At 62.9% G+C, this 57141-nt stretch carries 51 protein-coding genes, 3 tRNA genes and 1 pseudogene (2 of these 55 running past the window's edge); 19 read left to right on the top strand and 36 right to left on the bottom strand.

Annotation, left to right across the window (positions count from 1 at the left end; genetic code table 11):
* The 10 genes from BMW49_RS00855 to BMW49_RS00810 all read left to right on the top strand — a co-directional run.
* Positions 1–343, top strand: the end of a protein-coding gene (locus tag BMW49_RS00855) for an ABC transporter permease (protein ID WP_069516999.1). Its footprint begins 527 nt before the window's first position; 343 of the gene's 870 nt are visible here — the last part of the coding sequence; the start codon falls outside the window, past its left edge; it ends in the stop codon at positions 341–343.
* Complete coding sequence (locus BMW49_RS00850; RefSeq protein ID WP_069517000.1) at positions 330–1127, top strand: ABC transporter permease; 798 nt, start codon at positions 330–332, stop codon at positions 1125–1127. Before BMW49_RS00855 ends, BMW49_RS00850 begins: the two co-directional genes overlap by 14 nt.
* On the top strand, positions 1124–2113 hold the full coding sequence (locus BMW49_RS00845; RefSeq protein WP_069517001.1) for an ABC transporter ATP-binding protein: 990 nt from the start codon (positions 1124–1126) through the stop codon (positions 2111–2113). Before BMW49_RS00850 ends, BMW49_RS00845 begins: the two co-directional genes overlap by 4 nt.
* A complete protein-coding gene (locus BMW49_RS00840; protein ID WP_069517002.1) occupies positions 2113–2766 on the top strand; it encodes an HAD family hydrolase in 654 nt (217 codons plus the stop codon). The genes BMW49_RS00845 and BMW49_RS00840 overlap by 1 nt, the downstream gene beginning before the upstream one ends.
* Before the next feature lie 140 nt (positions 2767–2906).
* Complete coding sequence (locus BMW49_RS00835; protein WP_069517003.1) at positions 2907–3611, top strand: dienelactone hydrolase family protein; 705 nt, start codon at positions 2907–2909, stop codon at positions 3609–3611.
* 113 nt (positions 3612–3724) lie between these two features.
* Positions 3725–4849: a cell division protein ZapE gene (gene zapE, locus BMW49_RS00830; RefSeq protein ID WP_069517004.1), complete on the top strand. Its 1125-nt coding sequence runs from the start codon at positions 3725–3727 to the stop codon at positions 4847–4849.
* Between the two features lie 340 nt (positions 4850–5189).
* The gene (locus tag BMW49_RS00825) at positions 5190–5459 is read left to right on the top strand and encodes a hypothetical protein (protein ID WP_069517005.1); all 270 of its coding nucleotides are present in this window, start codon (positions 5190–5192) and stop codon (positions 5457–5459) included.
* 295 nt (positions 5460–5754) lie between these two features.
* The gene (locus BMW49_RS00820; protein WP_069517006.1) at positions 5755–6084 is read left to right on the top strand and encodes a DUF3509 domain-containing protein; all 330 of its coding nucleotides are present in this window, start codon (positions 5755–5757) and stop codon (positions 6082–6084) included.
* Between the two features lie 215 nt (positions 6085–6299).
* On the top strand, positions 6300–7772 hold the full coding sequence (locus BMW49_RS00815; RefSeq protein WP_069517007.1) for an iron-containing redox enzyme family protein: 1473 nt from the start codon (positions 6300–6302) through the stop codon (positions 7770–7772).
* Between the two features lie 7 nt (positions 7773–7779).
* On the top strand, positions 7780–8748 hold the full coding sequence (locus BMW49_RS00810; RefSeq protein ID WP_069517008.1) for a methyltransferase: 969 nt from the start codon (positions 7780–7782) through the stop codon (positions 8746–8748).
* A 523-nt stretch (positions 8749–9271) separates the two neighbouring features.
* Here BMW49_RS00810 and BMW49_RS00805 read toward each other — a convergent pair.
* Positions 9272–12739 carry an indolepyruvate ferredoxin oxidoreductase family protein gene (locus BMW49_RS00805; RefSeq protein WP_069517009.1) on the bottom strand — a complete coding sequence of 1156 codons (3468 nt, stop codon included), beginning with the start codon at positions 12737–12739 and terminating at the stop codon, positions 9272–9274.
* 199 nt (positions 12740–12938) lie between these two features.
* Here BMW49_RS00805 and BMW49_RS00800 point away from each other — a divergent pair, with 199 nt between their 5' ends.
* On the top strand, positions 12939–13406 hold the full coding sequence (locus BMW49_RS00800; protein WP_069517010.1) for an Lrp/AsnC family transcriptional regulator: 468 nt from the start codon (positions 12939–12941) through the stop codon (positions 13404–13406).
* 30 nt (positions 13407–13436) lie between these two features.
* Here the strand turns inward: BMW49_RS00800 and phnP are convergent, their stop codons facing one another.
* From phnP to phnC, 13 genes and pseudogenes are all read right to left on the bottom strand, one after another.
* Positions 13437–14186: a phosphonate metabolism protein PhnP gene (gene phnP / locus BMW49_RS00795; RefSeq protein ID WP_069517011.1), complete on the bottom strand. Its 750-nt coding sequence runs from the start codon at positions 14184–14186 to the stop codon at positions 13437–13439.
* Positions 14177–14824 carry a phosphonate metabolism protein/1,5-bisphosphokinase (PRPP-forming) PhnN gene (gene phnN, locus BMW49_RS00790; RefSeq protein WP_069517012.1) on the bottom strand — a complete coding sequence of 216 codons (648 nt, stop codon included), beginning with the start codon at positions 14822–14824 and terminating at the stop codon, positions 14177–14179. Before phnN ends, phnP begins: the two co-directional genes overlap by 10 nt.
* Positions 14824–15969 (bottom strand): alpha-D-ribose 1-methylphosphonate 5-triphosphate diphosphatase, encoded by a 1146-nt coding sequence (locus tag BMW49_RS00785; RefSeq protein WP_069517013.1) that lies wholly within the window; start codon positions 15967–15969, stop codon positions 14824–14826. Before BMW49_RS00785 ends, phnN begins: the two co-directional genes overlap by 1 nt.
* Entirely contained in the window at positions 15959–16684 is a 726-nt protein-coding gene (phnL, locus tag BMW49_RS00780) for a phosphonate C-P lyase system protein PhnL (RefSeq protein ID WP_069517014.1), read from the bottom strand. The genes BMW49_RS00785 and phnL overlap by 11 nt, the downstream gene beginning before the upstream one ends.
* Before the next feature lie 131 nt (positions 16685–16815).
* Positions 16816–17625 carry a phosphonate C-P lyase system protein PhnK gene (phnK, locus tag BMW49_RS00775; RefSeq protein WP_069517015.1) on the bottom strand — a complete coding sequence of 270 codons (810 nt, stop codon included), beginning with the start codon at positions 17623–17625 and terminating at the stop codon, positions 16816–16818.
* Positions 17622–18500: an alpha-D-ribose 1-methylphosphonate 5-phosphate C-P-lyase PhnJ gene (locus BMW49_RS00770; RefSeq protein WP_069517016.1), complete on the bottom strand. Its 879-nt coding sequence runs from the start codon at positions 18498–18500 to the stop codon at positions 17622–17624. Before BMW49_RS00770 ends, phnK begins: the two co-directional genes overlap by 4 nt.
* Positions 18497–19588: a carbon-phosphorus lyase complex subunit gene (locus tag BMW49_RS00765; RefSeq protein ID WP_069517017.1), complete on the bottom strand. Its 1092-nt coding sequence runs from the start codon at positions 19586–19588 to the stop codon at positions 18497–18499. The genes BMW49_RS00770 and BMW49_RS00765 overlap by 4 nt, the downstream gene beginning before the upstream one ends.
* The gene (phnH, locus tag BMW49_RS00760; protein WP_069517018.1) at positions 19588–20199 is read right to left on the bottom strand and encodes a phosphonate C-P lyase system protein PhnH; all 612 of its coding nucleotides are present in this window, start codon (positions 20197–20199) and stop codon (positions 19588–19590) included. The genes BMW49_RS00765 and phnH overlap by 1 nt, the downstream gene beginning before the upstream one ends.
* Complete coding sequence (phnG, locus tag BMW49_RS00755) at positions 20199–20675, bottom strand: phosphonate C-P lyase system protein PhnG (RefSeq protein WP_069517019.1); 477 nt, start codon at positions 20673–20675, stop codon at positions 20199–20201. Before phnG ends, phnH begins: the two co-directional genes overlap by 1 nt.
* A 13-nt stretch (positions 20676–20688) precedes the next feature.
* Positions 20689–21195 (bottom strand): annotated as a pseudogene (locus tag BMW49_RS00750) (UTRA domain-containing protein).
* A gap of 35 nt (positions 21196–21230) precedes the next feature.
* On the bottom strand, positions 21231–22025 hold the full coding sequence (phnE, locus tag BMW49_RS00745; protein ID WP_069517020.1) for a phosphonate ABC transporter, permease protein PhnE: 795 nt from the start codon (positions 22023–22025) through the stop codon (positions 21231–21233).
* A 66-nt stretch (positions 22026–22091) separates the two neighbouring features.
* Positions 22092–23096, bottom strand: a complete 1005-nt coding sequence (gene phnD / locus BMW49_RS00740) for a phosphonate ABC transporter substrate-binding protein (RefSeq protein WP_069517021.1) — start codon at positions 23094–23096, stop codon at positions 22092–22094.
* A 55-nt stretch (positions 23097–23151) separates the two neighbouring features.
* The gene (gene phnC, locus BMW49_RS00735; protein WP_069517022.1) at positions 23152–23988 is read right to left on the bottom strand and encodes a phosphonate ABC transporter ATP-binding protein; all 837 of its coding nucleotides are present in this window, start codon (positions 23986–23988) and stop codon (positions 23152–23154) included.
* A gap of 385 nt (positions 23989–24373) precedes the next feature.
* Here phnC and BMW49_RS00730 point away from each other — a divergent pair, with 385 nt between their 5' ends.
* A complete protein-coding gene (locus BMW49_RS00730; protein ID WP_069517023.1) occupies positions 24374–24703 on the top strand; it encodes an Arc family DNA-binding protein in 330 nt (109 codons plus the stop codon).
* 269 nt (positions 24704–24972) lie between these two features.
* On the opposite strand, the gene BMW49_RS00725 is transcribed toward BMW49_RS00730, so the two are convergent.
* The 4 genes from BMW49_RS00725 to mgtE all read right to left on the bottom strand — a co-directional run bounded on the left by BMW49_RS00725 (position 24973) and on the right by mgtE (position 29743).
* Complete coding sequence (locus BMW49_RS00725; RefSeq protein ID WP_069517024.1) at positions 24973–26109, bottom strand: sodium ion-translocating decarboxylase subunit beta; 1137 nt, start codon at positions 26107–26109, stop codon at positions 24973–24975.
* A 10-nt stretch (positions 26110–26119) separates the two neighbouring features.
* Entirely contained in the window at positions 26120–27892 is a 1773-nt protein-coding gene (oadA, locus tag BMW49_RS00720) for a sodium-extruding oxaloacetate decarboxylase subunit alpha (RefSeq protein WP_069517025.1), read from the bottom strand.
* A 26-nt stretch (positions 27893–27918) separates the two neighbouring features.
* Positions 27919–28170 carry an OadG family protein gene (locus BMW49_RS00715; RefSeq protein ID WP_069517026.1) on the bottom strand — a complete coding sequence of 84 codons (252 nt, stop codon included), beginning with the start codon at positions 28168–28170 and terminating at the stop codon, positions 27919–27921.
* Positions 28171–28300: 130 nt separating this feature from the next.
* On the bottom strand, positions 28301–29743 hold the full coding sequence (gene mgtE / locus BMW49_RS00710) for a magnesium transporter (RefSeq protein ID WP_069517027.1): 1443 nt from the start codon (positions 29741–29743) through the stop codon (positions 28301–28303).
* A 323-nt stretch (positions 29744–30066) separates the two neighbouring features.
* On the opposite strand from mgtE, the gene BMW49_RS00705 reads away from it, so the two are divergent.
* Positions 30067–30573, top strand: coding sequence for a DUF4124 domain-containing protein (locus tag BMW49_RS00705; protein ID WP_069517028.1), 507 nt, complete (start codon positions 30067–30069; stop codon positions 30571–30573).
* A 92-nt stretch (positions 30574–30665) separates the two neighbouring features.
* Here the strand turns inward: BMW49_RS00705 and BMW49_RS00700 are convergent.
* The 16 genes from BMW49_RS00700 to BMW49_RS00625 form a co-directional block, all read right to left on the bottom strand.
* Positions 30666–30742: transfer RNA gene (locus BMW49_RS00700), tRNA-Arg, on the bottom strand.
* 73 nt (positions 30743–30815) lie between these two features.
* Positions 30816–30892, bottom strand: a tRNA-Arg gene (locus BMW49_RS00695).
* A 107-nt stretch (positions 30893–30999) separates the two neighbouring features.
* Positions 31000–31090, bottom strand: a tRNA-Ser gene (locus tag BMW49_RS00690).
* A 62-nt stretch (positions 31091–31152) separates the two neighbouring features.
* A complete protein-coding gene (gene csrA / locus BMW49_RS00685) occupies positions 31153–31338 on the bottom strand; it encodes a carbon storage regulator CsrA (protein ID WP_069517029.1) in 186 nt (61 codons plus the stop codon).
* Positions 31339–31517: 179 nt separating this feature from the next.
* Positions 31518–32756 carry an aspartate kinase gene (locus BMW49_RS00680; protein ID WP_069517030.1) on the bottom strand — a complete coding sequence of 413 codons (1239 nt, stop codon included), beginning with the start codon at positions 32754–32756 and terminating at the stop codon, positions 31518–31520.
* A gap of 103 nt (positions 32757–32859) precedes the next feature.
* A complete protein-coding gene (gene alaS, locus BMW49_RS00675; RefSeq protein WP_069517031.1) occupies positions 32860–35484 on the bottom strand; it encodes an alanine--tRNA ligase in 2625 nt (874 codons plus the stop codon).
* A gap of 354 nt (positions 35485–35838) precedes the next feature.
* Entirely contained in the window at positions 35839–36840 is a 1002-nt protein-coding gene (gene ltaE / locus BMW49_RS00670) for a low-specificity L-threonine aldolase (RefSeq protein WP_069517032.1), read from the bottom strand.
* Positions 36841–37021: 181 nt separating this feature from the next.
* Positions 37022–38029 (bottom strand): succinylglutamate desuccinylase, encoded by a 1008-nt coding sequence (gene astE, locus BMW49_RS00665; protein WP_069517033.1) that lies wholly within the window; start codon positions 38027–38029, stop codon positions 37022–37024.
* A gap of 11 nt (positions 38030–38040) precedes the next feature.
* Positions 38041–38325 carry a topoisomerase II gene (locus BMW49_RS00660; RefSeq protein WP_069517034.1) on the bottom strand — a complete coding sequence of 95 codons (285 nt, stop codon included), beginning with the start codon at positions 38323–38325 and terminating at the stop codon, positions 38041–38043.
* Positions 38326–38418: 93 nt separating this feature from the next.
* On the bottom strand, positions 38419–39765 hold the full coding sequence (astB, locus tag BMW49_RS00655) for an N-succinylarginine dihydrolase (RefSeq protein ID WP_069517035.1): 1347 nt from the start codon (positions 39763–39765) through the stop codon (positions 38419–38421).
* On the bottom strand, positions 39765–41228 hold the full coding sequence (astD, locus tag BMW49_RS00650; RefSeq protein WP_069517036.1) for a succinylglutamate-semialdehyde dehydrogenase: 1464 nt from the start codon (positions 41226–41228) through the stop codon (positions 39765–39767). The genes astB and astD overlap by 1 nt, the downstream gene beginning before the upstream one ends.
* 69 nt (positions 41229–41297) lie before the next feature.
* Entirely contained in the window at positions 41298–42314 is a 1017-nt protein-coding gene (gene astA / locus BMW49_RS00645) for an arginine N-succinyltransferase (protein ID WP_069517037.1), read from the bottom strand.
* A gap of 10 nt (positions 42315–42324) precedes the next feature.
* Entirely contained in the window at positions 42325–43341 is a 1017-nt protein-coding gene (gene aruF / locus BMW49_RS00640) for an arginine/ornithine succinyltransferase subunit alpha (protein ID WP_069517038.1), read from the bottom strand.
* Positions 43342–43482: 141 nt separating this feature from the next.
* Positions 43483–44718, bottom strand: coding sequence for an aspartate aminotransferase family protein (locus tag BMW49_RS00635; protein ID WP_069517039.1), 1236 nt, complete (start codon positions 44716–44718; stop codon positions 43483–43485).
* A 221-nt stretch (positions 44719–44939) separates the two neighbouring features.
* A complete protein-coding gene (locus BMW49_RS00630) occupies positions 44940–46136 on the bottom strand; it encodes a patatin-like phospholipase family protein (protein WP_069517040.1) in 1197 nt (398 codons plus the stop codon).
* A 56-nt stretch (positions 46137–46192) separates the two neighbouring features.
* Positions 46193–47116, bottom strand: coding sequence for a lipid A biosynthesis lauroyl acyltransferase (locus tag BMW49_RS00625; RefSeq protein WP_069517041.1), 924 nt, complete (start codon positions 47114–47116; stop codon positions 46193–46195).
* Between the two features lie 158 nt (positions 47117–47274).
* Here BMW49_RS00625 and minC point away from each other — a divergent pair, with 158 nt between their 5' ends.
* The 4 genes from minC to BMW49_RS00605 all read left to right on the top strand — a co-directional run bounded on the left by minC (position 47275) and on the right by BMW49_RS00605 (position 50214).
* On the top strand, positions 47275–48018 hold the full coding sequence (gene minC / locus BMW49_RS00620) for a septum site-determining protein MinC (RefSeq protein ID WP_069517042.1): 744 nt from the start codon (positions 47275–47277) through the stop codon (positions 48016–48018).
* A gap of 343 nt (positions 48019–48361) precedes the next feature.
* Entirely contained in the window at positions 48362–49177 is an 816-nt protein-coding gene (gene minD, locus BMW49_RS00615) for a septum site-determining protein MinD (RefSeq protein WP_069517043.1), read from the top strand.
* Positions 49174–49428, top strand: coding sequence for a cell division topological specificity factor MinE (minE, locus tag BMW49_RS00610; protein WP_069517044.1), 255 nt, complete (start codon positions 49174–49176; stop codon positions 49426–49428). Before minD ends, minE begins: the two co-directional genes overlap by 4 nt.
* Positions 49429–49578: 150 nt before the next feature.
* On the top strand, positions 49579–50214 hold the full coding sequence (locus BMW49_RS00605) for an RluA family pseudouridine synthase (protein WP_069517045.1): 636 nt from the start codon (positions 49579–49581) through the stop codon (positions 50212–50214).
* 128 nt (positions 50215–50342) lie between these two features.
* Here the strand turns inward: BMW49_RS00605 and BMW49_RS00600 are convergent, their stop codons facing one another.
* Both BMW49_RS00600 and BMW49_RS00595 read right to left on the bottom strand, forming a co-directional pair.
* On the bottom strand, positions 50343–51947 hold the full coding sequence (locus BMW49_RS00600; protein ID WP_069517046.1) for an ATP-binding protein: 1605 nt from the start codon (positions 51945–51947) through the stop codon (positions 50343–50345).
* A gap of 64 nt (positions 51948–52011) precedes the next feature.
* Positions 52012–52734, bottom strand: coding sequence for a response regulator (locus tag BMW49_RS00595; protein ID WP_069517149.1), 723 nt, complete (start codon positions 52732–52734; stop codon positions 52012–52014).
* 968 nt (positions 52735–53702) lie between these two features.
* Here BMW49_RS00595 and BMW49_RS00590 point away from each other — a divergent pair.
* Positions 53703–56609 carry a ribonucleoside-diphosphate reductase subunit alpha gene (locus BMW49_RS00590; protein ID WP_069517047.1) on the top strand — a complete coding sequence of 969 codons (2907 nt, stop codon included), beginning with the start codon at positions 53703–53705 and terminating at the stop codon, positions 56607–56609.
* Positions 56610–56980: 371 nt separating this feature from the next.
* Positions 56981–57141 carry the beginning of a ribonucleotide-diphosphate reductase subunit beta gene (locus tag BMW49_RS00585; protein WP_069517048.1) on the top strand. 1090 nt of this gene lie beyond the right edge of the window, so only the first 161 of its 1251 coding nucleotides appear in the window; its start codon is at positions 56981–56983; its stop codon lies beyond the right edge, outside the window.

Here is a 57141-nt window from a genome sequence, read left to right as displayed (position 1 = left end):
CTTCGACGCCCTGCGCGAGGACTGGCGTGAGTCGGCAGCGCTGCTCGGCGCCGGCACCTGGGCGTTCTGGCGCTACATTGGCTTGCCGGTATTGACCCCGGCGCTGCTGGGCACCTTCGTCATCCTGCTGGCCAACGCCCTGGGTGCCTACGCGACCGTGTACTACCTGACCACCGGCAACTTCAACGTGCTGCCGATCCGTATCGCCGGTCTGGTCTCGGGGGATATTTCCCTGGACCCGAACCTGGCCAGCGCCCTGTCGATGATCCTGGTCGGCCTGATGGCGGTGATCACCGTGGCCCATCAACTGCTGCTCAAGAGGAGCTACCATGTCGCGCGCTGAGGCCAAGCCAGCAGCGCTTTACCACCGCACCGTGGTCTGGCTGCTGTTCGCAATCCTGCTCCTGCCGCTGGCCGGCACCCTGCTCTACTCGCTGTCGACCAGTTGGTCGGCGAGCATCCTGCCCGATGGCCTGACCTTCAAGTGGTATGTCGCACTCTGGGGCGATGCGCGTTTTCTCAACGCCTTCGGCCAATCGCTGCTGGTGTGCTTTGGCGCGCTGGCGCTGTCGGTGGTGCTGATTCTGCCGCTGCTGTTCGTGGTGCATTACCACTTCCCGAAACTCGACGGCCTGATGAACGTGCTGATCCTGCTGCCCTTCGCCGTACCGCCAGTGGTGTCCTCGGTGGGCCTGCTGCAGCTCTATGGTTCGGGTCCGTTGGCAATGACTGGCACGCCGTGGATTCTGGTCGGCTGCTACTTCACCATCGCCCTGCCGTTCATGTACCGCGCCATCACCAACAACCTGCAAGCGATCAACCTGCCCGACCTGATGGACGCCGCCCACCTGCTCGGCGCCAGCACCTGGAAAGCCGCCTTTCTGGTGGTGCTACCGAACCTGCGCAAGGGTCTGATGGTCTCGCTGTTTCTCTCGTTCAGCTTTCTGTTCGGTGAATTCGTGTTCGCCAACATGCTGGTCGGCACCCGCTACGAGACCTTGCAGGTGTACCTCAACAACATGAAAAACAGCAGCGGCCACTTCAACAGCGCCCTGGTGATTTCCTACTTCTTTTTCGTGCTGATCTTTACCTGGGCAGCCAATCGCCTGAACAAGGACAAGTCATGAGCTACCTGAGCATCCGCGGCCTGCATAAACAGTACGGCGCCACGCCGATCTTCAGCGACATCAACTGCGAAATCGCCCAGGGCGAGTTCGTCACCCTGCTTGGCCCGTCGGGCTGCGGCAAATCCACCCTGCTGCGCTGCATCGCCGGGCTGACCGAGGTCAACGGTGGGCAGATCCTGCTCGAAGGCGACGACCTGGTGCCGCTGGCGCCGCAAAAACGCGGCATCGGCATGGTGTTCCAGAGCTATGCGTTGTTCCCCAATATGACCGTGCAGCAGAACGTCGCCTTCGGCCTGCGCATGCAGAAAGTCGCCACCGCCGACAGCATGCGCCGCGTGAGCGAGGCGCTGGACATGGTCGAGCTGGGCAGCTTTGCCGACCGCTACCCGCACCAGCTCTCCGGCGGCCAGTGCCAGCGCGTGGCCCTGGCCCGCTCGCTGGTCACCCGCCCGCGTCTGCTGCTGCTCGACGAGCCGCTCTCGGCGCTGGATGCGCGTATCCGTAAGCACCTGCGCGAGCAGATCCGCAGCATCCAGCAGGAACTGGGCCTGACCACTATCTTCGTCACCCATGACCAGGAAGAAGCCCTGGTGATGAGCGACCGTATCGTGCTGATGAACGCCGGGCGTATCGTCCAGAGCGGCGACGCCGAAACCCTCTACACCGCCCCAGTCGACGCCTTCGCGGCCGGCTTTATCGGCAACTACAACCTGCTCGATGCCGACAGCGCCAGCCAACTGCTGTTGCGCACGATCAACAGCCGTGTGGCGATCCGCCCGGAAGCCATCGAGATCGGCGAACAGGGCACAATCGAGGGGCATATTCGCAGCCACAGTCTGCTTGGCAACGTCATCCGCTACCGCGTCGAAGCCCGTGGCGTGGAGCTGCTAGTGGATGTACTGAACCGCTCGGAAGCCGACCTGCACAGCGCCGGGAAGGCGATTGCGCTTACCATAGACGCCTCTGCAATTCGTGAGGTGGCTTGATGGCACTGGCAATTTTCGACCTGGACGACACCCTGATTCATGGCGACTGCGCCAGCCTGTGGAGCGCCGAAATGGCCAAGCTCGGCTGGGTCGACGGCGAGAGTTTTCTGCGTCGCGATCGGGAGCTGATGGCGCTGTATGCCGAAGGCAAACTGGCCATGGAAGACTACATGACCTTCAGCCTGTCGCCCCTGGTCGGGCGCACTGAAGAGGAAGTCGCCTTTGTCGTCGAGCCCTATGTCGAGGACGTCATCGAACCGCTGTTCTACAGCGACGCCACGCGCTGCCTGGCCACCCACCGCGCGGCCGGTGACCGTATCCTGATCATCTCCGCCTCCGCGCACTTTCTGGTCAGTGCCATCGCCGAGCGGCTGAAGGTGGACGACGTCCTGGCCATCGACCTGGAGCTAAAGCACGGTTACTACAGCGGCCACACCCAGGGCGTGCTGACCTACCGCGAAGGCAAGGTTACGCGCCTGCACAGCTGGCTCGAGGCCGAAGGCGAACACCTGGACGGCGCCTACTTCTACTCCGACTCGCGTAACGACCTGCCGCTGCTGCAACAGGTCGACAAGCCCCATGTGGTCAACCCCGACCCGGCGTTGCGTGCCCATGCCGAACAGGCCGGCTGGCCGATCCTGAACTGGCGCTGAGGCACTGGCACAGCGCAACTGCAACGCGATATGGCGGTCGGATAAACCAACGCTGACTTTTTGCCGCGAATGGCGCGCCAGCGCGCGCAAAACGCGGTAAAAATGTCGACCGCCTCTACCCACCTCACCAGGAGCCTGCCATGAGCGAGAGCCAAAACACCCTGACGATCTCCACTGCCGATGGCGAGTTCAGCGCCTTCGTCGCCCAGCCTACCGCCCATCCCGCACCGGTGATCGTGGTGATCCAGGAGATCTTCGGCATCAACGAAGACATGCGCACCACCTGCCGCCAACTCGCCGCCCAGGGCTACCTGGCCGTTTGCCCAGACCTGTTCTGGCGCCAGGAGCCCGGTGTCAGCCTGACCGACAAAAGCCAGGCCGAGTGGGACAAAGCCTTTGCCCTGTACCAGGGCTTTGATGTGGCCAAGGGTGTCGAAGACATCGCCGCCACCCTGGCCGCCGCCCGCGCTCTGCCGCAAGCCGGCACCAAGGCCGGTGTGGTCGGTTATTGCCTGGGCGGCCTGCTGGCTTACCTCAGCGCCGCGCGCACCGATGTCGACGCGGCCGTTTCTTACTACGGCGTGGGCATCGAAGGCCATCTGGCCGAAGCCGGCAGCATCGACCAGGCCCTGCTGATGCACATGGGTGAAGCCGACAGCTTCGTCAGCGCCGAAGCCCGTGCGCAGATCATCGCCGCACTGCAGAGCAAGCCCGCGGTACAGGTACACGTCTATCCAGGCTGCGACCACGCCTTCGCGCGCAATGCCGGCGAGCATTTCGACGCGGATGCCGCCCAACTGGCCAACAGCCGCACGGCGGAGTTCTTTGCCCAGCATCTCAAGTAAGAGGCGAGCGCCTTGCAGCAGCCAGGGTTGTTCGGCCCTGGCTGCCACCCACCGGTGATCGAAGGCGGGGGCCATGGTTAAATACCCATCCGTTTTTTCGAGCAGCGTCCGCGATGCCCTCTCCGCTAGCCCGCTATAACCACGCCCTTGAGCATCTGGGCTTCCATCCCGACGAGGCACAACGCCAGGCTGTCATGGCCCTGGAGGCCTGCCACGCCGCGCTGCACGCCAGCCCGACAAGCACACCACTCGGTGTCTATCTCTGGGGGCCGGTGGGGCGAGGCAAGACCTGGCTGATGGATCAGTTCCAGCAATGCCTCGAGGTGCCGTCGCGGCGTCAGCACTTCCACCATTTCATGCAGTGGGTGCATCGCCGCCTGTTCGAGCTCAGTGGCACTGCCGCACCTTTGCAGGCGCTGGCGGCGGGGCTGGCGGATGAAGTGCGAGTGCTGTGTTTCGATGAGCTGTTCGTCAACGACATCGGCGACGCAATCATTCTCGGTGGCCTGTTTCAGGCCCTGTTCAGCCACAACGTAGTGTTGGTCGCCACCTCCAACCAGCCGCCTGATCAGCTCTACGCCGACGGTTTCAACCGCGAGCGTTTCCTGCCGGCGATTGATGCACTCAATACGCACATGCAGGTGGTCGCGGTTGCCGGTGAGCAGGACCATCGCCAGCATCCAGGCCAAGCCCATACCCGCTACTGGGTCCGCGCGGCAGGACAACCGAGCATCATGGGCGAGCAGTTCCAACAGCTAACGGAGGCTCAGGCCAGCAGCAGCGCGGCCCTGCAGCTGGAGCATCGCAGCATTGCCGTGGTACGACACAGCGCCAAGGTGCTCTGGTGCCGCTTCGCCGACCTGTGCCTGCAGCCGCTGGCTGCCACGGACTACATCGCCCTCTGTGATCGATTCCAGGCGCTGCTGCTCAGCGACGTGCCGCAGCTTGGCAGCCCAACGCGACCGAGCCGCATCGCTCGCGGTACCGAAGATGGCGTGGAGCGGGTCGCCGCCGGTGATCGCGCCCTGCCTGCTTTGTCAGTACACGACGACGCCGTACGGCGCTTTATCGCCCTGGTCGACGAATGCTACGACCGTCGTGTACCGCTGTACCTGGAGGCTGACGTCGACCTGACAGCGCTTTACACCGAGGGCGCCTTGACCTTCGCCTTTCGCCGCACCCTCAGCCGTCTGCAGGAGATGCAGCTGGAGCGGTTCTGCGCAGTCCTGCCGTCCTGACTGCCACCACTCGTCCGACCCGCCCCGATATTCCGGGACCCATTGCACGCAGCGAGAGTCAACTGCTTGGTACAACGCCGGGCATGTACCACGGATGCAAATCGACGTTGGCAATAACGCGGATGAAATAGACTCAAACGAGCGTTTATGGAAAGAGTGGGCGGGGCCAGAGCGCGGTGATATCATTTTGCCCAGATCGCAACATCCCCTACCCTCACGAATGGATTCGTCTATGGTCAATAAACTTATCGTGCTCGCCTCGACTGCTGTAGTGACGCTCTACGTCACTACTTGGATCGCCGCTCCTCTTCCCTATTGACGCCCGGCAAGGACGCCTGAAATGACTGCAAAAGAACAACAACTGACCGAACTCCTGACCCTCAGCGCCCGTAGCGTCACTCACCTGACTGCCGCCATGACCGCACTGTCGTTCGACCTGCTGCGCAGCAATGATCCAGGTGTACGTGGCGCAGGAAACCGCATGATTGTGCGGCTCGAAGCAGTCAGCAAAGAGCTCGATCAGCAATGGAAACTGATCAGCGAACTGACTGGCGTCTCCGAGCCATTGCGCCCCGACATGGTCGAAGTGGTCCAATTGCAAAGCCTGTAGCCCTTCCCCTTCTTGCAACGGCGCTTGCTGCGCCGGGCCTGGCCATGTGATGGCCGGGCCAATGCCTTCCTGCCCCACAGTCAGTGCAACCGGTGAGCCGTTCCTGCGAACGCCTTCACTCACTATTGCCAGCCTGCGATGACCTTGCATTCTGCACGGCCCTCTCACCAGGCATCGTGCAGAATGCTACTGCCAGAGCCACCAATAAAACTCTAAGCACTTGAAATATATAGGCTTATAGAACTGGCACGCGACATGCTCCAGGGAAAGCAGTTTTCCACCCTGGAGCCTCGACATGAAAATCGGATTGGACCTTCTCTACACCGCCTTCCCCGAACACACCGTCAGCGTGACCCCACGCCCGGATGGCAACCTGCTGCTGACCCTGAGCAAGGACGACGTCTCGCAGTATTCGCGCGCGGTCAACGTGGATGCGATGTTCGCCAAACCGGCCGCTGAAAAGCTCATCAAGCAGTTGCGCCGCGATATGAAACTCGAAGAGCAAGGCGGCGCCTGGAGCAGCCAGGATGCACCCTGGCTGTGTGCCGAACTGCCGACTTATCTGGGTGGACCGATTCACTTCCGCGCCATGCAAACCCTGGTAGCGCGCCGCAAGATCAACTGAGACGACTGCCGGTTCACCTCCGCGCCCCGAGGCCGCCTGGTGAACCGGCATTGGCTTGCCAGCTGGCAGTGCCACTGATCGCAAACCCTGAATCTTTGCCCGGCGGCCAGGCTCCCACCTGAACAGGCCGCACCTTTCAAGACGGGAATACCCGCTGCGTTTTGCCCCGAGGCGAGACGCCTTCCACCCCCCTTTACTGCCTGCAGGATCGGACCATGACAACCTTTACCGCGATTGCCAGTGAATCCAGCGCAGCCACATCTTTTACCGATGCCCAGACGCCCCCAGGCCAGGCGCGGCAGGTGTATGAGGCATTGCTGCAGCGCCCCGATGCCGCTGCAAGCCGTGACCTGGCCAACGCGCTGCTTGAGCAGCAACTGGCTATCGCTGCCGATCAGCAGGACGATCTGCCGGAGCAGCCACAGGCATTGGCCGAGTGGATCAACGCCGGCGTGGCCCGCAACGTGGAGGCCTATCAGGCTTACCTGGAGGGGCGCAAAACAGGCGCACCCCGCCGCTATTTCAGCGGCCGCGCTCAGGCACTACATTTCATCCGCAGCGTTGCGCCAACCAAATGCGTCGATGGCGCCTGGCTGTATGGCCTGTTGCCGCATTACCGCGACGTACGTTTCCACGGTTTGATTCGTACCTACCTTGAGGAGCTGGGCGATGGCGACCCGGCCCTCAACCACGTGGTGCTGTACCAGAAATTGCTGGCCCGCTATGGCTGCGATGACCCGCTTGCCCTCAGCGACGAGCACTACCTGCAAGGCGCCCTGCAACTCAGCCTGGGTTATACCGCCGAGCAGCACCTGCCCGAGCTGATCGGCTACAACCTTGGTTATGAGCAATTGCCGCTGCACCTGATGATCAGTGCCTTCGAGCTCAATGAATTGGGAATCGACCCCTACTATTTCCAGTTGCACGTGACCATCGACAACGCCAGTACCGGCCACGCGCACAAGGCCATGCAGGCGGTGTTGCAGAACCTGCCGGTGGTCGGCGATGCCGAGGCGTTCTACCGCCGAGTTCGCCGTGGCTATCGCCTCAACGACCAGGGCATTGGCAGCACCGAGGTGATCAAGCGTTTTGACCTGCACAGTGAGTTGCTGGGTATTCTCGAACGCAAGCGCCAGGCCGCAGGCCAGGTGCACTCGGACTATTGCCGGATCGAGGGGCGTACGGTCAATGAGTGGCTGAGCGTGCCCGGCCAGCTCGATGACTTTCTCCAGGCCTTGGAAAAGCGCGGCTGGATTCAGCGCCACCGCGACCCGCAACACAGCCGCTTCTGGCAACTGGTGCAGGGTGAACAGGCGGCGATGTTTGGCGTGTTCAGCCCCTACGAGTTGCAAGTGCTGCACGACTGGATCGCCGGCGGCTGGCAGGCACACAGCCAACCCGACCTGCAACTGGTCGGCCGCTCGCCGGCACGGGCGATCTTCCGCTCGCACTTCCGCCAGCCGCCGGCGGCCACACCGATCAGCGTGGTCGTCAACGGCATGTCAGACACAGGGGTGCCGCCCAATGACTTCAATGACGAGTGTCAGGCGTTGCAGAGCGAACTCGACCGCCTGCCTGTAGACCTGCGGGCGCAGCGGCTGATCGACCTGATGGCACCGGCCCATCACGCCACGCCAGCAGGACTCTATGCCACCCGCCAGTTCAGCGCCCTGCTGCAACAACCCTGAGGTCCGCATGCCCGTTTCCCCTGCGCCCGTTACGCTCACCGCCGAAAACGCCGATGCCCTGCTTGCCCTGGGCCAGGCCCTGGAGGAACGGCATTACCAGTTCGTCACCGTGACGCCCCTGACCCATGAGCGGCTGCTGGCACGCTGGGGCGCTGCCCCGGCCGAGAACCTGGCCGATATCTTTGGCTGGAGCCGCGCCTTTGCCCGCGACACCCTGGACCCGGCCCTGTTCGAGCTGATGCAGCGCGCCGATGTGCTGCAGGCCGAGGGCCCGCTGTGGCGCAGCCGTGTACGTTGGTCGAGCCTGGATGATCGCCTGCTGGTGCATTCGGGCTTTCCCACCGACAGCCAGTCGGCGGTGTTCTTCGGCCCGGACAGCTACCGCTTCGTGCAGGCCATCGACGCCCACCTGAAAACCGATAGCCGTCCCACATTGCGGGTCGCCGACATTGGCTGTGGCGCCGGACCCGGTGCCATGCGCGTGGCCCAGGCAAGGCCCGAAGCCGAGGTCCATGCCCTGGACATCAACCCGCTGGCCCTGGCTTATACAGCGGTCAATGCGCGGCTGGCCGGCGCCGAGCAGCTACAGATCCAGCACAGTGACCTGCTGCAGGCGGTAGACGGCGAGTTCGACCTGATCATCGCCAACCCGCCCTACCTGCTCGACCCCGAGGAGCGCGCCTACCGCCATGGCGGTGGCGAGCTGGGCAGCGGACTGGCCCAGGCGATCATCGCCACGGCGCTGGAGCGGCTGGCCCCGGACGGCAGCTTGCTGCTCTACACCGGCGTGGCCATGCTGGCCACAGGCGACCCCTTCAAACAGACCTTCGCCCGCTTGTTGGAAGATCAGCCATTCACTTGGCACTACCGCGAAGTGGACCCGGACGTGTTCGGCGAAGAGCTGCTGCAACCGGCCTATGCCGACGCGCAGCGCATCGCCGCCGTGGTCCTGACCCTCAGCCGCCTGCCCGCTTAAATCAGGCTCTTCGCATTTCTGCAGGGATGCTGTTCTTGACACTGGACTGGCAAGTTTGTGTGCGTTGTTGGTGACGTAGCTCTATCCATTAACGTGTCGTCTGCACGATCGCGATTCAAAGGCAAAAGCAAAAAGCCAGACGCCGCCGTGCGCGGGCCTGTGAAAATCTTGCAAGCTCGCGCCCCGGTCCCGTCAGGAGGCCGAGCGCAGGTGCTGCGTAGGGGGACGAGCCGCATGGATGCGGCGAGAGGCGTAATGGGCCAGGGATGGCCCATGTACGCCGGCCCCCGGAGCAGCACCGGAGCGAGGGAAGTTTCGCGCAGCGAAACCCGGATGTCGGGGTGCCCTTCTTTGGCACACCTTTCTTGGGCAAGCAAGAAAGGTGTGGCGCCCGTGAGGGGCGCAACCCAAACGTTCAGCACACGCAGTAATGGGCCATGCCAAGTCATTTGCCTAACTGCACACAAACTTGCCAGTCCGGTGTCAACCGGCACTTTCCCCAAGTTACGCGAAGAACCTTAAATCAGGCCGCCGGCTCGAACAGCTGCACGGCCTGAATTTCCCGAGCCAACATGCGTGCCTTAAGCTGGCTGCTCTGCTCACGCACCTTGGTCAGGCTGCCTTCCTTGACGTGGCCATAGCCGCGAATCTGCTCTGGCAGTTCGGCCAACGCCACTGCCGTGCGGTAGTTGTCGGCGTTGAGCTCCTTGAGCAGGTATTCAAGATCCTGCTCATAGTCGTCGATCAGCTGCAACTCCAGCTTGCGCTCGGCGCTGTAGGCAAACAGATCCAGCGCGGTGCCGCGGAGAAACCTGAATTTGGCCAGCACGCCAAACGCCTTGAGCATCCAGGGACCGAATTGGCGCTTGCGCGGCTCGCCGCTGCTGGCGTCCAGCTTGCTTAGCCAGGACGGCGCCAGGTGGAACTCCAGGCTGTAGTCACCCTCGAACTGCGCCTCCAGCTGACGGATAAAGCTGCCGTCGCTGTACAGCCGCGCCACTTCGTACTCGTCCTTGTAGGCCAGCAGTTTGAAGTAGTAGCGCGCCACAGCCTTGCTCAACGCCTGGTCAGCGCTCTTGTCGACCTGCTGCAGCCGCGCCACCTGCTCACGATAACGCGCAGCGTAAGCAGCGTTCTGGTAGGCGGTCAGACGCACCACGCGGTCGGCGATGATTTCTTCCAGGGTCTGGCAATGCGGCGCTTCGATCACTTCTGGCTTGGCCAGACGTTCCACGGCGACCGCATCATGGGCAGCACGGCGGCCCCAGAGAAATGCCTGCTGATTGAGCTGTACGGACACGCCGTTGAGCTCGATGGCCTTGTCGATGGCTTCGGCGGACACCGGTACCAGGCCCTTCTGATAAGCGAAACCGAGCATAAACAGGTTGGTGGCGATGCTGTCGCCGAGCAGGCGCGTGGCCAGGCGGCTGGCATCGACAAAGTGGGTTTTGCTTGCGCCCACCGCCTCGATCAGCGCTTCGCGCATGGCCGCCCCCGGCACCTGGGCATCCGGGTTGCGGGTGAATTCGGCGGTAGCCGCTTCATGGCTGTTGACCACCGCGTGGGCGATCTTGTCATTCAGTTTGGCCAGGGCCTCTTCGCTGGCCGAGACCACCAGATCGCAGCCGAGCAGCAGGTCGGTTTCCCCGGCGGCGATGCGTACAGCGAAGATATCATCCTGCTTGGCAGCGATGCGGATATGGGTGATCACCGGGCCAAACTTCTGCGCCAACCCGGCTTGGTCGAGCACCGTGCAACCCTTGCCTTCGCTGTGCGCAGCCATGCCGAGCAAGGCGCCAACCGTGGTGACGCCGCTGCCGCCGACACCCGGCAGAAGGATATTCCAGGGACGCTCCAGCGCCGGTTGTTTGGGTTCTGGAAGGGCGATAAATAGCGCGCCCAGGCCGACGGCAGCAGGTTTGCGCAGGCTGCCGCCGTGCACGGTGACAAAGCTTGGGCAAAAGCCCTCGACGCAGCTGAAGTCCTTGTTGCAAGCATTCTGGTCGATCTCGCGCTTGCGCCCCAGTTCGGTTTCCAGCGGCAGCACCGACAGGCAGTTGGACTTGACGCTGCAATCACCACAGCCCTCGCACACCGCCGGGTTGATAAAGGCACGCTTCTGCGGATCAACCAGCTTGCCGCGCTTGCGCCGACGGCGTTTCTCGGTGGCGCAGGTCTGGTCATAGATGATCACCGAGCAGCCCTGGAACTCGCGCAGCTCGCGTTGCACGGCATCCAGATCACGGCGATGGTGGAAGCTGACGATAGGCGCGAAGGTGGCGCGGCTTGGGTATTTCTCCGGCTCGTCGGTGACCAGGGCAATGCGTTTCACCCCCTCGGCATACACCTGTTGGCTCAGTTGATCGACGCGCAGTTCGCCATCGATGGGCTGGCCGCCAGTCATGGCCACGGCGTCGTTGTAGAGAATCTTGTAGGTGATATTCACCCCGGCGGCCACAGCGGCGCGTAGGGCCAGCTGGCCGGAGTGGAAGTAGGTGCCGTCGCCGAGGTTCTGGAAGATATGCGGGGTGTCGGTAAACGGCGCCTGACCGATCCAGGTCGCGCCCTCGCCGCCCATCTGGGTAAAGGTGTCGGTGTTGCGGTCCATCCACTGGGTCATGTAGTGGCAACCAATACCGCCCTGGGCGCGGCTGCCTTCCGGCAGTTTGGTCGAGGTGTTGTGCGGGCAGCCGGAGCAGAAATGCGGGGTGCGGGTGGTGTGATGCTTGGGCGCAGCCAGGGACGCTTCCTTGGCCGCCAGAAAAGCCAGGCGCTCGGTAATCTGCGGGCTGCTGTAGATCGGTGCGAGGCGTTTGGCGATGGCGCGGGCGATCATCGCCGGGGTCAGCTCGGAGAGGTTTGGCAGCAGCGAATGGCCGGCCTCGTCGAACTCGCCGACCACCACCGGGCGCTTGCCCACGGGCCAGTTGTACAGCTGACCGGTGAGCTGGTCTTCGATGATGCTGCGCTTTTCCTCGACCACCAGAATCTCGTCCAGACCCTCGGCGAATTCATGCACCGACACCGGTTCCAGCGGCCAGCTCATGCCGACCTTGAGCACGCGTAGGCCCACCTGGGCGCACAGCGCTTCGTCCAGGCCGAGGTCATCCAGGGCCTGACGCACGTCGAGGTAGGACTTGCCGGTAGTGATAATGCCCAAGCGCGGGTTGGGCGAATCGAGCTTGATCTGGTTGAGGTTGTTGGCCCGGGCAAAGGCGCGGGCGGCGTAGATCTTGTAGGTGTTGAGACGTTTCTCCTGGGCCAGGGGCGGGTCCGGCCAGCGGATATACACGCCGTCTTCCGGTAGCTGGAAGTCCTCGGGGATCTTCACCTGGATACGCAGCGGGTCGACATCCACCACGGCGGAGGAGTCGACGTTTTCGGCGATGGTTTTCAGCGCCACCCAGCAACCGCTGTAGCGTGACAGCGCCCAGCCGATGATGCCGTAATCGAGAATTTCCTGAACGTTGGCCGGGTTGAGCACCGGGATCGAGGCAGCGATAAACGCATGTTCGCTCTGGTTGGCGATGCTCGAGGATTTGCAGCCATGGTCATCACCGGCCAGCAGCAGTACGCCACCATGCTCGGACACGCCGGCCGAGTTGCCATGCTTGAACACATCGCCACAGCGGTCCACACCCGGGCCCTTGCCGTACCACATGGCAAACACGCCGTCGTAGCGCGCCCCGGGGAACAGGCTGGTCTGCTGGCTGCCCCACACCGAGGTGGCGGCCAACTCTTCGTTGACCCCGGGCTGGAAGTGGATGTGGTTGTCTTTGAGGTACTGCTTGGCGTCCCACAGGCTCTTGTCGAGGTTGCCCAGCGGCGAGCCCCGATAGCCGGAAATAAAGCACGCGGTATTCAAGCCATGGGCAGCGTCGCGTTGCTTCTGCAGCATGGGCAGACGGGTCAGCGCCTGGGTGCCGGTCAGGTAGAGGTGACCGGTAGCAAGGCGGTATTTGTCATCCAGGCGGATCTCGGCCAGAGACATTCTTCGCTCCTTTTATTCTTATGGAGAGCAGGCCTAGCAACGGTAGGTGCCGGCCTTTTCCGCGTTTGGCAGGATCGCTGCACAACACGCCTGCCTAAGAATATGAACGGAGCGCGTGGGGAATTTCTTTCTATTTGCTGGACGTTTTGCAGATACAGCGCATGATTAATCCAACAAGAACAAAAATTCAGGAACAGTCATGCAAGAAAAACTCAGCCCCATCGACCGCAAGATTCTGCGCCTGCTGCAGCACAACGCTGACCTCTCCGCCGCCGAGATCGCCGAAAAGGTCGAACTGTCTCAATCGCCCTGCTGGCGGCGGATTCATCGCATGCAGGAAGACGGCATTATCGAGCGCAAGGTGGCCCTGCTCAGCCACAAGCAGCTGGGCTTCAGCATCACCGTGTTTGTCGATATCAAACTGTCGGCGCACGGGCGCAGCAACCTGGAAGAATTCGAGCAGGCGGTGGTCGGTTATCCCGAGGTGCTGGAGTGCTTCACCATGGCCGGCGGCTCGGATTACCTGCTCAAAGTAGTGGCCAAGGACATCGCCAGCTACGAACGCTTTCTGCGCGACCACCTGCTGCAACGCCCCCATGTACACGAAGCGCACTCGCATATCGCCATGAGCGAGGTGAAACGCACCACTGAGTTGCCGCTGGATTGAAAATGGCTTGAACATTGTGGGAGGGGCCGTTCATAGCACTCGCCCATCAAAGGCCAGGCTAACCCCCGCTGGCAAAGCTCCGGGGTTATCCAGCAACCAGGTATCGAAGCTATGGCCGATATGGGTCAGCACGGTTTCTCTGGGCTGCAGTTGCAGGGCCACTTCCAGCGCGCGAGTCAGGTCGTTGTGGTTGCGCGGGGCGATGGCCTGCGGCGCGGTGGAACAGTCCAGCACCAGCAGGTCCAACGGTTGCTTACGCAGTACCGCGGCGCTGGCATCAGGGACGCCGAGGGTATCGGTCAGGTAGGCGATACGCCGACCTTCACCTTCAATGAGGTAGCCAAAGGTCAGTTTGGAGTGATTAAGCGGCAGCGCCGTAACGCTTAACTCACCCAGTTGCCGCCGCTCGAAGGGCGCAAACGGCTGACTGAAATCGAGAATACCGGGGTGCTTGTACAGGTCAGCCAGGCCTTCCGGATCATCCGGGCCGTGTACCGGAATACTCAGCCCCTGGCCCCAGCGCAGGTGCAGCAAACCCTGGGCATGATCGGCGTGGTAATGGGTCTGCAGAATGCCACTCAGGCTATGGGGTGGGAAGCGCTCGCCCAGATCGGTCAGGCCCGAGTCAATCAGCCAGCGCTGCGCGCCGCATTCGATCAGCGCGCAGCACGGTCCGCGACGCCGTGCGGGATACACCCGCGCGCTGGCGCAGGCCGGGCAACTGCAGTTATAGACCGGCACCTGGCGCGCATCGCCGGTGCCGAGCAGGGTCAGGCGCATACCCGCGCATCGCTGATCAGCTGCAGCAGGCGGCTGACGGTGTGCGGCAGGGGGCCGGAGTTGTCGAGGACTGTCAGGAACTCCCCTGTGGGAGGGGCTTTAGCCGCGACAGTCGCCGCTGCGACTGCAGGGATGCAGGAGGTAGAGCGAAGCAGGATGCCCGAGCCGAAAGCGCCTCCCACAGGGGTAAAGCTGCGGCTACGCGCCAGGCGCTGCTCGATCTGCTCCGGCGTCTCGCGGCCGCGAGCCTGCAGACGCTGGCGCAGTACCGCTTCGTCGACCTGCAGAAGAATCGCCAGCAGATCCGGATAGCGCTGACGAGCCGCCTCTAGATGCCCGCGCGAGCCATTGAGCAGCACGTCCTGCCCGGCCGCCAACCAGTCGTCGATCTGCCGGGGAATGCCATAGGCCAGGCCATTGGCGCGCCAGCTCAGGGCAAAGGCACCGGCGGCTTCCTGCTGGTCGAACTCGGCCGGTGCAACACCGATGGCATCCTCGCCTATCGCTTCGGCCGAGCGGGTAATCACCCGACGGACGATCACACAACCGCGCTCGGCCAAACGCTCACGCGCGGCCTGCAACAGGCTGTCCTTGCCCGAACCCGAAGGCCCCATCAGATAGATCAAGCGGCCACTCATCAGAACACCCTTTTCGCTTGTCGCCAGACCTGCTGGATCACCGCCTGGCCTGCGTGCACCTGCGCCTGCACCAGGTCGGCACGCAGGCCAACACGGATTTCGCCGCGATCATCCAGCCCTGCGGCTTTGGCCGGCACGCGGCTGACGCTGGCAATCGCCCGCGGCAGATCATAGCCGTTATCCTGCCCGGCCAGCAGCAAAGCGGCCTGCAACAGGCTCGCCGGGTAATAGTCACTGGAGAGAATATCCAGCACGCCATGCCGGGCCAATTCGGCGGCGGCGATATTGCCCGAGTGCGAGCCGCCGCGGACGATATTCGGTGCGCCCATCAGCACCATCAGGCCCAGTTCATGGCTGGCCTTGGCCGCCTCCAGGGTGGTGGGAAACTCGGCGATGGCCATGCCAAAGCCGGCAGACTCCTGCACATGGGCCAGGGTCGCGTCATCGTGGCTGGCCACCGACAAACCACGGGCATGGCAGTCCTCGACAATCGCCCGACGATAGCGGTCGCTGAACTCGATGGAATTGGCCTGTTGCTCGCGCACAAAGGTGTCCATCTCCGCCTCACTGAGGTGGTATTTGCCTATGTAGTACTCGCGGTATTTGTCTTCCTTGGCGAACTGACGCTGGCCCGGCGAGTGGTCCATTACCGACACCAGCGCGACCTGCGGGTGATCCACCAGATCGCGAAATACCGCCAACGTATCCGGATGGCACAGCTCGCAACGCAGGTGCAGGCGGTGATCAGCGCGCAGATGCCCGGCCGCGGTGGCCTCGGCAATCGCTTCAAGCATCGCCGGCAGTTGCTGCATGCGTTTGCCGCGCGGGTTGACGTCGCCAATCGCCAGGGCATCGAACACCGTGGTGATACCGGCCGAGGCGATCTGCGCGTCATGGGTCAGCACCGCCGAGATAGGCGGCCAGTCCACTCCCGGCCGCGGGCTCATGTACTTTTCCAGGTTGTCGGTATGCAGCTCGACCAGGCCGGGCAACAGGTAGTCGCCCCCCAGGTTGTGCGCCTGGGGCAGGCTGCTGATGCCCTCTTGCACCTGGGTTATCAGGCCATCACGCAGCACCAGGGTGCCGACGAACTCCCACTCGGAGGTGACGATCCGCGCATTGGTGAGAATCTGTTCAGCCTGCATAGATGTACTCCGGTTGCGCCGCAGCGCTCAGGTCCTGGCTCATGTCCAGGTAACGGTCGGCCACCGCTTCACGGGCGGCGCGGTCGTGGAAGATGCCGATCAACGCGCTGCCGGCGGCCTTGGCTTCTGCAATCAACGCCAGCACCACTTGGCGGTTGGCGTCGTCCAGCGAAGCGGTGGGTTCGTCCAGCAACATCAACGGCCAGGCGACCATAAAGCCGCGGGCGATATTCACCCGTTGCTGCTCGCCGCCGGAGAAAGTGCCGGGGGCCAGTTGCCAGAGAGCCTGGGGAATATTCAGGCGATTGAGCAGGCTTTGCGCCCGCGCCTCGGCATCGGCGCGGCGAAGGCCGCGGGCCAGGGCTGGTTCCATCACCACATCCAGAGTGGAGACACGGGGGATCACCCGCAGAAACTGGCTGACATAGCCCAGGGTCTGCCGGCGTACCGCCAGCACCTGGCGCGGTTCGGCACCGACCAGCTCGACCCATTCGCCGTTATGCCGTACACGAATGCTGCCGCCGGCGGCCAGGTAGTTGCCATACAGGGTGCGCAGCAGGGTCGACTTGCCGGCACCGGACTGACCGTGCAGCACCAGACACTCGCCGGCGCGCACGCTGAAATTTAGCCCGCTCAGCACATTCAGCACCACGCCATGCTGCTGATGCAGGGTGAAGGTCTTGCTGAGGCCGGAGACCTCGATCAGGTTGTTCATATACACCTCGAGCGTTGTGCGCACGGATGTGATCCGGCGCGCGAGCCGTTTCGTAGGGTGGATGGCGCTTTATCCATCCACCGATGGCACACGCTGGTGGATGAAAACAGCGTCATCCACCCTACCCAGCGTCATGGCTGCAGGACGGACGACACCAGCAACTGCGAATAGGGATGCTGCGGGTCATCGAGAATCTGGTCGGTCAGGCCGGCCTCGACCACATGGGAGCGGCGCATCACCATCAGCCGATCCGCCAGCAGGCGCGCCACCGCCAGGTCGTGGGTGACGATCACCACTGCCAGATCCAGCTCGCGCACCAGGCCGCGCAGCAGGTCGAGCAGGCGCGCCTGCACCGACACATCGAGGCCGCCGGTGGGCTCGTCCATAAAGATCAGGCGTGGGCTGGAGACCAGGTTGCGGGCGATCTGCAGGCGCTGCTGCATGCCGCCGGAGAAGGTGCGCGGCAGGTCGTCGATGCGCAGCGGGTCAATCTCCACCTGTTGCAACCAGTCGATGCCGGCCGCGCGCAGTTCGCCGTAATGGCGCACACCCTGGGCCATCAGCCGCTCGCCGATATTCGCCCCGGCCGACACGCCCATGCGCAGGCCATCACGCGGGTTCTGCTCGACAAAGCCCCACTCGGTACGCAGCAGCGTGCGGCGCTGCGCCTCGCTGGCGCTGTACAGGTCGAGCCAGTTGCCTTCGCTGTCGCGATAACTGACTGAACCGCGATCCGGCGGGCAGCGCCCGGACAGCAGGCTGAGCAGGGTCGACTTGCCCGAACCAGACTCGCCGACGATGCCCAGCACCTCGCCCGGATACAGGTCGAATGACACCCCTTGGCAGCCCTTTTCCGGGCCATACAGGTGAGTCAGGTCACGCACGCTAAATAGCGGCTGAGCGGTTTCGCTGTGCAGGTGCAACTTCTCGGCAGCACTCATTGCGCGCCCTCCTCTTCAAGGTCACGGCGTTGCATGCAGTAGTCGGTGTCGGAGCAGACAAAACGCTTGGTCCCGGCGTCGTCGACGATCAGCTCGTCGAGGTAGGAATCCTGGCTGCCGCAGAAGGCGCAGCATTCGTCCCAGCGCTGGATCTCGAACGGGTGATCTTCGAAGTCCAGACTCACCACTCGGGTGAACGGCGGCACGGCATACAGGCGCTTCTCGCGGCCGGCGCCGAACAACATCAACGCCGGACTCATATGCAGCTTGGGGTTGTCGAATTTGGGGATCGGTGACGGGTCCATCACGTAGCGCGCATCCACCGTCACCGGGTAGGCGTAGCTGGTGGCGATATGGCCGAAGGTGGCGATGTCCTCGTACAGTTTCACGTGCATCACGCCGTAGTCTTCCAGCGCGTGCATGGTGCGGGTCTCGGTTTCCGAGGGTTCAATAAAGCGCAGCGGTTCGGGAATCGGCACCTGGTAGACCATGATCTGATCGCCATTGAGCGGCGTTTCCGGGATGCGGTGACGGGTCTGAATCACCGTCGCCTCGGGCGTGCGGGTGGTGGTTTTGACCCCGGCCGTACGGGCGAAGAAGCGGCGGATCGACACCGCGTTGGTGGTGTCATCCGCGCCCTGGTCGATCACCTTGAGCACATCCTCGGCACCGAGAATCGCCGCGGTCAGTTGCATGCCGCCGGTGCCCCAGCCATAGGGCAACGGCATCTCGCGGCCACCGAAGGGCACCTGGTAACCGGGAATCGCCACGGCCTTGAGCAGGCCACGGCGGATCATTCTTTTCGTCTGCTCATCGAGATAGGCGAAGTTATAGCCAACCTCAGTTGCATACTGCGTTTGGGCCTGGGCATTCATACGCGTTGCTCCTCGGCAGCCGGCTGCTCGCACGTCTGCTTGCGCAGTTTGCGGATCAACTCCAGCTCGGATTGGAAGTCGACGTAATGCGGCAATTTCAGGTGCGAGACGAAGCCCGCAGCCTCGACGTTGTCGCAGTGCATCAGCACGAACTCCTCCTGCTGCGCCGGGCCTTGCGCTTCCTCGGCGTATTCGGCGGCGCGCAGGGAGCGGTCGACCAGGGCCATGCCCATGGCTTTGCGCTCGGCATAGCCGAAGGCCAGGCCGTAGCCACGGGTGAACTGCGCATCAATGCCCTTGCCGCCGACGAACTGGTTGACCATCTCGCACTCGGTCACCTCGATATCGCCCAGCGGCACGGCGAAGCCGAGTTCTTCCGGCTCCAACCAGACCTCGACCTCGCCGATGCGAATCTCCCCGGCAAAGGGATGGTTGCGCCCGTAGCCGCGCTGGGTGGAGTAACCCAGGGCCAACAGGAAGCCTTCATCACCCCGGGCCAGGGCCTGCAGGCGCTGGGCGCGGCTGGCGGGGAAGTCCAGCGGCTCGCGGGTGATATCCGGCACAGCGGCGCCGTCATCGACCTCACGGGCCATCAGGCCTTCCTCGGCGAAAAAATCCAGCACCCGTGGGCATGGCGACAGTTCAGCTTGCGGATCAACTTGTGGGCCCGGCTGTTCACCCTCGGCCAGCAACGCGAAGTCCAGCAGACGGTGGCTGTAGTCGAAAGTCGGGCCGAGTAGCTGGCCGCCGGGCAGGTCCTTGAAGGTTGCCGAGATGCGCCGAGTCAGCTGCATTTGCGTGGTGTCAAGCGCGGCGCTGGCGCCGAAGCGCGGCAGCGTGGTGCGGTAGGCGCGCAGCAGGAAGATCGCCTCCATCAGGTCGCCGGCCGCCTGCTTGATCGCCAGGGCAGCCAACTGCGGGTCGTACAGCGAGCCTTCGCTCATCACCCGGGCCACGGCCAAGGGCATCTGCTCGCGCACCTGCTCGACGCTGAGTTCGGGAATCGACGTATCGCCACGGCGCTTCTTGGCCAGCAGCAAATGGGCATTGTCGATGGCGCGCTCGCCACCTTTGACGGCGACGTACATCAGGCAGCCTCCTCGGCATTCAGCAGCACCCGGGTGCTACGCGGCAGGCCGACCACCTGCTCGCCCGCTGCGAAGAAGGCATCCAGACCACGGGGAAAGGCACTACGCGCCTCGCGCTGCTGCCAGAACACCAGCGGCAGCGGCAGCTCGACGCAGCGCACATCCTTGATCCCCGGCCCGCGCCAGCGCAGAGCCGAGCCACCGCTGAGGGAGTCGAGCTGAATCAGCAAGGTGCAGGACTGGTCCGGGTAGCGTTCAGTGCCATTATCGAAGGTCGACAGGTCCGCCAGTTCGCGCTCATCAAGCAGGGCAAACAGCGCCTGCTCGCGCTCGGCGACAATCGGGCAGCCACAGTGGAACGCCAGGTTGGCGCGGATCGCCGGCGTATCGAAACGCGACGCCAGCCACAGCGGCGTATCACTGTCGAGAAACGCCAGGCACAGGGCGTAGGTCGCTGAATGCAGGTTTTCCAGGGCCAGTGCGCGGTTCAGCGGTTGCGCCACGCCCGGCTCGGCCAGGGCCTTGAGGGCGCTGCGGAAGCTGGTCTGGGCGTCCAGCACCGGATCGTTAAAGGCCGGTTGCAGCCATTGCGAGCTATTCGCCGCGTTCATCAGTCTTCTCCTCTGACCAGGGTGAAGAATTCCACCTGGGTGGTTGCGGTTTCCGCGGCCTTGGCCGCCTGCTGCGCCTGCTGTACGGCAGTCAGGGGCTCGATCAACCGGCTCAGCCAGTGCTGCTGCTCGGCGCCCTGCAAATGGGCGTCGGCCAGGGCCGCCAGTTCGGCGTGTTGTTTGTCGCGGCCAGCGACGTAGCTGTAGCCGGTGCGGCCGTCGGCCAGGCGCACCACGCAGCGGGTCACGCTCATCTCACCGAGGTTGAACGGGCTGCCGGTGCCGCCCATGCGCCCACGCACCAGGGTCATGCCGATTTCCGGGGCGCGAATCAGGCGGTATTCGGCTTCCTTCAAGGCCGATTCGTAAGCCGCCAGTTGGCCGCCGGCTCGGCCGAGTACGCCCATCCAGCGCTGACGGGTGGCGATCTGCGGGTCGCTGTGCTGCAGGTTGCTGTGCGGTCTATCGCGGTTCATCAACGAGCCTCCATCAAAGGGCGAGCTGGTACTGGAAGCGGTCGGCGCGGCTGGTCGATAGCGACAGCTGCAGCGGCCGTCCGGCCAGATCGCAGGAAAGGGGTCGCACGTAGGGTCTGTTGCCGTTTCATCGCGAGACGTGAATGAAACGGCAACAGACCCTAAGCAGCGGTGCGTGTTGGGGCATCAGCAAGCGCGCGGCCTCATCACGGCTGGGCAGGCGCGTGCCAATCAGGCTGAAAGCGCGGGTCAGCGGCAGGCCGAGCTGACTGAGGTAGTGGCGCAGCGAGCCGCCCTGGTAGTCGGCGAGCAGCTCGGCATGCTCGGTGCTGAAGGCGTGACGGATCAGGCTAACCGGCTGGCCCTCCATCAGGCGCAAGGTGTGGCGGTTGACCGCAAAGCGTGCAGCCAATTGCACCTCGCCCGGCAGGTAATCGCCTGGGCTCAGGTGCTGCAGTTCATCACGCAACACGGCGGCCAGTTCGCGGTACATCGGCTCGGGTTGTCTAGACAAGTGCATGGCTAAAAAGGGCATCCGTAGATGCCTTATCTCCGTCAGATAAATTGTTTGCGCAGGCGCTGCGAGATGATGTCCAGCAGGCTGACCACCAGAATGATCACGATCAGCAGGGCGCAGGTCTGGGCGAACTGGAAACCGCGAATCGCTTCCCAGAGAATCACCCCGATACCGCCAGCACCGACCATGCCGACCACTGTGGCCGAGCGCACGTTGGACTCGAAGCGATACAGCGAGTAGGAAATCCAAAGCGGCAGGACCTGCGGAATCACCCCGTAGATGACTTCCTGCAGCGCGCTGGCACCGGTGGCGCGCACGCCTTCCACCGGCCCCGGATCAATGGCCTCAACCGCCTCGGCGAAGAGTTTGGCGAGCACCCCGGTGGTGCCGATAAACAGCGCCAGCACCCCAGCGAACGGCCCCAGGCCAACGGCCACCACAAAGAGCATGGCGAAGACCATTTCGTTGATCGAACGGCAGGCATCCATCACTCGCCGTACGGGCTGGTAGACCCACCAGGGCACGATGTTTTCCGAGCAGAGAATGCCCAGCGGGATGGCCAGAACAATCGCCAGCACCGTGCCCCACAGGGCGATCTGCACGGTGACGATCATCTCCTTGAGGTACAGCTCCCAGTTGCTGAAGTCGGGCGGAAAGAAGTCCGCGGCAAAGGTCGCCATGTTGCTGGAGTCGCGAATCAGCGCCAGCGGATTCATCTCCGCGCCCTGCCAGGACCAGGCCAATACGACAAACAGCAGCCCCCAGCCGATCAACTGCAGCCAGGAACGCTTGGCGGTCAGGTCGGGCGTGGGTGCGGTGGTCAAAGTGCTCATAGCAGCATCTCGAAGCAAGCAGCAGAAAGAATCTGCCCGGCACCTGCGCCGGGCAGAGCGCTGCGATCAACCCGCGCTGGCAGGGCTCTGCTGGGCAATTTCAGCCATGCGCTTTTCCAGCTTGGCCAGCTCGGCATCCAGCTCTTTGAGCTTGGCGGCCTTGTCGTCAGCTTTGAGCTTGTCGTTGTTGGCCACTTCGCTGCGCTTCTTGAACAGCTCCAGTTGGCGGATCGGCAACAGCTGGTCGTCATCCGAGGCCTTGAACTTGGCCCACTGCAGGCCTTCCAGGACCTTCATCTCAGCCGGCTTGTCGCCATAGGTCATAAAGAATTCGCGCAGCTTGGTCTTGGTGCCTTCGTCCAGGTTCTTGCGCCAGACCATCGGGTCGGACGGGATCAGCGGCGAAGTCCAGATCACTTTCAGCTGGGCTGCCTTGTCCGGCGCAGTCACTTCAAGACGCTCCATGCCTTCGCTGTTGAAGGTGCCGACGTCGACCTGCTTGTTGGCAACCGACAGGGCGTTGACTTCGTGGCTGCCGTTGAGCGCGCGCTTGAAGATCTTGTTGGCATCGGCGTTGTTCTTGGCGAACACGTAATAGCCCGGCACCAGGTAGCCCGAGGTGGAGTTTGGGTCGCCGTTGGCGAAGGTCAGGGTCTTGGCGTTTTTCAGCATGTCCTCGATCGAATTGATCGGGCTGTCCTTGTGCGCCACCATCAGGCTGTAATAGCCCTGGCTGCCATTGGCGGCGACGGTCTGGGCGAAGATCTGCCCACCAGCGCGGTCAACTGCTTCCATCGCAGCCTTGTTGCCGTACCAGGCCACATCGACCTTGTCGAAGCGCATGCCCTGGATGATCCCGGCGTAGTCAGGAGCGAAGAACGCATTGATCTTCAGGCCAGTCTGCTTGCCCATGTCCGCCAGGAAGGGGTCCCACATGCTTTTCAGGTTCTGCGAGGACTCGGTGGAGATGATGCCGAAATTGATCTCCTGATCAGCAGCCTGGGCTACGCCCAGCACCGAACCGGCCAGCAGCGTGGACGCAGCGAGAACGCGACTGATACGTTTGAACATGCAAAGCACTCCTCGTACAGATGGGCTGATTAGGGTTGGCAGAACAGCTGGCAGCTCAGGCCTTGGCCAAAGCTAAAGGGACTTTTCGCTTGCGCGCGGGGCGCGGCGCCTCTTCGGCTGGTGGCTCGATCAGCAGCTCGGCACCGTAGAGATCGTTCAGGAAGTTGGCATGCAGCTCGGCGGCCGCGCCGTCGTAATGAATACGCCCCGCTTTCAACGCCACAGCGCGCCGGCAATAGCGCATGGCGTAATCGACTTGATGCAGGGTGACCACCACGGTGGTGCCGTCTTCACGGTTGATGTCGGCAAGAATCTGCATGACCTTGCGCGCCGACTCGGGATCGAGCGAGGCAATCGGCTCGTCGGCCAGAATCACCTTGGCGCGCTGACACAGGGCGCGAGCAATCGCTACACGCTGCTGCTGGCCACCGGAGAGGGTCGAGGCCCGCTGCTGCGCCAGATCCGCCAGACCGACACGGCTTAGCGCCTGCATCGCGCGCTGCTGCTCTTGGGCATTGAACAGGCCGAAAGTGCCGCGCCAGCGCGGCATACGCCCCAGGCAACCAAGCAGTACGTTCTGCAACACACTGAGGCGGCCAACCAGATTGAACTGTTGGAAGATGTAACCAATGTCGGCACGCAAGCGGCGCACCTCACCATTGAGGCGGCCATCGGCCTGTACCTCACGGCCCAGCACCTGAATGTTGCCGCCACCGCTGCGATCGCAGCAGGCCAGCCCCGCGACATGACGCAGCAGCGTCGATTTGCCAGAGCCAGAAGCGCCAATCAGCGCTACCATTTCACCGGAGTCGACGGAAAGCGCCAGATCAAACAGCGCCTGCTTACGGCCGAACGTTTTGTTCAGGTTATCGACCCGGATCACCGCACTCATGGAATGCCTCCCTATGCAAAGCGGCTACACAGCGACCCCAAAGCCGCCAACTGGTGTAGACCAAGGTAGGCAAATCCTGTGTCAGCCCCGTGACCCGGGCATGACGATTGAGTGACTGAGCATTGAATTTTTGTGGTCCAGCAGGGTCCATGATGGACTCAATGCGCAGTAATGCGCATTTCTGATAATTGGTACTGGCAAAAAGCCGGTATCCCCGCCAGAATACGACACGTAATTGACGTCAAACATTTGAGCTTGTGACTTGATAGTCAGATAAAATGTAAATCGCGATTCTGCGGAACAGGTAGTGCGAAAGAGAGTCAAACCGGTGACAATCTTGCAGCGCAATGCCAGCATCGCCCCCCTGAACTAACCGGTTTAAAGTATGCGCCCTATGAAACAGGCTATCTATTCCAGCCGTACAGCTGACAAATTCGTCGTTCGCCTGCCTGATGGCATGCGTGAACGCATTGCTGATGTGGCTCGCAACCATCATCGCAGCATGAACTCCGAAATCATCGCCCGTCTTGAGCAGAGCATGCTGCAGGAAGGCAGCCTTGGCGACGATGTCGAGCTGCGCCTCGACAGTCCTGAGCTGTCCCTGCATGAACGTGAGCTGCTGCAACGCTTCCGCCAGCTTTCACGTCGCCAGCAAAACGCGCTGGTGTCGCTGATTGCTCACGATGCTGAGATGGCAGCCGAAGAAGACGCCTGACGCAGCCTTAGAAAAACCGACCCCCAGGGTCGGTTTTTTTCTTGCCCGCAAGACTGCCACAAACGACAAAGCCGCCTACGGGGTGCCTCTAAAAACGTAGGCGAGGCAGTCAGGGCAAGGCAAAAACAGGCGAAAAAGCGCAGTTTACGAGCTGTAAATGAGCATTTTGATCGGACTCGCGCACGAGCCTGTTTTTAACGCCGCGATGACCACGCAGGTAGTTTTTAGAGGTGCCCTACGGGCGGCTTTGTCGTTAACTGGCACTCCGGCTATCCAACAAAGCTCAGCAACACACCTGCCGCCACTGCCGAGCCGATTACCCCGGCCACGTTCGGCCCCATGGCATGCATCAGCAGGAAGTTCTGCGGGTTGGCCTCTAGCCCGAGCTTGTTCGATACCCGCGCAGCCATCGGCACAGCAGATACCCCAGCGGAGCCGATCAACGGGTTGATCTTGTTAGTGCTGAACAGGTTCATGATCTTGGCCATGATCACCCCGGCCGCCGTGCCACCACAGAACGCCACCATGCCCAGCACCAGAATGCCCAAGGTCTTGAGCTGCAGGAAGGACTCGGCCGAGAGTTTGGAGCCCACGGTCAGCCCCAAAGCGATGGTGACAATATTGATCAGCGCGTTGCGCGAGGTATCGGCCAGGCGTTCGACCACACCGGCCTCACGCAGCAAATTACCAAACGCGAACATGCCGATCAGCGGTGCAGCATCGGGCAGCAGCATGCCGATCATCAGACACAACACCAGCGGGAAGACGATCTTCTCGACCTGGCTGACCGGACGCAGCTGCTGCATGACAATGGCGCGCTCCTGCGGTGTGGTCAGCGCACGCATGATCGGCGGCTGGATCAACGGTACCAGCGCCATATAGGAATAGGCCGCGACGGCAATCGGTCCGAGCAGATCCGGCGCCAGCTTGGAAGTGACGAAGATAGAGGTTGGCCCATCCGCCCCACCGATGATGGCGATCGATGCGGCTTCACGCAGGGTGAATTCCATACCCGGAATGCCCAGCGCCGTCAGCGCCAATGCACCAATCAACGTACCGAAGATGCCGAACTGCGCCGCCGCACCGAGCAACAGGGTCTTGGGGTTGGCCAGCATCGGCCCGAAATCGGTCATCGCCCCCACGCCCATGAAGATCAGCAGGGGGAACACACTGGTCGGCAAACCCACTTCGTAGAACAGGTGCAGCACCCCTGCCCCTTCAGCCATGTTGGCCACCGGGATATTCGCCAGCACCCCACCAAAGCCGATCGGGATCAGCAGCAAAGGCTCGAAGCCGCGACGGATCGCCAGGTAGATCAGGGCCAGGCAGACCACGATCATCAGCGCCTGCCCCGCCTCCAGATGATAAAGGCCAGTGCTTTGCCAAAGTTTGAGCAGCTTGTCCATGCAGCGCCCCTTAGCCGATGGTCAGCAGGCTGTCGCCCACCGCCACCATATCGCCCACCTTGACGTTGACCGCACCGACGGTGCCAGCCTTGAACGCGCGAATCTCGGTTTCCATCTTCATGGCTTCGAGGATGATCACCAACTCATCCGCCTCGACTGCCTGTCCCGGCTGCACCATGACCTTGAAGATATTGCCGGCCAGTGGCGCCAGTTGCGGCTCACCTGCACCGACGGGGGCAACAGCTGGCGTTGCAGCAGCACTGACGCCAACCGGCTTGATGCCCTCGATGTCACCGCCCTCGCTGACCTTGACCACATAGCTCTGGCCATTGACCTCGACGCTGTAAACATCGGCCGTAGCCGTATCGCGCGCGGCTGTCGGCTTGCCGTTGGGCACCGGCTCGAAAGCAGCCGGGTTGTCGCGGTTTTCCAGGAACTTCAGGCCAATTTGCGGGAACAGTGCATAGGTCAGCACATCGTCGATCACATCGGCGGCCAGCTTGATGCCTTTCTCGCTGGCAATGCCCTTGAGTTCGGCCGTGAGCTTGTCCATCTCGGCGTCGAGCAGATCAGCCGGGCGGCAGGTGACGGCTTCAGCTCCATTGAGCACCCGCGCCTGCAGCTCGGCATTGAACGGCGCCGGCGCCATGCCGTACTCACCCTTGAGGATGCCGGCGGTTTCCTTGGTGATGGATTTGTAGCGCTCACCGGTGAGCACATTGATCACTGCCTGGGTGCCGACGATCTGCGAGGTCGGCGTTACCAGTGGAATAAAACCGAGGTCTTCACGCACGCGCGGAATCTCGGCCAGCACTTCATCGAACTTGTCCTGGGCGCCCTGCTCCTTGAGCTGGCTTTCCATATTGGTGAGCATGCCGCCCGGCACCTGGGCGACCAGGATGCGCGAGTCGACGCCCTTGAGGTTACCCTCGAAGGCCGCGTACTTCTTGCGCACTTCGCGAAAGTACGCAGCGATCTCTTCGAGCAGTTCGAGGTTGAGCCCGGTATCGCGCTCGGTCCCCTGGAAAATCGCCACCACCGACTCGGTTGGCGAGTGCCCGTAGGTCATCGACAGCGAGGAAATCGCCGTATCGACGTTATCGATGCCCGCCTCCACCGCCTTGAGGATGGCCGCGGTGGACAGACCCGCCGTGGCATGGCATTGCATATGGATCGGAATGCTCAGGCTGGCCTTGAGCCGTGTCACCAGCTCGAACGCCTTATACGGCGTAAGGATGCCAGCCATGTCCTTGATGGCGATGGAGTCGGCGCCCATGTCTTCGATGGTCTTGGCCAGGTCCAGCCACATCTCCAGGGTATGCACCGGGCTGGTGGTGTAGGAAATCGTGCCCTGGGCATGCTTGCCCACGCGTTTGACCGCCTGCAGGGCAGTCTGCAGGTTGCGCGGATCGTTCATTGCGTCGAACACGCGGAACACATCAACGCCATTGATCGCTGCACGCTCGACGAAGGCTTCGACCACATCGTCCGCATAATGCCGGTAACCCAGCAGGTTCTGACCGCGCAGGAGCATCTGCTGACGAGTATTGGGCATGGCCTGCTTGAGCGCACGGATACGAGCCCAAGGGTCTTCCCCCAGATAGCGAATGCAGGCGTCAAAGGTCGCACCACCCCAGGACTCCACCGACCAGAAGCCCACCTGATCGAGCTTTGGCGCAATCGGCAGCATGTCTTCGAGGCGTACACGAGTGGCGAGAATCGACTGGTGGGCATCACGCAACACCACATCGGTGATACCCAACGCCTTGTTTGCAACGGTCATACGCAAAAACTCCCTGGCAATCCGAATCAGCCGCGGCGAGCGCGGTGTTGGTGAATAGCAGTCTGGATGGCAGCCAGCACGTCGGCCGATGGCCCACTCGATGCCACCGGCACCGACGCCTGACGCACCACGGGGGCTGCAGCGGCAGGCGCAATACGCGCCAATACCCGCGCCATCAGGTGAATGGCACCGATCAGAAGAACCAGAAATAGAAAGACAAAGCCCATGCCGAACAGCATGAGTTCAACACCTTCGAGCAGGAGTTGGCTGGAGGTCATGGCGACTCCTAGATAAGGGGGCGACTTAGGGTCGCGTTTCTTGTAATAAACAGCCGGCAAACCTTATCTTGAAACGAGCGTTTGAAGCAAACCGGCTATGCATGCCCTATACACAGCCGTTATCCACACCTCAAAGCAGAAACAGCGACGCCAAGCCCAGGAAGATAAAGAAGCCACCGCTGTCGGTTACCGCCGTGATCATTACACTGGCGCCCAAGGCCGGGTCACGCCCCAGACGCACCAGGGTCATGGGGATCAGCACCCCCATAAGCGCGGCAAGCAACAGGTTGAGGGTCATAGCCGTGGTCATCACCACGCCCAGCGACCAGCTGTCGTAAAGCAGGTACGCCACGACCCCAATCACCCCACCCCAGACGATACCGTTGACCAGGCCAACCCCCAGCTCCTTGCGGATCAACCGCGAGGTATTGCCAGTACTGACCTGGTCCAGGGCCATGGCGCGCACGATCATGGTGATGGTCTGGTTGCCGGAGTTGCCGCCGATGCCGGCCACAATAGGCATCAGCGCCGCCAGGGCGACCAGCTTTTCGATGGAGTCTTCGAACAGACCGATCACCCGCGACGCCATAAAGGCCGTCACCAGGTTGACCGCCAGCCAGGCCCAGCGGTTGCGCAGGGATTTCCACACCGAGGCGAAGATATCTTCCTCCTCGCGCAGACCGGCCATGTTGAGGACTTCGCTTTCGCTTTCCTCACGGATCAGGTCGACCATTTCGTCGATGGTCAAACGGCCGATCAGTTTGCCGTTCTTGTCCACCACCGGCGCCGAAATAAGGTCGTAACGCTCGAACGCCTGGGCGGCATCGTAGCCGTCCTCATCCGGGTGAAAACTTACCGGATCAGTGGCCATGACCGTGCTCACCAGCTTCTCCGGGTCATTGACCAGCAGCCGCTTGACCGGCAAGACGCCCTTGAGCACGCCGTCGTAATCGACCACGAACAGCTTGTCGGTATGCCCTGGCAACTCTTTCAGGCGACGCAGGTAACGCAGCACCACCTCGAGGCTGACGTCTTCGCGGATGGTGACCATCTCGAAGTCCATCAGGGCGCCGACCTGATCCTCTTCATAGGACAACGCCGAACGCACTCGCTCGCGCTGCTGCGCGTCGAGGGTTTCCATCAGCTCATGAACGACATCGCGCGGCAGCTCGGAAGCCAGATCGGCGAGTTCGTCGGCGTCCATTTCCTTGGCCGCCGCGAGGATCTCGTGATCCTCCATGTCGGCAATCAGGGTCTCACGCACGGCATCCGAAACTTCGAGCAGGATGTCGCCATCGCGCTCGGCCTTGACCAGTTGCCAGATCGTCAGGCGCTCATCAAGCGGCAGAGCTTCGAGGATATAGGCGACGTCGGCCGAGTGCAGGTCGTCGAGCTTGCGCTGCAATTCGACGAGATTCTGCCGGTGTACCAGGTTGTCTACGCGGGCCTGGTTAACACCGTCCTGACGATGGGTCAGGTCTTCGACCAGGCGCTGGCGATGCAAGAGCTCGACCACCTGGGCAAGGCGGTCCTGCAAGCTCTCTTGCGGTTTTTTTGCTTCTACTTCAGTCATGGCGCACTCCACCCCCAGCGGCGGGCACGCCAAAGGGGATCAATCAGTCAATTCGTGATTGCACAATCGAGATTCGGGGTAACTACTGGGTAAGTCCATGGTGGTATTCCACAAGCCCCGGCGGGGCTGACGCTGCAGATGATACCACCACCAAGATGCAAAGCACGTTACAAAATCCGGCCTGGAACAAGCGCTTGCGTCGCAAAGTTGAGTCTTGACAGCACATATTCAGCTGCGACGCCGGCAAGCCCGCACAAGACACCACTGGCGCTCTGGGATCATTGCGCTAGGCTTTTGCCTGGACCGTCAAGGAGGACACCCCCATGCGTGGATTGCGCTATTACCTGCCCCTGTGTGCCTGTCTGTTGATGCTGGGCAACTCGCCAGCCTCAGCCTCGACCGTATTTCGCTGTGTCGACAGCGCCGGCCATGTGACCTTTACCCGCCACGGCTGTTCCACCGAACAGGAACAGCAACTACAGGACGCCTACAACCCGACACCCGGCAGCGGCAAACCCGTACCCCTGGCTAAACCCGCAAAAACGCCAAAAACCCCTGCAGCCAATAACCGTAATGAGGTAGTGGTGGTCGGCGAGCGTGTATCGCCGTGCGGCACACCACTGTCAGGTAGCGAAAGGCGCGAAGCCATGATCAAACGCCAGGTGCGGGCCGGGATGAATCAGGACGATATCGTCAGCATGCTCGGCCGCCCCGACCAGACCAGCAGTCGAAACGGCGAGCAGCGGTATCAGTACCGTGATCGCCAGGGCAACAGCCGTACGGTGAATTTCGATGGGAGCGGCTGCGTGAAAGTACCGAAGCGACGCTGAACCAGACACCTGCCGTCCGCTGCTCGATAAGGGCGGCGGGTCGTTTTCCAGGCAAAGAAAAAGGGCCTGCATCGCTGCAGGCCCTTCTTGTGTGGTGGACTCAGGAGGATTCGAACCTCCGACCGCTCGGTTCGTAGCCGAGTACTCTATCCAGCTGAGCTATGAGTCCATTAGCGCTTTTATACCAGATCACCGCTGGTTTCCCGAATGAACTGCACAGCGTGCAGCTCTTTCGTATTTTTTGGTCGACTCAGGAGGATTCGAACCTCCGACCGCTCGGTTCGTAGCCGAGTACTCTATCCAGCTGAGCTATGAGTCCGTGAAGCGTGCGCATTATACGGCGTTTATTTTCATAATCAAGCGCTAAATTCTAGTAATTTCAACCACTTACAGAATCAACACTTACCGCCGAACAACACTGAATAATGGCGGAGAAGGGGGGATTCGAACCCCCGACACCCTTTTGAGGTGTACTCCCTTAGCAGGGGAGCGCCTTCGGCCACTCGGCCACCTCTCCGCAACACGGGGCGCATGATAACCATGTTTTCCCCGTTTGCAAAGCCAAAATTTCGATAAAAATTAGTGGCTTGGTTCGTCACCTTTCTCTTTCTGGATTCGTTGGTAGATTTCCTCACGGTGCACGGCAACCTCTTTCGGGGCATTGACGCCAATTCGCACCTGATTACCTTTAACGCCCAACACGGTGACAGTGACTTCGTCACCCACCATCAGGGTCTCTCCGACCCGGCGAGTCAGAATCAGCATTCCTTTCTCCTTACGGATTTCAGTTCAGGACACAACAGTCTGCAAAATAAAATGGTGGCAGCTCCACGGTACACGCCAGAGCCTTCACCCAAGTATTGACCAGAGTAGACGGAAAGAAAGTTCCGCCACTCCAACCAAAAAACAAAAGGCGCGGTTAACCGCGCCTTCCGAATCGTGCCTCAGTCACCCTGTCGGGCGGGCGCGTCCAGCTCGAAGGCAGTGTGCAGCGCACGTACCGCCAACTCCAGATATTTCTCTTCGATGACCACCGATACCTTGATCTCGGAGGTGGAGATCATCTGGATATTGATGTTCTCCTTGGCCAGCGCTTCGAACATGCGGCTGGCAACACCAGCGTGCGAGCGCATGCCCACACCGACGATGGACACCTTGGCGATCTTGGTGTCGCCGATCACTTCACGGGCACCCAGCTCACGCGCGGTGTTTTCCAGCACCTGGTGCGCTGCAGTGTAGTCGTTGCGGTGCACAGTAAAAGTGAAGTCGGTGGTGTTATCGTGCGAGACGTTCTGCACGATCATGTCCACTTCGATGTTGCCGGCACTGATCGGACCGAGAATCTTGAACGCCACGCCCGGGATGTCCGGCACGCCACGGATAGTCAGCTTGGCTTCGTCGCGGTTGAAAGCGATGCCGGAGATGATCGGCTGTTCCATGGATTCCTCTTCATCAAGGGTAATGAGGGTGCCCGGCCCCTCTTGGAAGCTGTGCAGCACGCGCAGCGGGACGTTGTACTTGCCGGCGAATTCCACCGAACGAATCTGCAGCACCTTGGAGCCGAGGCTGGCCATTTCCAGCATCTCCTCGAAGGTGATCTTTTCCAGGCGCTGAGCCTGGGGCACTACGCGCGGGTCAGTGGTGTAGACACCATCGACATCCGTGTAGATCTGGCACTCATCGGCCTTCAGCGCCGCCGCCAGGGCCACGCCCGTGGTGTCGGAACCGCCACGGCCCAGGGTGGTGATATTGCCCTGCTCGTCGACGCCCTGGAAACCGGCGACCACCACCACCTTGCCGGCCTTGAGGTCGGCACGCAGGTTGTGATCATCGATCTGCAGGATGCGCGCCTTGTTGTGCGCGCTGTCGGTAAGAATACGCACCTGGCTGCCGGTGTAAGACACCGCCGGCACACCGAGCTTGATCAGCGCCATGGCCAGCAGGGCAATGGTCACCTGCTCGCCGGTGGAGACCATCACGTCGAGTTCACGCGGGATCGGCTGACCGTCACTGACCTGTTTGGCCAGATCGATCAGGCGATTGGTTTCACCGCTCATGGCGGAAACCACAACCACGATGTCATCGCCGTTTTCGCGGAACTTCTTCACCTTCGCCGCCACCTGCTGAATACGCTCAACAGTGCCGACGGAGGTGCCGCCAAATTTCTGTACGATCAAAGCCATTTCAAAGCCGCCTCAGCCCGTGAAGGGCGCCCATTAAACATACAACTCGAAACCCTGCCAAGGCCCGCCGGGCCTTGGGCTATTCAGCCGGGAAAGCAGCGGGTTACAGGCCCTGTTCGGCGAAGGCCACAGCCAACGCCAGCGCACCATCGAGAGCCGCCGCATCGACACCGCCACCCTGGGCCATGTCCGGGCGACCACCGCCCTTGCCGCCAACGGCCGCCGCTGCCTGCTTCATCAGTTCACCGGCTTTCAGCTTGGCGGTCAGGTCCTGGGTCACACCGGCCACCAGCACGACCTTGTCGTCCTGCACGCCGCCGAGCAGGATCACTGCACTGCCGAGCTTGTTCTTCAACTGATCGACCATGGCCAACAGCGCCTTGCCGTCCAGGCCATCGAGACGCGCGGTCAGCACCTTGATGCCTTTGACGTCCACCGCCGAACCCGCCAGGTCATTACCTGCGGCGCTGGCAGCCTTGGCCTTGAGCTGCTCCAGCTCTTTCTCCAACTGACGGTTGCGCTCCAGCACACCGGCCAGCTTGTCGAGCAGGTTGTCGCGGCTGCCCTTGACCAGCGCTGCAGCTTCTTTCAGCTGCTCTTCCGCACCGTTCAGGTAGGCAAAAGCCGCTGCACCGGTGACCGCTTCGATACGTCGCACGCCAGCCGCCACACCGCTTTCGCTGATGATCTTGAACAGGCCAATATCGCCGGTACGCTTGACGTGAGTGCCGCCGCACAGCTCAACGGAGAAGTCGCCACCCATGCTCAGCACGCGCACCTGGTCGCCGTACTTCTCACCGAACAGCGCCATGGCGCCTTTGGCCTTGGCGGTTTCGATGTCGGTTTCCAGGGTTTCAACTTCAGTGTTGGCGCGCACTTCGCGGTTGACGATGGCCTCCAGCTCTTTCAGTTGCGCCGGGGTGATCGCCTCGAAGTGGCTGAAGTCAAAGCGCAGGCGCTGACTGTCGACCAGCGAACCCTTCTGCGTCACGTGTTCGCCCAGCACCTGGCGCAGCGCGGCATGCAGCAGGTGCGTGGCGGAGTGATTGAGCGCCGTGGCCTGGCGCACACCGGCGTCCACTTCGGCCTTGACCGAGCTACCGACGCTCAGACCACCTTTGACCGCAACGCCATGGTGCAGGAAGGCGCCGCCAGCCTTGGTGGTTTCACGCACGTCAAAGCGCACACCAGCCCCTTCGAGGTAACCGCAGTCACCAATCTGGCCACCCGATTCGGCGTAGAACGGCGTCTGATCGAGGACCACAACGCCCTCCTCGCCTTCGCCCAGGCTGTCGACAGCCTGACCGTCCTTGAACAGGGCAATGATCTTGCCGCTGCCGCTGGTACCCAGGTAACCGAGGAACGCGGTGTCACTGTCGACCTTGACCAGGGCGTTGTAATCCATGCCGAAGGCGCTGGCGGAACGGGCGCGCTCACGCTGGGCCTGCATTTCGCGCTCGAAGCCTTCCTCGTCCAGAGTCAGCTCGCGCTCACGGGCGATGTCGCCGGTGAGGTCCATCGGGAAGCCGAAGGTGTCATACAGTTTGAAGATCACTTCACCCGGAATCACCGTGCCTTTGAGCTCGGCCAGATCCTGTTCGAGGATCTTCAGGCCCTGCTCCAGGGTCTTGGCGAACTGCTCTTCTTCGGTCTTCAACACGCGCTCGATATGCGCCTGCTGCTGCTTCAGTTCCGGGAAGGCATCACCCATCTCGGCCACCAGCGCCGCGACGATCTGGTAGAAAAAGCTGCCCTTGGCACCCAGCTTGTTACCGTGACGGCAGGCGCGACGGATGATCCGGCGCAGCACGTAGCCGCGACCTTCGTTGGACGGGGTCACGCCGTCGGCGATCAGGAAGCCGCAGGAACGGATATGGTCAGCCACCACTTTCAGCGAAGCCTGGCCCTCATTGGCGCAACCGATGGCCTTGGCTGCCGCGTTCAGCAGGCTCTGAAACAGGTCGATCTCGTAGTTCGAGTTGACGTGTTGCAGCACCGCGCTGATGCGCTCCAGGCCCATGCCGGTGTCCACGCTCGGCGCCGGCAGCGGGTGCAACACACCGTCCGCAGTACGGTTGAACTGCATAAACACGTTGTTCCAGATCTCGATATAGCGGTCGCCATCTTCTTCCGGGCTGCCGGGTGGGCCGCCCCAGATGTGCTCGCCGTGGTCGAAGAAAATCTCGGTGCACGGGCCGCAGGGGCCAGTGTCACCCATGGTCCAGAAGTTGTCGGAGGCGTATGGCGCGCCTTTGTTGTCGCCGATGCGGATCATCCGCTCGGCCGGCACACCGACCTCTTTGGTCCAGATGTCGTAGGCCTCGTCATCGGTGGCGTAGACCGTGACCCAGAGCTTTTCCTTGGGCAGCTTCAGCCAGTTGTCACCGGTGAGAAATTCCCAGGCGAAGTGGATGGCGTCGCGCTTGAAATAGTCACCAAAGCTGAAGTTACCCAGCATTTCAAAGAAGGTGTGGTGACGAGCGGTGTAGCCGACGTTTTCCAGGTCGTTGTGCTTACCGCCGGCGCGTACGCATTTCTGGCTGGTGGCCGCGCGGGTGTAGGCGCGTTTTTCCAGGCCGAGGAAGCAGTCCTTGAACTGGTTCATCCCGGCATTGGTGAACAGCAGCGTCGGGTCATTGCCCGGAATCAGGGAGCTGGAAGCGACACGGGTATGCCCCTTCTCTTCGAAGAAGCTCAGGAAGGCTTCACGGATTTCTGCGCTTTTCATAGATTCTTCCACGGAAACAGGCGGCCACGGCAAACGCCGGCAAAGGGCCGCATTATATAGGGCCTGGGCTGTGGGGCTAGTGCCTTTATTGATAGATGGAGACTATGGCTGTGGCCAAGGTTCAAACGGCCGTCATGCATAGATTTCAACCTATCCGCCAGTTGCTGGCGCCATCGCGCGATAATCACCAGCAAGCTGACTCCAACGAAGCGCTCAAAGGCACCGCCGTCCTGTAGGAGCGCCGCCCCGGCGCGAAGTTTTTTGGCTTTCTGCCATACCTGCGCATGGCCGCTATTCGCCGCGGGGCGCGGCTCCCACAGGAAATCGCGGCTCGCGACGAAACGGCAACAGACCCTAGTTCTGGAAGGCGGCAAACGCTTCGATCACGCGCCTGACATCCTCAGCGCTAATGTCCAGATGGGTAACCATGCGTAAACGCGGTGCAGCACTCAGTTGAATGCCCTGCTGCGCACAAAACGCCTTGAGCGCATCGGCCTGTTCACCGGCCTGCACGTAGACCATATTGGTCTGTACCGGCTCGACCACCCAACCCAGCTCACGCAGGCCTGCCGCCAGTTGCTCGGCATGGGCATGGTCGTCGGCCAGGCGCTCGACCTGATGCTGCAGGGCATAGAGCCCGGCCGCCGCCAGCATCCCGGCCTGGCGCATGCCGCCGCCGACCATCTTGCGCAAACGCCGCGCCTTGCCGATCAGCGCCTCACCGCCACAGAGCACCGAGCCGATGGGCGCACCCAGGCCCTTGGACAGGCACACCGAGACCGAATCGAAATGCTCGGTAATCGTCCGCGCCGGCACGCCCAACTTGACCGCCGCGTTATACAACCGCGCGCCGTCCAGGTGCAGGGCCAGGCCACGGCGCTCACACAGCGCCCGGGCCGAGGCCAGGTAGTCGAGCGACAGCACCTTACCCTGCATGGTGTTTTCCAGCGCCAGCAGGCGGGTGCGGGCAAAGTGAAAGTCATCCTGCTTGATCGCCGCCTCGACCTTGTCCAGGTCGAGCGAGCCATCGGCTTCGCCCTCGATGGGCTGCGGCTGGATCGAGCCAAGCACCGCGGCGCCGCCGCCTTCATATTTATAGGTATGCGCCTGCTGGCCGACGATGTACTCATCCCCCCGCTCGCAGTGCGCCATCAGCCCCAGCAGGTTGCTCATGGTGCCGCTGGGCACGAACAGCGCAGCGGCAAAGCCCAGTTCAGCGGCCAGGTAGCGTTCCAGCTGATTGACCGTAGGGTCTTCGCCATACACATCATCACCCAGCTCGGCCGCCTGCATGGCCGCGCGCATGCCGGCGGTTGGCTGGGTGACGGTATCACTGCGCAGGTCGATAACGGGCATGGTGGGCGGTCCTTGAACGAGAGGGAGCGCCGATGCTAAAGCCCGGCGCAAGAGATAGACAAGGTACAGATCAGGCAAGAAAACGCAGGACACTTGCGTAGGGTGGATGACGCCTTTTTCATCCACCAGGCATACGTCAATGGGTAGATGGATAAAGCGCCATCCCCCCCCCATTCCTGGCTCAGGCTAAATTCACATCCCCGGCCGGCACGATCAGAATGCCCGCACGCTGGCCGTTATGGACCCGCGGGTTGGGGAAGATGATGCGCGCGCCGGGTTCCTCGACCGTCCAGCGGGTGTCGCCCAGGTCTTCAGCCAGCAGGTAGCCAAGCGGCAGCTCGCTGAAGTTCTCAATGGCTGCCGGCAGGTGCAGGGTGAACGCGTCACTGTGCTTGATCACCTCGCGGGCTACCGCGAACAGCTGCAGGCCATCCAGGCTCGGATCATCCTCGGGCTCACAGCCTGCGATGATCGCGTGCAGGCGCTGCTCAAGCAGGTCGAGGTTGACCATCTGGTTGTCGCCAAACGGCCGCGCCTTGCCCAGCTCCAGGGTAAAGGCTTCGGCGCCCAGGGTGGCGTAGGTGTAAGCGCTGAAGGTGGTCGAGGGCTTGCTTTGCAGCAAGGCCGCGTCGATGCCGGCGGCCTTGAGGCGTGCCAGCTCACGCCGCGAATGGGCACGGCCGGCCTGCCAGGGATAGAGGGCGAACTGCTCGATCTTCGACGCCCGAATCGCGGTGTGCAGGTCGTAATGCAGGCGCGTGCGCCCTGGTTGGGCGAAGAAGCTGACGCACAGCTGCTCCAGCTCGCAGGCGCGTAACGCCTCGAAACCGCTGCTTTGCTCATGCACGCCATTGAACAGGCGGTTAAGGTCCTGCACGACGAAGCGCTCACCACGGCGCATGGCGGCCGGGTTACCGAACAACAGCAACACCCGCGAGCGCGGCTTTAGCTCGCCGCGGGCAATGGCCCGCAGCAGACGGTCCAGCAATTCGATCGGTGCTGTCTCGTTGCCGTGAACACCAGCCGAGAGGATAAGGTCCAGGCCGCAGTCGCTGGCCACCGGCGGCGTGATTTCCAGCGCACCTTCGGTCAACCAGCGCAACCGCGCGCCCTCGACAGTCAGCTGGATCTTCGCTGCCGGCTCGCGGCCAGCCAGGGTCAGCTCAAGCAGTTTGCCGAGAGCAAGCATGGCGGTGCTCCTCAGTCGTGCTGGCAGTCGGGACCATGGACGTGATCGTCATCACCCTGATCGGCGGGCTCCATCTCCAGCTCCAGGCTGACCAGGTTGGTGGCCAGCGGACGCAGCAGCAGGTTGGCGTACTCGCTGTCACCTTCGTCGACATCGACGCCGATCATCAGCTGACCGTTGCCGACCTGCTGAATCCAGATTTCCTTGCCCTGCCAGACCACGGCAAAGCGCGTGCAGGAGGTTTCCAGCTGGGTGCCGTCGGTGTCTTCGAGGATCAGTTGCAGGGCGTCGGTCATAAAGTCTCCACAGGTGTTGGCGTAGGGTGGATGTCGTTTTTTCATCCACCACAAGCCCGTCATGGTGGGTCGATAAAGCGCGACCCACCCTACTCAAGCTAATTGAAAGGGGTAAACAGCACCCAGTTTAAGGATCTGCGTCAGTTCGTCCAAGGCCGTGCGGCATTCAGTGAGCAAGTGCGGATCGCTCAGGTCGTGCTCACTGAGTCGATCCCGGTAGTGCTTGTCGACCCAGAGGTTAAGGCTGTCATACAGCGCCGGGGTCATGATCACCCCCGGATTGACCGCCGCCAGTTCCACTTCGTTGAGCGCCACACGCAGGCGCAGGCAGGCAGGGCCACCGCCATTCTGCATGCTCTGCTTGAGGTCGAAAACCTGCACCTCGGCAATGGCTCCAGCGCTGGCGGTAAGCCCTTCCAGGTAGCGCCAGACGGCGGCATTGTTGCGACACTCTTCCGGCACGATCAGGCGCATGCGTCCATCGCTGCGGCTCAGCAGTTGGCTGTTGAACAGATAGGAGCGCACCGCATCCTCGACGCTCACCGCCTCACGCGGCACACACACCGCCTGCAACCGTCCGCCTACCCGCGCCAGCTTGTCGGCCAGCTCGGCCAGCACCCGCTCGGTGTCGAGGAAGGCGTCCTGGTGATAGAACAGCACCTCGCCATTGCCTACGGCGATCACGTCGTTGTGAAACACGCCTTGGTCGATCACCGCCGGACTCTGCTGGGCGTAGACCACCCCCGCCTCACTCAGCCCATGCAGCCGAACAATAGCCTGGGACGCCTCCAGGGTCTGCCGCGCCGGGTAACGCGCTGGCGCGGGGAAGCGGCTGTCGAAGGCGCTGCGGCCAAACACGAAGAACTCCACGCCGGGCTCGCCATAGCCCTTGCACAGGCGCGTATGGTTGGCCGCGCCCTCATCGCCAAACTGCGCCACCGCTGGCAGCGCGGGATGGTGAGCGAAATGCTGCGGGTCGGCGAACATCGCCTGCAACACCCGACTGGTGGTCGGGTGCTCGATGGAGCGGTGGAACTTGCAATTGAGGTTGGCCGCGGTGAAATGCACACGGCCATCGGCCGTATCGGCGCTGGGGCTGACGGTGCAGGCATTGGCGGTCCACATACTCGATGCAGAGCAGCTGGCAACCAGCAGCGGCATGGCCTCGCGGGCGGCGCGCTGGATCACCTCGGCATCGTTACCGGTAAACCCCAGGCGCCGCAGCGCGGCCACATCGGGGCGCTCCTGGGGCGCCAGCACGGCCTGCTGGTAGCCCATGTCCATCAACGCCTTCATCTTGGCCAGGCCCTGACGGGCGGCCTCACGCGGGCTGGACGCCTCGTGGCAGTTACGCTGCGAGGCCACATTACCGTAGGACAGACCGCCGTAGTTGTGGGTCGGCCCGACCAAGCCGTCGACATTCATCTCGAAAGCACGCATTACAGCTGCACTCCCGGCGTCAGGGTGGCAGGCAGGCTCAGGCGCTCACTCTCCAGCGAGGCGACCGGGTAGGCGCAGTAATCCGCCGCATAATAAGCGCTGGCGCGGTGATTGCCCGATGCGCCGATGCCGCCGAACGGCGCGGTACTGGCGGCACCGGTCAGGGGTTTGTTCCAATTGACGATACCCGCGCGGCTGTGCAACCAGAAGTGCTGGTAGCGCGCATGGGAGTCGGACAACAACCCCGCCGCCAGACCAAACTGGGTGGCATTGGCCTCGGCGATCGCCGCGTCGAAATCGCCGTAGCGGATGACCTGCAACAACGGCCCGAACACTTCCTCGTCGGAACGCTCCGATAGCGCCGTAACATCGACAATGCCGGGTGTCAGCAGTGCCGAACCCGCCAGAGGCTGGCTCATCTGCAGCAGGCAGGTGGCGCCTTTATCCAGCAACCGCTCCTGAGCCTTGAGCAGGTGCTCGGCCGCTTCCAGGGAGATCACTGCACCCATGAAAGGTGCCGGCTGGGCATCGTAAGCACCAACGCCGAGGCTGGCCGTGACCATCACCAGACGCGCCAACAGCGCATCGCCCCAGGCGCCCTGCGGCACCAGCAAACGGCGGGCACAGGTGCAGCGCTGCCCGGCGGAGATAAAGGACGATTGAATGATGGTGTAGACCGCCGCATCGACATCCGTGACCTCGTCGACCAACAGCGGATTATTGCCGCCCATCTCCAGCGCCAGAATTTTTTCCGGGCGCCCAGCGAACTGGCTGTGCAACAGGTTACCGGTGCGGCTGGAGCCGGTGAAGAACAGCCCATCGATACCCGCGTGGGCCGCCAGGGCCATGCCGGTTTCTCGCCCACCCTGCAGCAGATTGAGCACACCGGCTGGCAGACCGGCCTCGATCCAGCAGCGCAGCGTCAGCTCGGCGACCCAGGGCGTCAGCTCGCTGGGCTTGAACACCACGCAGTTACCGGCCAGCAGGGCCGGCACGATATGCCCGTTAGGCAGGTGGCCGGGGAAGTTATAAGGGCCGAACACCGCCACCACACCATGGGGTTTATGCCGCAGCACAGCGTTGGCATCGCCCAACGGGCCCTGCTTCTCGCCGGTGCGTTCGCGGTAGGCCTGCAGCGAAATCGCCACCTTGTTGGCCATGCTGGTGACCTCGGTAGCCGCCTCCCACAGCGGCTTGCCGGTCTCGGCACCAATGGCATCTGCAAGGCGCTCGGCCTGGGCCTTGAGCACCGTGGCGAACTGCTCGAGCACGGCGATGCGCGCTTCCAGTGGCTGCAGCGCCCAGGCTGGAAAGGCCGCGCGCGCCGCCTGCACGGCGGCATCGACCTGCGCGGCATCAGCCGCCTGGCCTTGCCATAGGCAGACCTGGCTGACCGGGTTGAGGGACTCCAGCGCCGCGCCGTGGCCCGCCTGCCAGTGGCCGGCAATGTAATGTGTGCTCATTGGTGTATCACTCCCAGCAAATCGAGGCCCGGCATGGCGCGGGCACGGCAGTCAGGGTTCAGGCGCGCCTCAGCTGCGCGCCGCCAGCGCCACCGCACGCACCTGATTACCCGCCGACAGTTGCAGACGGCGGGCGGTCAACGGGTCGACCACCAGGGTACCGGCGGCCAGACGCGCCGGCGCAGCGGTGATGCGGCAATCCTCGCGCTTGCGGTTGTGGATCAAGAACGGCGTGGCATCGTCACCCGGCGTGCCAATCGCCAGGACCAGGCTGCTGCTCTGGGCCACGGCGCGGATCTTCGCGGTCGCGCACTCGATGGCCGGCCCGGCGTCGAAGATGTCGACATAGCCCTGGTAGCTGAAGCCTTCCGCCTTGAGCATGCTCAGGGCCGGCTCGGTATCGGGGTGCACCCGGCCGATGATGGCGCGCGCGTCCTCGGAGAGAAAACAGGTGTACAGCGGAAACTTGGGCATCAGCTCGGCAATAAAGGCCTTATTGCCGACCCCGGTCAGGTAATCCGCCTGGCTGAACGCCATCTTGAAAAAATGCCGGCCCAGGCTTTCCCAGAACGGCGAGCGGCCCTGCTCGTCGGACACCCCGCGCATCTCGGCAATAACCTTGTCACCGAAGAGTTCGCGAAATTCCGCGATGAACAAAAAGCGCGCCTTGGACAACAACCGGCCGTTGAGCCCGGTACGGTGGTCGGCGTGCAGGAACAGCGAACACAGCTCGGAATGGCCGGTCAGGTCGTTGGCCAAAAACAGCGTGGGCACCTGGCGGTGAATGTTCAGCTCCTGGGAAGCACTCACGGTGAGACCAACCCGGTAGTTGTACCAGGGCTCGCGCAAGCCGACGGCACCGGCAATCGCCGAGATACCCACCACCTGGCCGGCATCGTCTTCCAGCACGAACAGGTAGTCGGTGTCGGCGCGTGCGGCTTCGCCACGGAAGGTCTTCTCGGCCCAGCCCACACGTTGCGCCAGGCGCGCCTCGTTGGCCGGCAGGGTGGTCAGGCCGGCGCCGGTGCTGCGCGCAAGGTCGATCAGGGCCGGCAGGTCGGCACTGCGAACGGGACGAACGATCATCACAAGCTCCTTAAACCGCAACCAGGCGGACGCTGGCGTCTTCACCGACGCCCAGGGCCTCGGCCTGTTCGAGACTGAGGATCACCGGCTTACCGGGCACCCAGTCCAGTTCCGCGACAATCGCGCGAAAATCCTGCAACTGGCCATTGCAGACCAGGTAAGGCCGCCCGCTTGAGCCGGCTTCGCCCAGCTTGATCGGCACCAGGCGGCTCTGGGCAATCGAGCGAATGCCCGAGGTACGCGCATGCAGGGTTGGCCCGCCGTCGAAAATGTCGATGTAGTGGTCGGTTTCGAAGCCTTCGCGGGTGAGGATGTCGAAGGTGATCTGCGCCCGCGGGTGCACCTGGCCCATGGCTTCCTGGGCGGCATCGGACAACAGCGGTACGTAGATCGGGTAATGCGGCATCAGCTCGGCGAGGAAAGTGCGGCTCTTCAGGCCGCAGATGCGCTCGGCCTCGGCGTAGTTCATGTCGAAGAAGTTACGCCCCACCGCGTCCCAGAACGGCGACTCACCGGCCTCGTCGCTGTGCCCGACGATCTCCACCACCACGGCATCGGCAAAGCGTTCCGGGTGGGCGGCGACGAACAGCAGGCGGGCGCGGGAGTTGAGCTCCGACCAGACGCTGCCCACCAGCGCTCGCTCGACGTAGAAGCTGGTCAGCAGGCTGTTGCCGGTAAGGTCATGGCACAACGAGAGGACGTGAATCTTGTTGTGGATCTTCAATTCGCGCGAATGGTGCACGAAGGTTTCATTGCGAAAGCTGTAGAAAGGTTCGCTGTAGCCGGTGGACGCGACGATGCCCGAGCAGCCGACCAGACGCCCGCTGGCGCTGTCCTCCAGAACGAAGAAGTAGGTCTCCTCGCCATTGAAGCTGACTTCGGCGGCAAACGAGGCTTCGGACGCGGCGATCTTGTCGCGCAGCCGACCGGCATCATCCGGCAGCGAGGTCACACCCACCGGGCTGTCCGCGGCCAGGCGCTGCACTTCAGCGAGGTCGGCCATTTGCGCGGGGCGCATCACCAGCATGGTGCAACTCCTTTGGTAGAAAGACCGCCGGCACCCAGGCGGCACCAGTCGAAGCTGCGGCCTGGCCACAGCGCATACGAGACAGTCACTCCCTGACGCGAACCCGACACACCCTGTGCCGGGCAGCCGCTACTGCGACTATTAGCCCTGGGTCAGGCTGGCGATGGCGCGTTCCAGGCGGTCGAGACCGAGGTCGATATCGGCGTCATCGATCACCAGGCTGGGGGCGAAACGCACCACGTCAGGGCCGGCTTGCAGGACCATCACGCCTTCCAGCGCGGCGGCGTCGAGAATCACCTTGGCCTTGCCCTTCCAGGGTTCGGACAGCACCGCGCCGATCAGCAGGCCGAGCCCGCGCACCTGACTGAACACCCCGTAACGCTCGCCCATCTGCTCCAGCCGCGCCTTGAACCGCGCGTGCTTGGCCTTGACGCCGTCGAGCACCTCGGGGGTATTGATGGTATCGATCACCGCCTCGCCCACCGCACAGGCCAGGGGATTACCGCCGTAGGTGGTGCCGTGGGTGCCGACGGCCAGGTGCTTGGCCAAGGCCTCGGTGGTCAGCATCGCGCCAATCGGGAAGCCACCGCCCAGGCTCTTGGCACTGGACAGCACGTCCGGGGTGACGCCGTAATGCTGGTAGGCGAACAGCGAACCGCTGCGGCCCATGCCGCTCTGTACTTCATCGAACACCAGCAGCGCATTGTGCTGATCACAGAGCGCCCGCGCGCCCTGCAGGTAGGCCAACTCACCCGGCAACACCCCACCCTCGCCCTGGATCGGCTCCAGCACGATGGCGCAGGTCTTGTCCGAGACCGCCGCCTTGAGGGCTTCCAGGTCGTTGTAAGGCACGTGGGTAATGCCCTGGATCTTCGGCCCGAAACCATCGGAATACTTCGGCTGGCCACCGACGTTGACGGTGAACAGGGTGCGGCCATGGAAGCTGTTGGTTGCCGCGATGATCTCGTACTTGTCTTCGCCGAAACGCTCGAACGCCACCCGACGCGCCAGCTTGAACGCGGCCTCGTTGGCTTCGGCGCCTGAGTTGCAGAAGAACACGCGGTCGGCGAAGGTCGCCTCGACCAGCTTTTTCGCCAGGCGCAGGGCCGGCTCGTTGGTGAATACGTTGGAGATATGCCACATCGCCCCGGCCTGCTCGGTCAGCGCCTTGACCAGTGCCGGATGGGCATGGCCAAGCACGTTGACAGCAATGCCACCGGTCAAGTCGATCAGCTCGCGACCGCTCTGATCCCAGACGCGCGACCCTTCACCTCGGACCGGGATAAAGCCGGCAGGCGCGTAATTGGGCACCATCACCTGGTCGAAATCGGCGCGGTGCACCGGGTGACGATTCACCGGGTCGTGCTGAACAGACATCGGAACTCTCCTGACGAGAAACGCCTGCAGGCTGAAGCAGGCGATTGAACGGATTGTAGGGACTGAACCGGCGCTATCATTGCCGCCAAGCGACAACTTGTTACAGCGCCAACCCCAGGAAAACCGGCACTTTCGCAGATGCGACAGAAAGCGTCGGGAAGGCGCAGTTTAAACGCTGCGCGGGGGCAATGGCTCAGCCGTTATGCAATTTCTCCGGACTGCTAGAGCAAAGGCACAGGGGCTGACGGCGCGGCCACCTCGCCCAGGCCGAGAAACGCGCTCAAGGCCTGCTTGCGCGCCATGGCGTCCTGGTAGCCCAGCTCGATCAGCTCGTTGCAGTAGCCCGGCTCGAACAGCAGGTAGCTGAGCACCCCCGCGCCGCTCGCCCGGGTCGCGCCCGGCCCGCGCAGAAACAGGCGCAGCGCGCGCGGCAGCTCGTGGCGATGGCGCGCGGCGATCTGGTCCAGTGGCTGGCTCGGCGCGATCACCAACACCTCCACCGGGGTCAGGCCCATACCGCTCGTGTCCTGCTGAGGTGGCACCAGGCGTCCAAGCGTATTAAGCCGCTCGATCAGCTCGATGTCGCCCTCCAGGCTGTCGATAAAGGTGCTGTTAAGCATGTGCCCGCTGATCTGCGCCAGGCTCGGCGGGCGCCCAGTGCGGATAGGCGGCGCTGCTGGCGCGCCACTCTGAGGGTTACCACTGACGCCGATCACCAGCACCCGGTTGGCGCCCAAGTGCAGCGCCGGGCTGATGGGCGCAGACTGGCGCACGGCGCCGTCGCCGAAATATTCGCGCCCGATGCGCACCGGCGGGAAGATCAGCGGGATCGCGGTGCTGGCCAACAGGTGCTGCAGGGACAGGCGCGTGGGAATGCCGATACGCCGATGGCGCAACCAGGGGTTGATAGCGGCGCGGCCCTGATAAAAGGTCACTGCCTGGCCGCTTTCATAGGCGAAAGCCGTGACCGCCACCGCGCGCAACTGGCGATGCCGCACCGCTGCGGCAATACCGGAGAAATCCAGCTCGCGGGCCAGCAAATCGCCCAGCGGCGAGCTGTCGAGCAAGGCCACCGGCACCTCGCCACCCAGGCCAAGCAGGCTATGGCCGACAAAACGACTGGCCTGGCGCAGCACGCCTGGCCAGTCACTGCGGTACACCTGATGGGTGTGAAAATCCTGCCAGACGCAGGTCAAGCGACGAATCGCCTCGGTGAAGTGCAGGGCGCCGCAGGCCAGGCCAACAGCGTTGATCGCGCCAGCCGAGGTGCCGACGATCACCGGGAACGGGTTGCGGCTGGCGTCGGGCAGCAGGTCGGCGATGGCCGCCAGCACCCCCACCTGATAGGCCGCGCGGGCACCGCCGCCAGACAGAATCAGCCCGGTGACAGGGGGCGACAACGGAGGGTTGGCGGTCATCGAAGGCATCCAGCGTTTTCGCTCAGTATAAGAAGACTCTCAACCCAGCATCGGGCTCAGTCATACAGCTTAGGCGCCCCCGGCGGACGGGTCTTGAAACGCCGGTGTGCCCACAGGTATTGGCTCGGGCAAGCGCTGACTACACGCTCGATCCACTGGTTGATCAGCAGGCAGTCGGCCGCTTCGTCCTCGGCGGGGAAGCCAGGGAACGGCGGGTGAATCACCATCCGGTAACCGCTGCCATCGGCCAGGCGCTCCTGGGTAAAGGGCAACACCCGCGCCCGCCCCAGCCGGGCGAACTTGGTGGTAGCCGTGACCGTGGCCGCCGGAATGCCAAACAACGGCACGAAAATACTCTGCTTGGGGCCGTAATCCTGGTCCGGCGCATACCAGATCGCCCGGCCGGCGCGCAGCACCTTGAGCATGCCGCGCACATCGTCGCGCTCGATGGCTGTGGCGTCACGGTTATGCCGCTCGCGGCCGGCGCGCTGAATATAGTCGAACAGCGGGTTGTCGTGCTCGCGGTACATGCCGTCGATGGTGTGCTGCTGGCCGAGCAACGCCGCGCCGATTTCCAGGGTGGTGAAATGCAGGGCCATAAGAATCACCCCCTGCCCTTCGGCCTGGGCCTGGCGCAGGTGCTCCAGCCCCTCGATATGCGCCAGGCGCGCCAGACGCTCACGGGGCCACCACCAGCTAATGGCCATCTCGAAGAAAGCGATGCCGGTGGAGGCGAAGTTCTCGCGCAGCAGGCGCTCGCGCTCGGCGCTGGGCATCTGCGGGAAGCACAGCTCCAGGTTACGCGCGGCAATCCGCCGGCGCGCCCCGGCCACCCGGTACATCAATGCACCCAGGCCACGGCCGAGGCGCAGCAGCACCGCATACGGCAGTTGCACCACCAGCCAGAGCAGCCCGAGGCCCAGCCACAGCGGCCAGAAACGCGGGTGAAGAAAGTGGCGACGAAAGACGGGACGATCCATGAACGATCCTGAACAGCCTGGAAAACGCGGCATTCTAGCAGCACTTGTCGACCGCCGAGCGGAGCTGAGCAGCGTCTGGCCCGAGGCCAGCGGCTTGCGAGCCACCCGCGATATCGTTATAAGTCCCGCTACTTTTCCCAGGCCGTACCCGACTGACCATGAGCCAAGCCGACCTCCTCGCCCAAGATCCCGTGTTCCAGCTCAAGGGCAGCATGCTGGCCATCACCGTGATGGAACTGGCACACAACGACCTGGCGCGCCTCGACCAGCAACTGGCTGCCAAGGTCGCCCAGGCACCGAACTTCTTCAGTAACACCCCCCTGGTGCTGGCCCTGGACAAACTGCCCGAGGGCGAAGGCATTCTCGACCTGGCCGCGCTGATGGCTGTCTGTCGCGGTCACGGTCTGCGCACCCTGGCCGTGCGCGCCAGCCGCGAGGCCGATATTCTCGCCGCCAACAGCCTCGACCTGCCCGTGCTGCCACCCTCAGGCGCGCGGGAGAAACCCATCGATCCGACCGGCGGCACACCACAACCGCCGCCACCGCCGCCCAAGCCAGCTGAGCCCGAGGTCAAGCCCACCCGGGTGATCACCACGCCGGTGCGCGGCGGCCAGCAGATTTACGCCCAGGGCGGCGACCTGATCGTCCTGGCCCCGGTCAGTGCCGGCGCGGAACTTCTCGCCGATGGCAACATCCATGTGTACGCCCCCATGCGTGGCCGTGCCCTGGCTGGCATCAAGGGTAACGGCAAGGCACGCATCTTCTGCCAGCAGATGGGGGCAGAGCTGCTGTCCATCGCCGGCCACTACAAGGTCGCCGAAGACCTGCGCCGCGACCCGTTGTGGGGGCAGTCGGTACACGTCAGCCTGTCGGGGGATATGTTGAACATCACCCGTCTTTAACGGATACTGCCGCCACTTTTCAGGGACACAACTAGGAGCCTGTCGGACTTGACCGTTCGTAGCGAGGGAAAGATCGGATTGCGACAGTTTTGCTGCTTTACCGAGGCGAATAGCGCGCTATTTAACGAGGGAAAGCAGCAAAAATGGCCAAACCCGGCTTTTCCGCAGTAGAACAGTGTTAAGTCCGACAGGCTCCTAGGATATCTGGAAGCCTCTGAGCACTCGCTAAATGTCATTGCCAGTTACCGGCGCCGCGCACCTCGCGCAGCCCAGGGCAGCGTTAACGCCGAGCCTCATTGCAGCTGGCAGATTCCCGCTTTCTTCATATTTAGGGTGAATCACCTTGGCCAAGATCCTCGTAGTCACGTCCGGCAAGGGTGGCGTCGGCAAAACCACCACCAGCGCTGCCATCGGTACCGGCCTCGCCTTGCGCGGGCACAAGACAGTCATCGTCGACTTCGACGTCGGCCTGCGTAACCTCGACCTCATCATGGGCTGCGAACGCCGCGTGGTGTACGACTTCGTCAACGTCGTCAACGGCGAAGCGACCCTCTCCCAGGCCCTGATCAAGGATAAACGCCTGGAGAACCTCTATGTGCTGGCTGCCAGCCAGACCCGCGACAAGGACGCGCTGACCCAGGAAGGCGTCGAGAAAATCATCAACGAGCTGCGCGAGTCGTTCGAATACGTGGTCTGCGACTCGCCGGCCGGTATCGAAAAAGGCGCGCACCTGGCGATGTACTTCGCCGACGAAGCCATCGTGGTGACCAACCCGGAAGTGTCTTCGGTACGCGACTCCGACCGCATGCTGGGCCTGCTGGCGAGCAAATCGCGGCGCGCTGAAAAAGGCGAAGAGCCGATCAAGGAACACCTGCTGCTGACCCGCTACAACCCAGAGCGCGTGACCAAGGGCGAAATGCTCGGCGTAGAAGACGTCGAGGAAATCCTCGCCATCCGCCTGCTCGGCGTGATCCCCGAGTCGCAAGCGGTGCTCAAGGCTTCCAACCAGGGCGTACCGGTGATTCTCGACGACCAGAGCGACGCCGGCCAGGCCTACAGCGACGCGGTTGACCGCCTGCTGGGCAAAGAAGTGGCGCACCGCTTCCTCGACGTGAAAAAGCAGGGCTTCCTGCAACGCCTGTTTGGAGGTCGAGAATGAATATTTTTGACTTCCTGCGCTCACGCAAGAAGGAAACCACCGCCTCTATCGCCAAAGAACGCCTGCAGATCATCGTCGCCCACGAGCGCGGCCAGCGCAGCCAGCCGGACTACCTGCCGGCCCTGCAACAAGAGCTGGTCGAGGTGATCCGCAAGTACGTGAATATCGATTCCGATCAAGTACAGGTTGCACTGGAAAACCAGGGCAGCTGCTCGATTCTGGAGTTGAACATCACCCTGCCGGATCGCTAGACGCCCGCGCAGTGCACACAAATGGCGGCCCCGGTGGCCGCCTTTTCATTGGCGATGCAAAACCCTGTAGAAGCGGATTTATCCGCGAAGCGTTCTACAGGCTAAAAGCATCGCGAATAAATTCGCTCCTACAGAATTTCCAGACGCCCCATGCCGCTGAGCCAAATCGAAATACTCCACCAGGACGCCGCCCTGCTGGTGATCAACAAGCCCACCCTGCTGCTCTCGGTGCCCGGTCGCGCCGAAGACAACAAGGACTGCCTGGTCACCCGCCTGCAGGACAACGGCTACCCGGAAGCGCGCATCGTCCACCGCCTCGACTGGGAAACCTCCGGCATCATCGTGCTGGCTCGCGATGCCGACAGCCACCGCGAGCTGTCCCGGCAGTTCCACGACCGCGAAACGGAAAAGGCCTACACCGCGCTGTGCTGGGGCCAGCCGCAAGACGACAGCGGCAGCATCGACCTGCCCCTGCGCTACGACCCACCGACCAAACCGCGCCACGTGGTCGACCATGAACAGGGCAAACATGCCCTGACCCACTGGCAGGTACTGGAACGCTGCGGGGATTACTGCCGCGTCGAGCTGACGCCGATCACCGGCCGCTCGCACCAGTTGCGCGTGCACATGCTCTCCATCGGCCATCCGCTGCTCGGCGACGGCCTGTATGCCCACGAACAAGCCCTGGCCGCCTACCCGCGCCTGTGCCTGCACGCCAGCATGCTCAGCCTGACCCACCCACAAACCGGCGAGCGGCTGCGCTTCGAGTGCCCCGCCCCGTTTTAAAGCTAACCCGCACGGTAGGGTGGATGACGCTGTTTTCATCCACCATTGCCGTTGGTGGATGGGTAAAGCGTCATCCACCCTACGAGGCTGAAAGCTCTCTGTAGCCTGGATAAAATCCAGGGCATCTGTCACGCCTGCTTGCGCGGCCAGATCAGGGTAAAACACGCCCCGCCCAGGCTCTCGCTACGGCTGATCTGCGCGCGGCCGCCGTGCCAGTAAGTGATCCGCCGCACGATCGACAGGCCCAGGCCATGGCCGCCCGAAGCCCGCGTGCGGCTGTCATCCAGGCGCAGGAAGGGGGTGAAGATGCGCTCCCAGGCCTCTTCCGGCACACCCGGGCCATCGTCTTCGACATCCACCCGACAGCGCTGTCGGCCAACCTGGTAACTCACCCGTACCCGCGACTCGGCATGGCGCATGGCATTGCTCACCAGGTTCTGCAACGCGCGGTGCAGATAACGCAGCTCGGCCTCCACCAGCGCACCGCCGCCATCCAGCGCATCACGCGAGGGGCCGTGCTCGACCCGCACGCTTGCACGTAATGGCGCCAGCTCGGTGACCACCTGATCGATCAGATCGTTGAGGTCGACCGGCTGGAAGCTCAGCGCCGGCGCGCCCTGCTCCAGGCGCGCATAGGTGAGCATCTCGTCGACCAGCTTGTCGAGGTCCTGGATATCGCTGTCCATGCCATCCATGTACTTGCGCCGCGCCGTCTCGCTGCTGGCATCGGCGATCATCTCCAGGCCAAAGCGCAACCGCGCCACCGGCGTACGCAGCTCGTGGGATACCGCGCGCACCAGTTCGCGCTGGATGCCCAGCGAACGCTGCAGGTGTTCGGCCATGCCATTAAAGGCTGCGGCCAGGCGCCCCACCGAATCACTGCCATGGGGCGGCACTCGAGCATCCAGGCGGCCGCTGGCGATATGCGTGGCAGCGCTCTCCAGGCCGCGCAGACGCTGTTCCAGCGGGCGCACCAACAGATAGACCATCAGGCCGATCAGGCTCAGGCCCAGCGCACCGATCAGCACCAGCAGTTGCGGCGGATAGGGGTTCATCTGGTACAGCGGGCCGATCTCCAGCACCCAGGGCGTGTCGATAATCCCGGAAAACACATGAATGGTATCGCCGCCCTTGCCCAGGGCCATCACCGTATCGCCCTCATCCACCCGCCGGCGCTGGTCGTCGTCCAGATTGGCCTGATCAAGGGGCAGCAGGCGCAGGTCGAAACCGAACTGCTTGGCTTCCTTTAGCTCGGCCAGCCGGCGCGGCTGCTCATCGACCGGGTAGCGCACCAGTTCGTCAACCAGCAGAAAGATGGTCGCCCGCGCCAATTGCTCACTGACCTGCTGCACCTCGCCGCTCAGCAGCAACTGCTCGCGCTCGCTGACCAGGCTGTAAACCGTGGCCGCGTGGGGGCCGGTCTGCTCGACCAGCACCTGACCGCGCTGCAAGCGGCCGCGCTCGCTGCTGTCCAGCGGCGTAGCGGCCAGCGCCTGAATGCGCAGCGGAATGCCCAGCAGGCGCGACCAGGTATTGATCGCCCGGCGCCGCTCGACATCAACCATGGGCGCGAGATTGTCCGCCATCAGGCGAAAGGTGCCACGCGCCAGGCGCTCACGGTACTGGTCGGAACGCACCTCGTTGACCAGGTGCAACGCTCCCACGCCCAGCAGCGCCACCAACACCAGCGAACCGAGCATGCCGGCGTAGATCCGCAGGAAGATCGAGTTCACGCGCGCACCTGCACGGCATACGCACACAGCGTGGCGCGCACCTTATAGAGAAGGCAGCGACCGCTCACTGGCCCGCCACAATGAGCGCGGCAGCCGCCTCGGCGACGAACAGGTAGCCCTTGCTGCGTACCGTTTTGATCAGCCGCGGGTGCATGGGGTCATCGCCGATCTTGGGGCGAATACGTGAAATTCGCACATCGATGGAGCGGTCCTGGCCGTCGTACTCGATGCCGCGCAGGGCATTGAAGATCTCCTCGCGCGAGAGAATGCGCCCGGCATTCGCCGCCAGCAGCCACAACAGGTCGAACTCGGCACTGGTCAGCTCGATGCCCTGCTCGCCCAGCCAGGCCTCACGCATGGCGTTATCGATCACCAACGGGCCGAACACCAAGCGCCGGCGCGCCTCATCGGGGTCGCTGGCATGCCCTTCGTGACGCCGCAGCAACGCGCGAATACGCGCCAGCAGCACCCGTGGCCGCACCGGCTTGCACACATAGTCATCGGCGCCCAGCTCCAGGCCCAGCACCTGATCCATGTCATCGGTGCGCGCCGTCAGCATCAGAATCGATCCTTCGTACTGGCCACGCACCTTGCGGCAGATGCTCAGGCCATCCTCACCGGGCAGCATCAGGTCGAGAATCACCAGGTCCGGCTGCTCGCGCACGATACGCGCCGCCGCCTGGGCGCCATCGGCCTCGATGGCCACGCTCAGGCCATTGCCCTCCAGGTACTCGCGGGTCAGCTCGGCGAGCCGCGGGTCGTCTTCGACAATCAGGATCTGTGACATGGCGTGTTGCACAGCGGCCTCCAGGCAAGGAATCGGTGACGGGGCTGGGCCGCCGCCGCGCATTGTAGCAATGCAGATGGCCTGGCCGCGCAGATTGGTAGCGCCATGTTCTGTTGACGTTTTCTGACAACCCACGCCGCCGCCAAAAGCTTCGCCCCGGGGCGGGGCTCCTACGCGATAGGCGGCGTGGCGAAGCGCCCTGTAGGAGTCGCGCCCCGCGACGAATGGTGGTTGCAGCGCCCACACCTTGCTGATGAATGCGACCGCGCACTAAAGGGAAACAACCCTTAGCACAGAGCAGGCCAAAAAAGCCGAAAAAACCCTACATCTTGTGTTTCTGTGAGCCAGTAAAAAGCCTGCCTCGGGCAGCGAAAAAAACTTTGCCGGGTGCGACGGGCGGTCCTCTCGGCAGAACCCTAGTAACTACGGGGGCTTGCGCCGCTTACCCAGAAACAACCCACAGTTTTATCCACAGCCAGGCCTGTCAGGTCTGCTTGCCTTCCCCCCTACACCGCACTATCTTGTATCCCCATCGCGCCAAACACCTACATGTTGGGTTTTGATGCAAAAACCGCCCAAGCACATTTGCCCCCTGAAGGTCCACTCCAGGTAGGTAAAAAACTGGGTAAAGATGTTAAGCCGCCTTCGCCCCGTGCGAGGGCGGCGTTGCTTACGCCCCCAGGCGAAGCGCAGCAGACACGCACACGCGGAGCCGGCGTCCAGGCGCATGCACCACTACATATAGGGCCCGACCTGCATCGCCCCGCGCGACTCAGACCAGGCTCACGAGATACGGCCGCACGGCGGCCTGCAGTCAAGCGCCAGGGAGGGGCTTTGCCCCTTCTCCCTGACCGGCTCACGCGGTTTTGCGCAAGGCACCTGCCTTGCGCGGGTTCGTTGTTGTAATGGCTTGAACAGCAGGTCGCCCAGCGCGTCCAACTACATAAATACAGAACACGGAGACATCCATGCATACCGACACCACTCGCGAGAACCCGCAGGCCACCGCGCCTCAGGCCGCCGATGCCAGCAAGGACCTCGCCGCCACCGCGCCGGGTCAGCTGCGTGTGATCAAGCGTAATGGCACCGTGGTGCCGTACACCGACGACAAGATCACCGTCGCCATCACCAAGGCCTTTCTCGCTGTGGAAGGCGGCAATGCCGCCGCTTCGTCGCGTATCCATGACACCGTTGCGCGCCTGACCGAGCAGGTCAGCGCCACCTTCAAGCGCCGCATGCCCTCCGGCGGCACCATCCATATCGAAGAAATCCAGGACCAGGTCGAACTGGCCCTGATGCGCGCCGGCGAGCAGAAGGTTGCCCGCGACTACGTGATCTACCGCGAATCGCGCGCCCAGGCCCGCAAGAGCAGCACCGTCGAAGTCGCCCAGCCGCACCCGAGCATCCGCGTTACCCACCTCGACGGCACGGTTGCGCCGCTGGACATGGGCCGCCTGGACACCATCATCCGCGAAGCCTGCGAAGGCCTGGCCGAAGTCGATGGCGCGCTGATCCAGAAAGAAACCCTGAAGAACCTCTACGACGGCGTGGCCCAGAGCGACGTCAGCACCGCCCTGGTGATGACCGCCCGTACCCTGGTCGAGCGTGAGCCGAACTACTCCTACGTCACCGCGCGCCTGCTGATGGACAACATCCGCGCCGAAGGCCTGGGCTTCCTCGGTGTCGCCACCAGCGCCACCCACCACGAAATGGTCGACTTCTACGCCCAGGCTCTGCCGGCCTATGTCGCCAAAGGCATCGAGCATGAGCTGCTCGACCCGGTGCTGGGCACCTTCGACCTGGAAAAGCTCGGCAAGGCGATCAACCACGAGCGTGACCAGCAGTTCACCTACCTGGGCCTGCAGACCCTCTACGACCGTTACTTCATCCACAAGGACGGCGTGCGTTTCGAACTGCCGCAGATCTTCTTCATGCGCGTGGCCATGGGCCTGGCGGTCGAAGAGAAGCAGCGTGAAGACCGCGCCATCGAGTTCTACAACCTGCTCTCCTCGTTCGACTACATGGCCTCGACGCCGACCCTGTTCAACGCCGGCACCCTGCGCCCGCAGCTCTCCAGCTGCTACCTGACCACCGTGCCGGACGACCTGGGCGGCATCTACGACGCCATCCGCGACAACGCCCTGCTGAGCAAGTTCGCCGGCGGCCTGGGCAACGACTGGACCCCGGTACGTGCCCTGGGCGCCTACATCAAAGGCACCAACGGCAAATCCCAGGGCGTCGTGCCCTTCCTCAAGGTGGTCAACGACACCGCCGTCGCGGTCAACCAGGGCGGCAAGCGCAAGGGCGCAGTCTGCGCCTACCTGGAAACCTGGCACCTGGACATCGAAGAGTTCATCGAGCTGCGCAAGAACACCGGTGACGACCGCCGCCGCACCCACGACATGAACACCGCGAACTGGATTCCCGACCTGTTCATGAAGCGCGTGTTCGACGACGGCCCCTGGACCCTGTTCAGCCCGAGCGAAGTCCCGGACCTGCACGACCTCACCGGCAAGGCCTTCGAAGAGCGCTACGAGTACTACGAAGCCCTGACCCAGTACGGCGGCAAGATCAAGCTGTTCAAGACCATCCAGGCCAAAGACCTGTGGCGCAAGATGCTCTCGATGCTGTTCGAGACCGGCCACCCGTGGCTGACCTTCAAAGACCCATGCAACCTGCGCAGCCCGCAGCAGCACGTGGGTGTGGTACACAGCTCGAACCTGTGCACCGAGATCACCCTGAACACCAACAAGGACGAAATCGCCGTCTGCAACCTGGGCTCGGTCAACCTGCCGAACCACATCGTCAACGGCAAACTCGACCTGGCCAAGCTGGAAAAAACCATCAAGACCGCAGTGCGCATGCTCGATAACGTTATCGACATCAACTACTACTCGGTGCCCCAGGCGAAGAACTCCAACGTCAAGCACCGCCCGGTCGGCCTCGGCATCATGGGTTTCCAGGACGCCCTGTACCTGCAGCACATCCCGTACGGCTCCGATGCCGCCGTGGAGTTTGCCGACAAGTCGATGGAAGCGGTCAGCTACTACGCCATCCAGGCCTCCTGTGACCTGGCCGACGAGCGTGGCGCCTACGAAACCTTCCAGGGCTCGCTGTGGAGCAAGGGCATCCTGCCGCTCGACTCCCAGCAGATCCTCATCGAGGCCCGTGGCCAGAAGTACATCGACGTCGACCTGACCGAGTCCCTGGACTGGGCGCCGGTGCGTGCCCGTGTACAGAAAGGCATTCGCAACTCGAACATCATGGCCATCGCGCCGACCGCGACCATCGCCAACATCACCGGCGTGTCGCAGTCCATCGAGCCGACCTACCAGAACCTGTACGTGAAATCGAACCTCTCGGGCGAATTCACCGTGATCAACCCCTACCTGGTCCGCGACCTCAAAGCGCGCGGCCTGTGGGACTCGGTCATGATCAACGACCTCAAGTACTACGACGGCTCCCTGCAGCAGATCGAACGCATCCCGCAAGAACTGAAAGACCTCTACGCCACCGCGTTTGAAGTCGACACCAAGTGGATCGTCGATGCCGCCAGCCGCCGTCAGAAGTGGATCGACCAGGCGCAGTCGCTGAACCTGTACATCGCCGGCGCCTCGGGCAAGAAGCTCGACGTGACCTACCGCATGGCCTGGTACCGTGGCCTGAAAACCACCTACTACCTCCGTGCCCTGGCCGCGACCAGCACCGAGAAGTCCACCATCAGCACCGGCAAGCTCAACGCCGTGTCCAGTGGTGGCAACGACGGCCTCAGCGCCGCACCGGCCAAGGCCCCGACGGTCGAGGCTGCACCGGCGCCGGCACCTGTGCCCAAGGCCTGTGCCATCGATGAACCAGACTGCGAAGCCTGCCAATAAGTGTTCGGCAGCGCGCGGATCTGAGCGGCGCCCGCGTTGTTGCCTGGTAGGTCGGCCCCCATCACATACAGTCGTATGCTCAGGGGTTCCAACCTACCAGGCGCCTAGCGGTCACTCGCTCAGCTACGCGCTCGGACGTAGAGCAAGAGCAAGAGCAAGAGCAAGATCGAGGGTTGGGGTACGCCCCTCCTCACTGATTACCTGCCCCGCCCTCACCGGCGTGGCCTGGGGTAACGGCCAGCCACTAGAGCCAGCCCCATACAGCAACACCCGTTTTGCCTTTGCGCGCACGATGCACCGCAACGACAATCGAGAATGACTGATTTTCCATACAGGCCGGTCAACCGCCGGCCTCAAGCAGGAGCCAAGCCATGCTGAGCTGGGATGAATTTGACAAGGACGACGGTACCGACACCGCCGCCGCCCACAGCAACACCGCCCAAGCGGCTGACATGAACATCGACAAACTCGACCAGGTCGGCGGTGCCGCCGCGGTCGAAGCGCGCGCCATCGCCGCCGACGACAGCCCCGC

Source organism: Pseudomonas cuatrocienegasensis, from assembly GCF_900110925.1.
In the GTDB taxonomy this organism is placed as follows: domain Bacteria; phylum Pseudomonadota; class Gammaproteobacteria; order Pseudomonadales; family Pseudomonadaceae; genus Aquipseudomonas; species Aquipseudomonas cuatrocienegasensis.
This window is presented reverse-complemented; position numbering and strand designations above follow the sequence as displayed.

Excerpts from the sequence above, each read along its gene's own strand:
- BMW49_RS00730 (WP_069517023.1), top strand. The coding sequence starts at position 24,374 with ATGCGCCCTATGAAACAGGCTATCTATTCCAGCCGTACAGCTGACAAA.
- BMW49_RS00845 (WP_069517001.1), top strand. The coding sequence starts at position 1,124 with ATGAGCTACCTGAGCATCCGCGGCCTGCATAAACAGTACGGCGCCACG.
- BMW49_RS00820 (WP_069517006.1), top strand. The coding sequence starts at position 5,755 with ATGAAAATCGGATTGGACCTTCTCTACACCGCCTTCCCCGAACACACC.
- BMW49_RS00800 (WP_069517010.1), top strand. The coding sequence starts at position 12,939 with ATGCAAGAAAAACTCAGCCCCATCGACCGCAAGATTCTGCGCCTGCTG.
- csrA (WP_069517029.1), bottom strand. The coding sequence starts at position 31,338 with ATGCTGATTCTGACTCGCCGGGTCGGAGAGACCCTGATGGTGGGTGAC.
- BMW49_RS00850 (WP_069517000.1), top strand. The coding sequence starts at position 330 with ATGTCGCGCGCTGAGGCCAAGCCAGCAGCGCTTTACCACCGCACCGTG.
- BMW49_RS00630 (WP_069517040.1), bottom strand. The coding sequence starts at position 46,136 with ATGACCGCCAACCCTCCGTTGTCGCCCCCTGTCACCGGGCTGATTCTG.
- BMW49_RS00770 (WP_069517016.1), bottom strand. The coding sequence starts at position 18,500 with ATGAATGCCCAGGCCCAAACGCAGTATGCAACTGAGGTTGGCTATAAC.
- BMW49_RS00625 (WP_069517041.1), bottom strand. The coding sequence starts at position 47,116 with ATGGATCGTCCCGTCTTTCGTCGCCACTTTCTTCACCCGCGTTTCTGG.
- BMW49_RS00815 (WP_069517007.1), top strand. The coding sequence starts at position 6,300 with ATGACAACCTTTACCGCGATTGCCAGTGAATCCAGCGCAGCCACATCT.
- astA (WP_069517037.1), bottom strand. The coding sequence starts at position 42,314 with ATGATCGTTCGTCCCGTTCGCAGTGCCGACCTGCCGGCCCTGATCGAC.
- phnN (WP_069517012.1), bottom strand. The coding sequence starts at position 14,824 with ATGAGTGGCCGCTTGATCTATCTGATGGGGCCTTCGGGTTCGGGCAAG.
- phnG (WP_069517019.1), bottom strand. The coding sequence starts at position 20,675 with ATGAACCGCGATAGACCGCACAGCAACCTGCAGCACAGCGACCCGCAG.
- astE (WP_069517033.1), bottom strand. The coding sequence starts at position 38,029 with ATGCTTGCTCTCGGCAAACTGCTTGAGCTGACCCTGGCTGGCCGCGAG.
- phnL (WP_069517014.1), bottom strand. The coding sequence starts at position 16,684 with ATGAACAACCTGATCGAGGTCTCCGGCCTCAGCAAGACCTTCACCCTG.
- phnE (WP_069517020.1), bottom strand. The coding sequence starts at position 22,025 with ATGAGCACTTTGACCACCGCACCCACGCCCGACCTGACCGCCAAGCGT.
- mgtE (WP_069517027.1), bottom strand. The coding sequence starts at position 29,743 with ATGACTGAAGTAGAAGCAAAAAAACCGCAAGAGAGCTTGCAGGACCGC.
- BMW49_RS00590 (WP_069517047.1), top strand. The coding sequence starts at position 53,703 with ATGCATACCGACACCACTCGCGAGAACCCGCAGGCCACCGCGCCTCAG.
- BMW49_RS00805 (WP_069517009.1), bottom strand. The coding sequence starts at position 12,739 with ATGTCTCTGGCCGAGATCCGCCTGGATGACAAATACCGCCTTGCTACC.
- BMW49_RS00725 (WP_069517024.1), bottom strand. The coding sequence starts at position 26,109 with ATGGACAAGCTGCTCAAACTTTGGCAAAGCACTGGCCTTTATCATCTG.
- BMW49_RS00660 (WP_069517034.1), bottom strand. The coding sequence starts at position 38,325 with ATGACCGACGCCCTGCAACTGATCCTCGAAGACACCGACGGCACCCAG.
- BMW49_RS00835 (WP_069517003.1), top strand. The coding sequence starts at position 2,907 with ATGAGCGAGAGCCAAAACACCCTGACGATCTCCACTGCCGATGGCGAG.
- ltaE (WP_069517032.1), bottom strand. The coding sequence starts at position 36,840 with ATGCCCGTTATCGACCTGCGCAGTGATACCGTCACCCAGCCAACCGCC.
- phnK (WP_069517015.1), bottom strand. The coding sequence starts at position 17,625 with ATGAGTGCTGCCGAGAAGTTGCACCTGCACAGCGAAACCGCTCAGCCG.
- phnC (WP_069517022.1), bottom strand. The coding sequence starts at position 23,988 with ATGAGTGCGGTGATCCGGGTCGATAACCTGAACAAAACGTTCGGCCGT.
- BMW49_RS00680 (WP_069517030.1), bottom strand. The coding sequence starts at position 32,756 with ATGGCTTTGATCGTACAGAAATTTGGCGGCACCTCCGTCGGCACTGTT.
- BMW49_RS00825 (WP_069517005.1), top strand. The coding sequence starts at position 5,190 with ATGACTGCAAAAGAACAACAACTGACCGAACTCCTGACCCTCAGCGCC.
- astD (WP_069517036.1), bottom strand. The coding sequence starts at position 41,228 with ATGAGCACACATTACATTGCCGGCCACTGGCAGGCGGGCCACGGCGCG.
- BMW49_RS00785 (WP_069517013.1), bottom strand. The coding sequence starts at position 15,969 with ATGCAGGCTGAACAGATTCTCACCAATGCGCGGATCGTCACCTCCGAG.
- aruF (WP_069517038.1), bottom strand. The coding sequence starts at position 43,341 with ATGCTGGTGATGCGCCCCGCGCAAATGGCCGACCTCGCTGAAGTGCAG.
- phnH (WP_069517018.1), bottom strand. The coding sequence starts at position 20,199 with ATGAACGCGGCGAATAGCTCGCAATGGCTGCAACCGGCCTTTAACGAT.
- minC (WP_069517042.1), top strand. The coding sequence starts at position 47,275 with ATGAGCCAAGCCGACCTCCTCGCCCAAGATCCCGTGTTCCAGCTCAAG.
- BMW49_RS00810 (WP_069517008.1), top strand. The coding sequence starts at position 7,780 with ATGCCCGTTTCCCCTGCGCCCGTTACGCTCACCGCCGAAAACGCCGAT.
- zapE (WP_069517004.1), top strand. The coding sequence starts at position 3,725 with ATGCCCTCTCCGCTAGCCCGCTATAACCACGCCCTTGAGCATCTGGGC.
- phnP (WP_069517011.1), bottom strand. The coding sequence starts at position 14,186 with ATGCGCCTGACCCTGCTCGGCACCGGCGATGCGCGCCAGGTGCCGGTC.
- BMW49_RS00705 (WP_069517028.1), top strand. The coding sequence starts at position 30,067 with ATGCGTGGATTGCGCTATTACCTGCCCCTGTGTGCCTGTCTGTTGATG.
- oadA (WP_069517025.1), bottom strand. The coding sequence starts at position 27,892 with ATGACCGTTGCAAACAAGGCGTTGGGTATCACCGATGTGGTGTTGCGT.
- BMW49_RS00840 (WP_069517002.1), top strand. The coding sequence starts at position 2,113 with ATGGCACTGGCAATTTTCGACCTGGACGACACCCTGATTCATGGCGAC.
- astB (WP_069517035.1), bottom strand. The coding sequence starts at position 39,765 with ATGCGTGCTTTCGAGATGAATGTCGACGGCTTGGTCGGGCCGACCCAC.
- BMW49_RS00765 (WP_069517017.1), bottom strand. The coding sequence starts at position 19,588 with ATGTACGTCGCCGTCAAAGGTGGCGAGCGCGCCATCGACAATGCCCAT.
- minE (WP_069517044.1), top strand. The coding sequence starts at position 49,174 with ATGAATATTTTTGACTTCCTGCGCTCACGCAAGAAGGAAACCACCGCC.
- BMW49_RS00595 (WP_069517149.1), bottom strand. The coding sequence starts at position 52,734 with ATGTCACAGATCCTGATTGTCGAAGACGACCCGCGGCTCGCCGAGCTG.
- BMW49_RS00715 (WP_069517026.1), bottom strand. The coding sequence starts at position 28,170 with ATGACCTCCAGCCAACTCCTGCTCGAAGGTGTTGAACTCATGCTGTTC.
- phnD (WP_069517021.1), bottom strand. The coding sequence starts at position 23,096 with ATGTTCAAACGTATCAGTCGCGTTCTCGCTGCGTCCACGCTGCTGGCC.
- alaS (WP_069517031.1), bottom strand. The coding sequence starts at position 35,484 with ATGAAAAGCGCAGAAATCCGTGAAGCCTTCCTGAGCTTCTTCGAAGAG.
- BMW49_RS00635 (WP_069517039.1), bottom strand. The coding sequence starts at position 44,718 with ATGTCTGTTCAGCACGACCCGGTGAATCGTCACCCGGTGCACCGCGCC.
- BMW49_RS00605 (WP_069517045.1), top strand. The coding sequence starts at position 49,579 with ATGCCGCTGAGCCAAATCGAAATACTCCACCAGGACGCCGCCCTGCTG.